54 protein-coding genes (1 of these 54 cut by a window edge) are annotated in these 55806 nt (G+C 69.3%); 25 read left to right on the top strand and 29 right to left on the bottom strand.

Annotated features, from left to right (window positions below; all coding sequences use genetic code 11):
- The first annotated feature begins 90 nt into the window (after positions 1-90).
- The 4 genes from oleD to ubiB all read left to right on the top strand — a co-directional run bounded on the left by oleD (position 91) and on the right by ubiB (position 3785).
- Positions 91-1086 (top strand): 2-alkyl-3-oxoalkanoate reductase, encoded by a 996-nt coding sequence (gene oleD / locus V3391_RS07275; protein WP_332077775.1) that lies wholly within the window; start codon positions 91-93, stop codon positions 1084-1086.
- A 72-nt stretch (positions 1087-1158) separates the two neighbouring features.
- Entirely contained in the window at positions 1159-1317 is a 159-nt protein-coding gene (locus tag V3391_RS07280; RefSeq protein WP_332077777.1) for a DUF1328 domain-containing protein, read from the top strand.
- A gap of 138 nt (positions 1318-1455) precedes the next feature.
- Positions 1456-2100, top strand: coding sequence for a ubiquinone biosynthesis accessory factor UbiJ (locus V3391_RS07285; RefSeq protein ID WP_232136666.1), 645 nt, complete (start codon positions 1456-1458; stop codon positions 2098-2100).
- Positions 2097-3785 (top strand): ubiquinone biosynthesis regulatory protein kinase UbiB, encoded by a 1689-nt coding sequence (ubiB, locus tag V3391_RS07290; protein ID WP_332077778.1) that lies wholly within the window; start codon positions 2097-2099, stop codon positions 3783-3785. Before V3391_RS07285 ends, ubiB begins: the two co-directional genes overlap by 4 nt.
- Positions 3786-3987: 202 nt before the next feature.
- Here the strand turns inward: ubiB and V3391_RS07295 are convergent, their stop codons facing one another.
- The 3 genes from V3391_RS07295 to V3391_RS07305 all read right to left on the bottom strand — a co-directional run bounded on the left by V3391_RS07295 (position 3988) and on the right by V3391_RS07305 (position 6228).
- A complete protein-coding gene (locus tag V3391_RS07295; protein WP_332077779.1) occupies positions 3988-5268 on the bottom strand; it encodes an RNA polymerase sigma factor in 1281 nt (426 codons plus the stop codon).
- 104 nt (positions 5269-5372) lie between these two features.
- The gene (locus V3391_RS07300; protein ID WP_332077780.1) at positions 5373-5780 is read right to left on the bottom strand and encodes a VOC family protein; all 408 of its coding nucleotides are present in this window, start codon (positions 5778-5780) and stop codon (positions 5373-5375) included.
- A gap of 34 nt (positions 5781-5814) precedes the next feature.
- Positions 5815-6228 (bottom strand): VOC family protein, encoded by a 414-nt coding sequence (locus V3391_RS07305; protein WP_332077781.1) that lies wholly within the window; start codon positions 6226-6228, stop codon positions 5815-5817.
- 164 nt (positions 6229-6392) lie between these two features.
- Here V3391_RS07305 and V3391_RS07310 point away from each other — a divergent pair, with 164 nt between their 5' ends.
- Positions 6393-7217, top strand: a complete 825-nt coding sequence (locus V3391_RS07310; RefSeq protein ID WP_332077782.1) for an META and DUF4377 domain-containing protein — start codon at positions 6393-6395, stop codon at positions 7215-7217.
- Positions 7218-7359: 142 nt separating this feature from the next.
- Here the strand turns inward: V3391_RS07310 and V3391_RS07315 are convergent, their stop codons facing one another.
- From V3391_RS07315 to V3391_RS07375, 13 genes are all read right to left on the bottom strand, one after another.
- Complete coding sequence (locus V3391_RS07315) at positions 7360-7977, bottom strand: YbhB/YbcL family Raf kinase inhibitor-like protein (RefSeq protein ID WP_332077783.1); 618 nt, start codon at positions 7975-7977, stop codon at positions 7360-7362.
- Between the two features lie 21 nt (positions 7978-7998).
- Positions 7999-10071: a tetratricopeptide repeat protein gene (locus V3391_RS07320; RefSeq protein WP_332077784.1), complete on the bottom strand. Its 2073-nt coding sequence runs from the start codon at positions 10069-10071 to the stop codon at positions 7999-8001.
- Positions 10072-10396: 325 nt separating this feature from the next.
- Positions 10397-11458: a YheT family hydrolase gene (locus V3391_RS07325; protein WP_332078708.1), complete on the bottom strand. Its 1062-nt coding sequence runs from the start codon at positions 11456-11458 to the stop codon at positions 10397-10399.
- Positions 11459-11517: 59 nt separating this feature from the next.
- Entirely contained in the window at positions 11518-12321 is an 804-nt protein-coding gene (locus tag V3391_RS07330; RefSeq protein ID WP_332077785.1) for a lysophospholipid acyltransferase family protein, read from the bottom strand.
- A gap of 88 nt (positions 12322-12409) precedes the next feature.
- Positions 12410-12826: a hotdog fold thioesterase gene (locus V3391_RS07335; RefSeq protein WP_332077786.1), complete on the bottom strand. Its 417-nt coding sequence runs from the start codon at positions 12824-12826 to the stop codon at positions 12410-12412.
- A gap of 119 nt (positions 12827-12945) precedes the next feature.
- Positions 12946-13119 (bottom strand): hypothetical protein, encoded by a 174-nt coding sequence (locus tag V3391_RS07340; RefSeq protein ID WP_332077787.1) that lies wholly within the window; start codon positions 13117-13119, stop codon positions 12946-12948.
- 55 nt (positions 13120-13174) lie between these two features.
- Positions 13175-13339, bottom strand: coding sequence for a hypothetical protein (locus tag V3391_RS07345; protein ID WP_332077788.1), 165 nt, complete (start codon positions 13337-13339; stop codon positions 13175-13177).
- Between the two features lie 29 nt (positions 13340-13368).
- Positions 13369-13533: a hypothetical protein gene (locus V3391_RS07350; protein WP_332077789.1), complete on the bottom strand. Its 165-nt coding sequence runs from the start codon at positions 13531-13533 to the stop codon at positions 13369-13371.
- Between the two features lie 38 nt (positions 13534-13571).
- On the bottom strand, positions 13572-13718 hold the full coding sequence (locus V3391_RS07355; RefSeq protein ID WP_332077790.1) for a hypothetical protein: 147 nt from the start codon (positions 13716-13718) through the stop codon (positions 13572-13574).
- Between the two features lie 343 nt (positions 13719-14061).
- The gene (locus V3391_RS07360) at positions 14062-16008 is read right to left on the bottom strand and encodes a phospholipase D family protein (RefSeq protein ID WP_332077791.1); all 1947 of its coding nucleotides are present in this window, start codon (positions 16006-16008) and stop codon (positions 14062-14064) included.
- Positions 16008-16604 (bottom strand): YceI family protein, encoded by a 597-nt coding sequence (locus V3391_RS07365; RefSeq protein WP_332077792.1) that lies wholly within the window; start codon positions 16602-16604, stop codon positions 16008-16010. The genes V3391_RS07360 and V3391_RS07365 overlap by 1 nt, the downstream gene beginning before the upstream one ends.
- Before the next feature lie 38 nt (positions 16605-16642).
- Positions 16643-17119, bottom strand: coding sequence for a SixA phosphatase family protein (locus tag V3391_RS07370; RefSeq protein ID WP_332077793.1), 477 nt, complete (start codon positions 17117-17119; stop codon positions 16643-16645).
- A 76-nt stretch (positions 17120-17195) separates the two neighbouring features.
- Complete coding sequence (locus V3391_RS07375; protein WP_332077794.1) at positions 17196-17828, bottom strand: ParA family protein; 633 nt, start codon at positions 17826-17828, stop codon at positions 17196-17198.
- Between the two features lie 116 nt (positions 17829-17944).
- Between V3391_RS07375 and V3391_RS07380 the strand changes: the two genes are divergently transcribed.
- A complete protein-coding gene (locus V3391_RS07380) occupies positions 17945-19438 on the top strand; it encodes an AAA family ATPase (RefSeq protein ID WP_332077795.1) in 1494 nt (497 codons plus the stop codon).
- Between the two features lie 79 nt (positions 19439-19517).
- Here V3391_RS07380 and V3391_RS07385 read toward each other — a convergent pair whose 3' ends face one another.
- The gene (locus V3391_RS07385) at positions 19518-20339 is read right to left on the bottom strand and encodes a hypothetical protein (RefSeq protein WP_332077796.1); all 822 of its coding nucleotides are present in this window, start codon (positions 20337-20339) and stop codon (positions 19518-19520) included.
- Positions 20340-20511: 172 nt separating this feature from the next.
- Between V3391_RS07385 and V3391_RS07390 the strand changes: the two genes are divergently transcribed.
- A complete protein-coding gene (locus V3391_RS07390; protein ID WP_332077797.1) occupies positions 20512-21240 on the top strand; it encodes a hypothetical protein in 729 nt (242 codons plus the stop codon).
- A 36-nt stretch (positions 21241-21276) separates the two neighbouring features.
- Here V3391_RS07390 and V3391_RS07395 read toward each other — a convergent pair whose 3' ends face one another.
- The 4 genes from V3391_RS07395 to V3391_RS07410 all read right to left on the bottom strand — a co-directional run bounded on the left by V3391_RS07395 (position 21277) and on the right by V3391_RS07410 (position 25288).
- Positions 21277-22317: a hypothetical protein gene (locus V3391_RS07395; protein ID WP_332077798.1), complete on the bottom strand. Its 1041-nt coding sequence runs from the start codon at positions 22315-22317 to the stop codon at positions 21277-21279.
- Between the two features lie 106 nt (positions 22318-22423).
- Complete coding sequence (locus V3391_RS07400; protein ID WP_332077799.1) at positions 22424-22657, bottom strand: hypothetical protein; 234 nt, start codon at positions 22655-22657, stop codon at positions 22424-22426.
- Between the two features lie 53 nt (positions 22658-22710).
- On the bottom strand, positions 22711-24423 hold the full coding sequence (ggt, locus tag V3391_RS07405) for a gamma-glutamyltransferase (protein WP_332077800.1): 1713 nt from the start codon (positions 24421-24423) through the stop codon (positions 22711-22713).
- A gap of 160 nt (positions 24424-24583) precedes the next feature.
- Entirely contained in the window at positions 24584-25288 is a 705-nt protein-coding gene (locus tag V3391_RS07410; protein ID WP_332077801.1) for a helix-turn-helix domain-containing protein, read from the bottom strand.
- Positions 25289-25464: 176 nt separating this feature from the next.
- Between V3391_RS07410 and V3391_RS07415 the strand changes: the two genes are divergently transcribed.
- The 17 genes from V3391_RS07415 to V3391_RS07495 all read left to right on the top strand — a co-directional run bounded on the left by V3391_RS07415 (position 25465) and on the right by V3391_RS07495 (position 48177).
- The gene (locus V3391_RS07415; protein ID WP_332077802.1) at positions 25465-27489 is read left to right on the top strand and encodes a serine hydrolase domain-containing protein; all 2025 of its coding nucleotides are present in this window, start codon (positions 25465-25467) and stop codon (positions 27487-27489) included.
- A gap of 64 nt (positions 27490-27553) precedes the next feature.
- A complete protein-coding gene (locus tag V3391_RS07420; protein ID WP_332077803.1) occupies positions 27554-28564 on the top strand; it encodes a dipeptide epimerase in 1011 nt (336 codons plus the stop codon).
- On the top strand, positions 28561-29823 hold the full coding sequence (locus V3391_RS07425) for a peptide MFS transporter (RefSeq protein ID WP_332077804.1): 1263 nt from the start codon (positions 28561-28563) through the stop codon (positions 29821-29823). Before V3391_RS07420 ends, V3391_RS07425 begins: the two co-directional genes overlap by 4 nt.
- Positions 29824-29854: 31 nt before the next feature.
- Positions 29855-31564 (top strand): N-acyl-D-amino-acid deacylase family protein, encoded by a 1710-nt coding sequence (locus V3391_RS07430; protein ID WP_332077805.1) that lies wholly within the window; start codon positions 29855-29857, stop codon positions 31562-31564.
- A gap of 102 nt (positions 31565-31666) precedes the next feature.
- Entirely contained in the window at positions 31667-33994 is a 2328-nt protein-coding gene (locus V3391_RS07435) for a TonB-dependent receptor (RefSeq protein WP_332077806.1), read from the top strand.
- A 20-nt stretch (positions 33995-34014) separates the two neighbouring features.
- Positions 34015-35055 (top strand): N-acetyltransferase DgcN family protein, encoded by a 1041-nt coding sequence (locus V3391_RS07440; protein ID WP_332077807.1) that lies wholly within the window; start codon positions 34015-34017, stop codon positions 35053-35055.
- Positions 35052-36167 carry a YkvI family membrane protein gene (locus V3391_RS07445; protein WP_332077808.1) on the top strand — a complete coding sequence of 372 codons (1116 nt, stop codon included), beginning with the start codon at positions 35052-35054 and terminating at the stop codon, positions 36165-36167. The genes V3391_RS07440 and V3391_RS07445 overlap by 4 nt, the downstream gene beginning before the upstream one ends.
- 32 nt (positions 36168-36199) lie before the next feature.
- Entirely contained in the window at positions 36200-37783 is a 1584-nt protein-coding gene (locus V3391_RS07450) for a serine hydrolase (RefSeq protein WP_332077809.1), read from the top strand.
- A 404-nt stretch (positions 37784-38187) separates the two neighbouring features.
- A complete protein-coding gene (locus V3391_RS07455; protein ID WP_332077810.1) occupies positions 38188-38598 on the top strand; it encodes a hypothetical protein in 411 nt (136 codons plus the stop codon).
- Positions 38599-38646: 48 nt separating this feature from the next.
- Positions 38647-39324, top strand: coding sequence for a hypothetical protein (locus V3391_RS07460; RefSeq protein ID WP_332077811.1), 678 nt, complete (start codon positions 38647-38649; stop codon positions 39322-39324).
- 82 nt (positions 39325-39406) lie between these two features.
- On the top strand, positions 39407-40963 hold the full coding sequence (locus V3391_RS07465; RefSeq protein WP_332077812.1) for a peptidoglycan-binding protein: 1557 nt from the start codon (positions 39407-39409) through the stop codon (positions 40961-40963).
- Positions 40964-41070: 107 nt separating this feature from the next.
- Positions 41071-42012 (top strand): Tle-like phospholipase domain-containing protein, encoded by a 942-nt coding sequence (locus V3391_RS07470; protein ID WP_332077813.1) that lies wholly within the window; start codon positions 41071-41073, stop codon positions 42010-42012.
- Positions 42013-42062: 50 nt separating this feature from the next.
- Positions 42063-42785, top strand: coding sequence for an ankyrin repeat domain-containing protein (locus V3391_RS07475; RefSeq protein ID WP_332077814.1), 723 nt, complete (start codon positions 42063-42065; stop codon positions 42783-42785).
- Between the two features lie 323 nt (positions 42786-43108).
- Positions 43109-44773: a Tle-like phospholipase domain-containing protein gene (locus tag V3391_RS07480; RefSeq protein ID WP_332077815.1), complete on the top strand. Its 1665-nt coding sequence runs from the start codon at positions 43109-43111 to the stop codon at positions 44771-44773.
- Positions 44774-44887: 114 nt separating this feature from the next.
- On the top strand, positions 44888-45550 hold the full coding sequence (locus tag V3391_RS07485; protein WP_332077816.1) for an ankyrin repeat domain-containing protein: 663 nt from the start codon (positions 44888-44890) through the stop codon (positions 45548-45550).
- A 109-nt stretch (positions 45551-45659) separates the two neighbouring features.
- Positions 45660-47309, top strand: a complete 1650-nt coding sequence (locus V3391_RS07490) for a Tle-like phospholipase domain-containing protein (protein WP_332077817.1) — start codon at positions 45660-45662, stop codon at positions 47307-47309.
- Positions 47310-47523: 214 nt separating this feature from the next.
- On the top strand, positions 47524-48177 hold the full coding sequence (locus V3391_RS07495) for an ankyrin repeat domain-containing protein (protein ID WP_332077818.1): 654 nt from the start codon (positions 47524-47526) through the stop codon (positions 48175-48177).
- Positions 48178-48513: 336 nt separating this feature from the next.
- Here V3391_RS07495 and V3391_RS07500 read toward each other — a convergent pair whose 3' ends face one another.
- The 5 genes from V3391_RS07500 to egtB all read right to left on the bottom strand — a co-directional run bounded on the left by V3391_RS07500 (position 48514) and on the right by egtB (position 52519).
- Complete coding sequence (locus tag V3391_RS07500) at positions 48514-49149, bottom strand: tetratricopeptide repeat protein (RefSeq protein WP_332077819.1); 636 nt, start codon at positions 49147-49149, stop codon at positions 48514-48516.
- Positions 49150-49294: 145 nt separating this feature from the next.
- Positions 49295-49912: a DUF938 domain-containing protein gene (locus V3391_RS07505; RefSeq protein WP_332077820.1), complete on the bottom strand. Its 618-nt coding sequence runs from the start codon at positions 49910-49912 to the stop codon at positions 49295-49297.
- Positions 49913-49948: 36 nt separating this feature from the next.
- Positions 49949-50233, bottom strand: a complete 285-nt coding sequence (locus tag V3391_RS07510; RefSeq protein WP_332077821.1) for a DUF3253 domain-containing protein — start codon at positions 50231-50233, stop codon at positions 49949-49951.
- 4 nt (positions 50234-50237) lie between these two features.
- A complete protein-coding gene (gene egtD, locus V3391_RS07515; protein WP_332077822.1) occupies positions 50238-51221 on the bottom strand; it encodes an L-histidine N(alpha)-methyltransferase in 984 nt (327 codons plus the stop codon).
- On the bottom strand, positions 51218-52519 hold the full coding sequence (egtB, locus tag V3391_RS07520) for an ergothioneine biosynthesis protein EgtB (protein WP_332077823.1): 1302 nt from the start codon (positions 52517-52519) through the stop codon (positions 51218-51220). The genes egtD and egtB overlap by 4 nt, the downstream gene beginning before the upstream one ends.
- 200 nt (positions 52520-52719) lie before the next feature.
- On the opposite strand from egtB, the gene V3391_RS07525 reads away from it, so the two are divergent.
- Positions 52720-52992, top strand: a complete 273-nt coding sequence (locus V3391_RS07525) for a hypothetical protein (protein ID WP_332077824.1) — start codon at positions 52720-52722, stop codon at positions 52990-52992.
- A 198-nt stretch (positions 52993-53190) separates the two neighbouring features.
- On the opposite strand, the gene V3391_RS07530 is transcribed toward V3391_RS07525, so the two are convergent.
- The 3 genes from V3391_RS07530 to V3391_RS07540 form a co-directional block, all read right to left on the bottom strand.
- On the bottom strand, positions 53191-53829 hold the full coding sequence (locus V3391_RS07530; RefSeq protein WP_332077825.1) for an HAD-IB family hydrolase: 639 nt from the start codon (positions 53827-53829) through the stop codon (positions 53191-53193).
- Positions 53826-54221 (bottom strand): MAPEG family protein, encoded by a 396-nt coding sequence (locus V3391_RS07535; RefSeq protein ID WP_332077826.1) that lies wholly within the window; start codon positions 54219-54221, stop codon positions 53826-53828. Before V3391_RS07535 ends, V3391_RS07530 begins: the two co-directional genes overlap by 4 nt.
- A gap of 206 nt (positions 54222-54427) precedes the next feature.
- Positions 54428-55806, bottom strand: the 3' portion of a protein-coding gene (locus tag V3391_RS07540) for a M28 family metallopeptidase (protein WP_332077827.1). 319 nt of this gene lie beyond the right edge of the window; only the last 1379 of its 1698 coding nucleotides appear in the window; its start codon lies beyond the right edge, outside the window; its stop codon occupies positions 54428-54430.

The raw sequence follows: 55806 nt of genomic DNA on the forward strand, positions 1-55806 counted from the left end.
AGCGACTTGCAGTCGTCGGCGCCATGGGCGCGTCGCCAAGCCCGGCGGGCGTCGCTATCGTGTGCGGCCCTGCAACGTGTGGAGTCGGCAATGCGGATCCTGGTCACCGGTGGCGGCGGCTTCCTCGGCCAGGCCCTGTGCCGCGGCCTCGTCGAACGCGGCCATGACGTCACCAGCTTCAATCGCGGCCACTACCCCGAGCTCGATGCGATCGGCGTGCGCCAGGTCCGCGGCGATCTGGCCGATGCGGACGCCGTGCGCGCTGCCGCGCAGGGCATGGACGCGATCTTCCACAACGCGGCCAAGGCCGGCGCCTGGGGCAGCTACGAGAGCTATCACCAGGCCAACGTCGTCGGCACGCAGAACGTGCTCGATGCCTGCCGCGCGCACGGCATCGGCCGGCTGGTCTACACCTCGACGCCGAGCGTGACCCACCGGGCGACGCATCCGGTCGAAGGCGGCACCGCGGAGACCGTGCCCTACGGCGAGGACTTCAAGGCGCCGTACGCGACGACCAAGAAGATCGCCGAGCAGGCGGTGCTCGCCGCGAACGGACCGGACCTCGCCACCGTTGCGCTGCGGCCGCGGCTGATCTGGGGACCCGGTGACCAGCAGCTGCTGCCGCGACTGGTCGAACGCGCGCGGGCCGGGCGCCTGCGTTTCGTCGGTGATGGCGAGAACCGCATCGACACCACATACATCGACAACGCCGCGCAGGCGCACTTCGATGCGTTCGACCATCTGGCGCCGGGCGCGACATGCGCGGGTCGCGCCTACTTCATCAGCAACGGCGAACCGACGACGGTGCGCGAGATCGTCAACGCGCTGCTCGCCGCCGCCGGTGCGCCGCAGGTGACGAAGACGCTGCCGTTCGGCGCGGCGTATGCGATCGGCGCGATCTGCGAATCGGTCTGGCCGCTGCTGCGTCTGCAGGGCGAACCGCCGATGACACGCTTCCTCGCCGAGCAGTTGAGCACGACACACTGGTACGACATGGCGCCGGCGACGCGTGACTTCGGCTACGTCCCGCGGGTCAGTCTTCACGAAGGACTCACCCGCCTGAAAGATTCGTGGACAGGTACCTGACCGTCACCTGATCGCGACTCCGGCGGGCATAGGGTGACCCCCGAACCGCTCACGGGAATCAGGAGACCACCCATGCTTCGTTATGCAGTCATTTTTCTTGTCGTCGCCATCATTGCCGGTGTCCTCGGCTTCACTGGTGTCGCCGGCGCCGCCACCAACATCGCCTGGATCCTGTTTGTCGTGTTCCTGATCCTGGCCGTGATCTCGATGCTGCGTGGCCGCGGACCGTAACGTCCCAGCCCGATACGTGATCTGAAACGCCCGCCTTCCGGCGGGCGTTTTCTTTTGGGCGCGCGCAGCCCGTCGCACCTGGCGATCTCCCGTGCGCATTGCGCGTGGCGCCACCGCATCGGCCGCTACAATGCGGCCATGGCCGGATTCCTTCCCTCTCCTTTCGCGGCGCTCAAGCCGATCGCCGGACGCGCGCTGGAAACCGCGCTCAACCAGGCGCTCGCACTCGATGCCGACACGCGCACCGCGCTCGCCGGACTCGACGGACAGCGCATCGCGCTGACCCTCGCCTCGCCGCCGATCGCGCTGGAACTGCGCGTCGACGGTGAGCGCCTGCGCGTCGGTCCGGTCGACGACGCCGTCGAACCCGATCTCGCGGTGCGCACGACGATTGCCGGCGTACTCTCGCAGCTGCCGTTCCTGCGCCGCGACGACGCGCCGCCGATCGGCAAGGTCCGCGTCTCGGGCGATGCCGAACTCGCGCGACGCCTGCAGAAGCTCGCAGGGCGCTTCGATCCCGACTGGCAGAAGCCGTTCGTCGCCGTCTTCGGCGAGGTGATCGGCGTGCAGGTCGCGAACGCATTCGCCAGTGCGCTGCAGCAGGCACAGGGCCTCGGCCGCACGTTGACCGAAAGCGCGGTGGAGTACGTGACCGAGGAATCGCGCGACGTGCTCGGCCGCGACGAGCTCGAAGCGTTCAATGACGACGTCGACGTGTTGCGCGACGACGTCGAGCGACTCGCGGCGCGCGTCTCGCGTCTGTCGCGCGGGCCGGCTGCATGAAGGGTCTGCTGCGCGCCTCGCGTATCGGCCGTGTGCTGCTGCGCTACCGTCTCGACGATCTGCTCAACGACACGCCGGCGGAGCGCTGGCTCAAGCTCGCGCGCCCGTTCGTGCCGCGCGCCTCGGCCGACATCGCGGTGCAGTCGCGCGGTGCGCGGCTGCGTCTGGCGCTGCAGGAGCTCGGACCGATCTTCGTCAAGTTCGGACAGATCCTGTCGACCCGCCGCGATCTGGTGCCGCCGGACATCGTCGACGATCTCGCCCTGCTGCAGGACCGCGTGCTGCCCTTCGACGGCGCGCAGGCGCAGGCGATCATCGAGCGCGAACTCGGCATGCCGATCGCGCAGGCTTACGAGGCCTTCGACACCACACCGCTGGCATCGGCGTCGATCGCCCAGGTGCACGCGGCGACGCTGCCGGCCGACGACCGCAATCCGCGTCGCGAAGTCGTGGTCAAGGTGCTGAGGCCGACGATCGAAAAACAGATCGCCGCCGACATCGCGCTGCTGAAGAACCTCGCCGCGCTGGTCGACCGCACGCATCCCAATGCCGACAAGATCCGTCCGCGCGAAGTCGTGGCCGAGATCGAGAACACCCTGGCCGCCGAACTCGACCTGCAGCGCGAAGGCGCGAACGCGTCGGTGCTGCGCCGGTTCTGGACCGGTTCGCAGGATCTCTACGTGCCGGCGCCGGTGTGGGAGCGCACCACGCAGCGCGTGCTCACGCTCGAACGTGTGCACGGCATTCCCAGCGACGACATCGCCGCCCTCGACGCCGCAGGCATCGACCGCAAGGCGCTCGCGGCCAAGGGTGTGCGCGTGTTCTACACGCAGGTGTTCCGCGACAACTTCTTCCACGCCGATGCGCACGCCGGCAACATCTGGGTCGATCCGGACCGCAAGACCAATCCGCGTTTCATCGCGCTGGATTTCGGGATCATGGGCCAGCTCTCGCGCGAGGATCAGTACTACCTCGCCGAGAACTTCATGGCGATCTTCCGCCAGGATTACCGGCGCATCGCCGAGCTGCACATCCAGGCCGGCTGGATGCCCGCCCACATCCGCATCGACGAACTCGAAGCCGCCGTGCGCTCGGTGTGCGAGCCCTATTTCACCCGGCCGCTGTCGGAAATCTCGCTCGGCGAAGTGCTCGGCAAACTGTTCCGCACCGCGCAGCGCTACCAGCTCACGTTGCAGCCGCAGCTGATCCTGCTGCAGAAGACGCTGTTGAGCATCGAGGGCATCGGTCGCCTGCTCGACCCGAAGCTCGACATCTGGGCGGTCGCGCGTCCGGTGCTCGAACGCATCCTCGTCGAGCGTTACAGCCCGCAGCGTCTGGGCCGCGAATTCCGCGACCGCCTGCCGGAACTGATCACCCAGGCGCCCGACATGCCGCGCCTGCTGCACGGCTGGCTCAAGCAGCAGGTCGAAGGCCGCCACGAACTGCGCATGCGCTCCGACGACCTCGCTGCGCTGACCGCGACGATGCAGGGCATGCAGAAACGCATGGTCGCCGCGATCCTCGGCGTCGGTCTGCTGATCGTCGCCGCGGTGCTGTACGCGCTGGAAGCGGGCGGTCCGAGTTTCGTCGGCCTGCCGGTGGCGACGTGGGTCGCCGGTGTCGGCGGGCTGTGGGCGCTGCTCGCGGCATGGCCCCGACGGTCGCCGGTGCATCTGCGGGACTGAGTTCGTCGGCGCAGTGAACTGACTGCTCTCAAGCCCTCCCCCGCAGGCGGGGGAGGGTTGGGTGGGGGCGAAGGTTCCGAGCGCGTCGAAATGATTCGAGCGGCCTGCTGATCTATGGCTCGATTCCGATATCGCCGACTCTGACCGATTGCCCCTCCCAACCCTCCCCCGTAAATGGGGGGGAGGACTCGAGCGCAGCGCATCAGTCGTTGTGTCGCGCCCGACATTCCGCCGCACGCGCACCGAGCCACTCCCGCTCGCGCGGATTGCGCGCCAGGCAGGCCGCGCGTTCGAACGCATCCGCCGCATCCGCATGCCGCCCGAGTTTCGCCAGCAGATCGCCGCGCACGCCCGGCAGCAGGTGGTAATCGGCCAGCGTGGCGTCGCCGGCCAAGGCATCGACCAGTGGCAACGCGGCCGCAGGCCCGGCCGCCATGCCGATCGCGACCGCGCGGTTGAGCGCGACCACCGGCGAGCCCGTCAGCGCGAGCAGCTGTCCATACAGCGCCGCGATGCGCGCCCAGTCGGTGCCGTCCGCGGTCGGCGCCAGCGCATGGCAGGCGGCGATCGCGGCCTGCAGTTCGTAGCCGCCGGGCGACGCGGTCCCGCGCGCGGTCTGCGCCTGCGCCAGTGCCGCGAGCCCCGCATCGATCGAGCCGCGATCCCAGCGCGTGCGGTCCTGGTCGGGCAACAGCACCGGATGCCCGTCGGCGTCTGTGCGTGCATCGAGCCGCGAGGCCTGCAGCGCCATCAACGCGGCGAGCGCGTGCACCTCGGCCTCGCGCGGCATCAGCGCCGCCAGCACCCGTGTCAGCCGCAGCGCTTCTGCGCACAGATCGGGGCGCGCCCAGTCGTCGCCGCTGCTCGCCGCATGGCCTTCGTTGAACACCAGATACAGCACGTGCAGCACCGCCGACAGCCGCGCCGGGAGGTCCGCGCGCTGCGGCACTTCGAACGGCGTGCCGGCGTTCGCGATGGTCTTCTTGGCGCGCACGATGCGCTGCGCGATCGTCGCCTCGGGCACCAGAAACGCGCGTGCGATCTCGTCGGTGGTCAGGCCGCCGATCAGGCGCAGCGTCAGCGCGACCTGCGATTCGACGGTCAGCGCCGGATGGCAGGCGACGAACATCAGCCGCAACACGTCGTCGCCGATGACGTCGTCGAGCGCGTCCTGCGCGCGCGCGTCCGATTCGCGCTGCGCCTGCTCGATCTCGCGGGCGAGTTCGGCGTGGTGCGCGTCGAGGCGCTGGCCGCGACGCAGGCGGTCGATGCCGCGGTTACGCGCGGTGGTCATCAGCCACGCGCCCGGATTGTCGGGCAGGCCGTCGCGCGGCCAGCGTTCGAGCGCGGCGACCAGTGCGTCCTGCGCCAGCTCCTCGGCGAGATCGAGATCGCGCACCACGCGCATCAGGCCGCCGATGATCTTCGGCACCTCCTCGCGCCAGAGCGTTTCGATCGTGCGGTGCAGGGTGGCCGTGTCCATGGGCGGCGATGACAGCACTGCGCGCGCAACGGGGCAAGCCGCACTGCGGCGCACGGTGCGCCGGACATGGACGGTGGTCGGCGGCGGCGTGCACGTTCGCGCGCTCATTCCGTCGGGAACGCGGCCATGTCCATGTGCATGACCTCCCACAGATGGTCGTCGGGATCGGCGAAGCCGTGCTGGTACATGAAGCCGTGATCGACCGGTTCGGCCGTTACCGTGCCGCCTGCGGCGCGCGCCTTGGCGACGATCGCGTCGACCGCGGCGCGGTCGGGCTGCGACAGCGCGATGATCGCGCCGACGTGGCCCGGTGGCGGCAGCGGCAGTTTGGTGAAGCTCTGGAAGAACGGCTTGACCAGCAGCATGACGAAGCTGTCGTCGCCGATGATCATCGCGGTCGCGTTCTCGTCCGTGAACTGCGGATTGAACCGGAAACCGAGCGCGGTGAAGAAACGCACGCTGCGGTCGAGGTCTTCGACCGGGAGATTCACGTAGATCTGGGGACGGGTCATGGCGGTGCTCCTGTGATGTGGACGACGTGGAGATTCAGCAGCCCTGCTTGGAGCGCATCACCATCCAGCCGGTGCCGAAACGGTCGACGACCATGCCGAAGCGGTGCGCGAAGAAGGTCTCGCCCATCGGCGCACGCACCTCGCCGCCGTCCGACAGCGCGGCGAAGATGCGCTCGGCCTCCGCGTCGCTGTCCACGCCCAGATTGACGAATGCATGCGGCGCGGCCGGCAATGGCGTGCCCGGCGGCACGTCGGACGCCATCAGGAACTGCGCACCGATGGGGAGATGGGCATACATGATCCGTTCGGGCGCGGCGGCGTCGCTGCCGGGGCAGGGCGGGGCGTCGCCATAGGGCATCAGCACCGGTTCGCTGCCCAGCAGCGCGGCGTAGGCCTTGAACGCGTCGGCGCAGGTGCCGTCGAAGTACAGGTAGGGATCGATACGCATCGCAGTGTCCTCGAAGGGCCGCCGGCTGGCGGTGTCGTTGGAACGACGTCCCGGCGCACCGGAAATCGACATCGCCGGACGGATTCGATGCACATCGCGCACACGGGGCGTTCCGGGCCCGCCCGTTAAGCTGCCCGGCCCCTTGAGCACCGAGGAGACGCCCGATGCGCCGCCCCCTGATGTTGCTGTTGCCGCTCGCCCTGGCCGCCTGTGGCGGCTCCACGCCGCCGGAAGGCGCCGCCACGGCGCCCAGCCAGGCCGCTGCCGACGCGATTCCCGATGCCGCGCCCGCCGATCATGCGAAGACGCTCGAGGCCTACCACTGGCGTCTGGTCGACGCGACCAGCAGCGGTGGCGCGCGCATCGACACCCTGCTCGATGGCGACGGCGAAGCGCTGCAGCTGGATTTCGCCGACGGCGGTCTGCGCGTGTCGAACGCCTGTAACCACATGGGCGCGAATGTCGCGCTCGACGACGACCGCCTGACGGTCGACCAGGTGATCTCCACGATGATGGCCTGCGCCGATGCGCAGCTGACCGCGCGCGAGCGCGAGATCGGCCAGCGCCTGCCCGGCGCGCATCGCCTCGCGCTGACCGGCGGCGAGCCGCCGCGGCTGACGCTGCAGCTCGAGAATGGCGACGTGCTCGTGTTCGAGGGCGTGCCCACGCCGGCCACGCGCTACGGCGGTGAAGGCGAGACCGTGTTCCTGGAGATCGCGCCCGAGCGCGTCGCCTGCAGCCATCCGCTGATTCCCGAACAGCGCTGCCTGCAGACGCGCGAGGTGCAGTACGACGACGAAGGCGTGCGCTCGCCGGGCGATGCCGAATGGACACCGCTCTATCAGGACATCGAGGGCTTCACCTTCGAGGACGGCGTGCGCAACGTCGTGCGCGTGCAGCGCTTCGACGTGGTCAATCCGCCGGCCGATGCGCCATCGCAGGCGTACGTGCTGGACATGGTGGTGGAGTCGGAGAGCGTAGGGCGCTGACGCGGTGCGCCCGGCGCGTTGAATCATCTGCTGCGCGCGATGTCGGGATCACGCGATCTGCGGCCCTCACCCCAACCCTCTCCCGGTGGGAGAGGGGCTCTTGAGTGCCGAGCGCGACCCGACCGGTCGCGTCCCGAGACCGTCAGGGCTTCGCAGCCTCCGGATGCAGCGCATAGCTGCCCCAGGTCGTGGTTTCGGCCAGCACATGGCCCTGCACCGCGCGCAGCACGTCGTTGGCGGTGAAGCGCTCGGGCACGTCGAGCGTGGCGACGTCGAGCGCGAACAGGCGGAAGAAATAGCGGTGCGTGCGTAGGTCGTTCGGCGGCGGATACGGGCCGTCGTAGCCGAACCAGTCGCCGGCCAGGTCTGGATCGCCGGCGAACCAGCCGGTGTAGTCGTTGAGGCCTTGGCGCGCGCCGTCCGGGCCCGGCGGATTGCGCTTGCCGCCCTTGGTCACGCCATCGCTGGCGCTGCCCTCGGCGATCGTGCGCAGATCGGCCGGCAGATCGACGACCGCCCAGTGCACGAAGGTGCCGCGCGGGTGTTCGACCGGAATCTCGACGCCGTCCTTGCCCGCCAGTGACGGATCGGTCGGCGCGTCGGGATCGAGGCACAGCAGCGCGAACGAACGCGTGCCCGCCGGCACGTCGTCCCAGGCGAGATGCGGGTTGCGGTTGCCGCCGAAGCCGTCGGGCGCGCCGACGGCGAACGTCGCCGCGATCGGCTGGCCCTGCTCGAAACTGTCGCTGTGGAGTCGCATGGTGTCTCCGCTCGGAAAGGATCAGTCCTGACGGTAGCCCAGGCGCACTGCAACCGGCGTCAGTGCGGCGAACGGGCCCGCCAGTGCATCTCGGTAGGCGAGCCAGCGCCCGGCCGGAATGCGGTCGGGACCCAGCAGTTCGCGCGGCGGCGTCGGGAACGCGGGCACGCCGAGGGCTTCGGCGAAGCGCGCGGCCAGACGTTCGAGATCCTCGCCCGGCGCATCGGTGCGCACGACGGTGTGCGGGAACAGGTCCTGCTCGATCACGTCGGCGATCTGCGACAGATGCGCGGCCAGCCACTGCGCGGCGCTGTCGACATCGGTGATGCGCAACGCCATCGGCGCGCCGTACGCGAACCACTCCAGCAGCATGTCGCGCGGATCGCGCAGCGCGAACAGCAGACGCGCCTGCGGCAGCTGCGGGCGCAGCGCCAGCAGCCAGGCGTTGTCCCAGAACGGAATCCAGTCGATGACCGCGCCGTTGGCGCCGATGCCACGCGCGGGCAGCTGCGACAGCCAGCCGGCGGCGACCTGTTCGGCGGTGAACACGCCCTCCGCCAGACGCGCCGGCACGTTGGTGTCCTGGAACGGATCCTGGACCGCGGTCGAGAAGCGGTCGGCGCGGAATTCGGGCAACGCGCGCTGCAGCACGTTCGCGATGCGATCGACCTGCGCGCCGGGCGCGCCGTAGAGGAACACCGCGGGTGCACGCGGGCCTTCGACGGTCGCGCGCTCGGGCCAGCTCGCCGGCGCGGCGGTGGGCACGGGCGGGTCACCGACCTGCGCCGTTTCCTCGACGTTGAGGCCGAGCCACGTCGCGATCGCGTCGGCCGGACGATCCGCCGCGTCCTGCGCCGTGCCGATCCAGCGGCGCAGCATCAGGCGCGCCTGCGGGCTGGCCGCCGGCAGCAGGCTTTCGACGAAGGTGACGGCCGCGGCGGGATCGCGATCCAGCAGGCGGTTGAACAGCAGCTGGTTGGCGTTGCCGTGGCCGGGCTGCAGCGCGGTGATCCTGCGCGCGGTCGCTTCCGATGCCTCGTGCGCGCCGGTGCCCGATTCCAGCGCGAGCTGCGCCTGCAGGGCCGGCAGATGATCGGGACGCGCCGCGTTCCAGCGCGCGATGATCGCGGTCGCCGCTTCGCTGCCGAACCCTTCCATTGCCAGACGCGCCACCCACAGGTGATCCAGCTCCGGTGATTTTTCGAGCGCGGCGTCGAGCGTGGCCTGCGTCTCTTCGGTGTTGCCGGTTGCTTCCCACAACAGCAGCAGGCCGTTGGTCGCGCGGTGCGAATCGGGATGCGCGGCGAACGCGGCCTGCAGCAACGGCTTGGCGCGATCGAAGCGCTTCGCCTGCAGCTCGAGCTCGCCGGCGAAGGCCTGCAGCGACGGCGTCGCGTGCGCGGGATCGGCCAGCAGCACGGCGAGTTCGTCGGCCGCTTCGGCCGGACGTCCCTGCTGCAGCACGATCTGCGCGAGCAGGCCGCGCAGCTGCACCTGACCGGTCTTCTCGATCAGGCGGCGGAACGATTGCTCGGCGAACGCGAAGTGGCCCTTGGCGAGATACGCGAAGCCGAGCGCACTGATCACCTGCAGATCGTCCGGCGCGCCCTTCGATGCCGCCGACAGCAGCGTCAGTGCGCGATCGTGGTCGTTGCGGCGCGAGGCCAGCACGCCTTCGAGCATCAGCGTCCACGGATGCTCGGGCGCGACGCGTGCGGCGAGTTTGGTCTGGCGCTCGGCTTCGTCGAGATCGTTGCGGCCGATCGCCATCTGCGCCTGCACCACGTACGCGCCGAACTGGTTCGGATCGAGCGCGACGGTCTGCGCGAGCGCGGCCTGCGCGCCGCCGAGGTCGCGCGTGTCGAGCAGCATGCCGGCGCGCAGGAAATGCAGTTCCGCGTCGTCGGGCATCTGCGCGATGGCGGCGTCGATCGTCGACAGCGCGGTCTCGCGATCACCGGTCGCACGGAACGCGAGCGCGGCGGCGCTCAGCGTGTCGGTGTCCTTGTGTCCCTCGGCCAGCGCCTGGCGGGCGAGCGTGGCGGCTTCTGCATTCGCGCCGCGGCGCAGGGCTTGGTAGATCTGTTGCGACATGCTGGATATCCGGGCGCGAAGCCGACCAAAGGCAAGGCCGGGCATTGTAGCGGGCGGGGTGGGGCGGGTTCGAAGCGCGGATCACAGGTGCCGGACGCAACGACGCGCGCGAGCAACCGCTGATGCGCACGGACACCGCACCCCGTCGCCCCAGCGCAGGCTGGGGCCCATCTTGATCTTCGTTCCAAGACTGGCCGGGACGACGCAACGGCGCCGTGCGCCCGACGGAGACGAAAAGACGACGCGCCCGAAGCCGAGTGCTCTGGACGAAGCGGCGTGATCACAACCCGCAAAGCGCGTAGCCCGCCCAACCGATACGCACAATTCAACCGCTCTGCGCACCCGCACCCGCATGCACCGCCGTCGCCAACCGTGTGCGCTCAGACGCGGTCCGCGCCGCGTCCGCGTGCACATCCAGACGCGCGGCGACCCAGCGTTCGGCGAAGCCATCGAGATGCCGGTCGAGCAGGAAGCCGCAATGCCCGCCCCAACGGCTGATCTCCAGCCGCGCATGCGCCGGCAGCGCGAGGGCGTGGAAGGCGTCGAGCGGAATCACCGGGTCGTCCGCCGCCATCAGGATATCGACCGGCACCTGTAGCGACGACAGTCGGTCGCCAGCGACCGAGTAACCGTCGAAGTAGTCGTCGAGCGTGCCGAACTCGGTATGCGTGCGCACCAGCCAGTCGGTGAGGTCGCGCAGGCCCAGGCTCAGTGTGGCGTCGTCGACGTCCAGATGATCGGGAAACAGGTCGCGCTTGCGCCGCAGTGAGGCCCGCCAGGTGCGCTCGAAGTGCCGCAAGTACAGCTGGTGGTGCGCGACCTCCATCTGCAGCATCGTGCGCGCCGGGTCGATGACCGGACAGACCGCGGCGATGCCAGCCAGTTGCAGACCGGCGGCCGGCGCGCGCAGCGCGAGCCGCAGCGCGAAGTTGCCGCCCAGCGAATAGCCGGCCGCGAGCATCGGCCGCGGATCGAAGCGCGCGGCGATGTCGACCGCCGCATGCACCACCTCGTCGATGCGGTTGGAGTGGAAGATCGCTTCGTTGAGGTGGTGGCTGTCGCCGTGGTCGCGGAAATTCAGCCGGAACACCGCATAGCCGAGCGCCAGCATCTGCGCCGCGGTCTGGCGCATGTAGCTCGATTCACTGCTGCCTTCCCAGCCGTGCAGCAGCAGCACGAGGCCGCGCGGCGCGCGGTCGGGCACCACGCTGTGCAGGCCGTGCAGGCGCACGCCTTCGCCGCCGTCGACGAGATGTTCGGTCGTCACCGCACCGGTCGCGGCGAGTGCCTGCGCGCCGCGTCGCCGCCGCCACTGGCTGCTGCCGAGCGCCGTCTGCAGATGCGGATTGCGCAGCCAGAAAGGCGGCGCGTACTCGCTGCCGCCCACGCGCATGCCCTCCGCGGCGAGGCCGCCCGCATCCGTCTCCGGCGACGGACGCAGCCGCTTCAATCGCGTGCGTCCAGCGCCGCGACGATGCGCTCGCGCGAGACCTCGGCCAGATGCCGGCGGCCTTCCGCATTGGCCGGCAGGATCGGTTCGAGAAACGCGACCTCGGCATCGCGCGCGGGCTCGCCGAGCAGACGGATGAAATTGGCGAAGAAGGATTCGCGCGGGCCGAAGGCGACGATGCGCTGCGCCGATGCGTGCCGCCCGTAACGCAGCGCCACCGGCTGCACCGCCACATTGGTCTCCACCGCCGCCAGGAAGATGCGCGCGTGGAACGGGCCGACCGCATCACCGCCGCGCGTGCGCCCTTCGGGAAACACCGCGACCGGCCGTCCTTCCCGCAGCCGCGTGACCATTTCCTCGAGCACGCCGCCCAGCGATTCGGTGCTGCCGCGCTGGTGGAAGATCGTCTCGCCGCGCGCGGCCAGCCAGCCCACCACCGGCCAGCCGGCGATCTCGCGCTTGGCCACGAAGCCGACCATGCGCTGGCTGTGCAGCGCGACGATGTCGACCCAGCTCACGTGATTGGCGACAAACAGCACCGCACCCGGCAACGGCGTGCCGCTGCGATGCAGGCGGAAACCGAAGATCCACATCAGTCCGCCCTGCCACCAGCGGATCATGCGGTGGTCGACGCGTTCGCCACTGCGCAGCCGGCGCCGGCCGATCGGCGGCAGCATCGACAGCAGCAGGATCGGCAGATGGATGCACAGGTGCCACAGCAGCACCGGCACGCGCACGCAGTAACGCAACACGCGCGCCGGCGTGTCGCCGGCGTCGGCGCGAACGGAAGAAGAACTCATCGGTGCACGATACCCAAACATGGGCCTGCGCGGCGTGGAACGCGTTCGAGGAACGCCTGCCACGCGCCGCAGGTTGCAGAATGCGCGCTCACGGTTTCGGCACCACCGCGAGCGTCAGCCGCGAGATGCACACCAGCTTGCCGGCCGCATCTTCGACGCGGATCTCCCACACCTGGGTGCTGCGTCCGACATGCAGCGGACGCGCGGTGCCGGTCACGATGCCGGCGCGCACGCCGCGCAGATGATTGGCGTTGATCTCGATGCCGACGACGCCGCAACCCTCGGGCGCGGACAGGCCGCCGGCGCTGCTGCCGAGGGTCTCGGCCAGCAATGCGGACGCGCCGCCATGCAGAAGTCCGAACGGCTGATGGGTGCGGCTGTCGACGGGCATCGTCGCGCGCAGGAAGTCCGGGCCGATTTCGGTGAAGACGATGCCCAGCGCGGCAATCGCCGTATCGGCGGACATCGCGTTGAGCTGGTCGAGCGAGGTATCGCTGCGGAACATGCGGGGAAGGCTCCGGGGGAAACCCGGCAGCTTAGGCCGTTGCGGGCCGCCGCGCAGCGCGACCGGCGGAATGGCGCGTCGCGATGGCGCGCGTACCGGTCGCGGGGGATCGATGCGGATCAGACGATGTGGAAACGCGTCGGCATGGCGCTGTCGCGAACTTCGTAGCGGAACGGGCTGTCGGCGTGGCTGCGCGCAGCGCGGACCTGGGCATGGAAGCGCGCAGGCGGGGCGATGCAGGCCGGGAGCGGAACGGACGCGTCGGTGGCGCGGAGGGTGTGGATGCGGAACATGGCGGAACTCCTGAGGATCGGGGGAACGCTTCAGGCGCCGGAGCTGATCGGAGGATCAGGCGATGCGGAAGCGCGAAGGACTGGTGTGGGTGACGTAGCTGCGCGGGGCGCCGTAGCTGCTGCTGGCGCCGTAACCGGTGCCGGGTTCGCGGGTGGGGCGCGGTGCAACCGACGGCGCGAGATGGGCGGCGGCGTCGACGATGGCGTGCATGCGGGACATGGCGGAACTCCTGGTGGGTCGAGCGGGGATCAGGCGACGCGGAAGCGGGCGGGGACCGATTCGGCGGCGTAGCTGCGGGGCGTGCCGTAACCGCTGCTGCGGCCGTAGCCGAGGCCGAACAGACGGGCCTGGCGAAAAGCGACGGGCGGCGCGAGGTGGGCGGCGGCGTGGACGATGGCGTGCATACGGGACATGGCGGGATTCCTGGAGAGAGGCGAAGTGGATGGACGGATCAGGCGACGCGGAAGCGGGCGGGCGCCGGTGCGCTGCTATAGCTGCGCGGGGCGCCGTAGCTGCTGCTGCGGCCGTAGCCGAGGCCGAACGGGCGGACGAGTGCGGCGCTGGCGTTGCGGGCGGCGGGAGTGGTCTGGGTCTGCATGGCGGTGTCCTCGGGGTCGTTGTGCTTCGGTGTGTTGGTAGACTACAACACCACTGTTCGATAACACCACGTGCAAGAAGTCATATCCCGCGAATTCATCGAAACCATTAATCCTGCGTTCATTTTTTCTCGGTTCCACCGTCCGTTGCGACTAGGACGGCTGGACATCGCAGAACGTGACCGTGCAGCGCAGGCGCGCGCCCGCGTGGCCGTCAGGACGTCCAGTCGACGAAGCAGAGGGCGAGACGTGCCCCCTCATCGAGGCGGCACGCGATCCGTGGGGCGTGTGGTGCGCAGCGACCCCGTCGTCGCCGCGCCGACCGTGGGACGCGCCGGGCGCGTCTCAGAGAATCGGTACGAGCCCCGCGCCGAATGCTGTGAAGATCCGCGTCAGCAGGCTGCGGAAGCCGAGGCTCACTTCCGGGAAGTCGCCGACCGCGACATAGCACTCGCGGAAACCCGGGGCATCCGGCGGCAACGGCGCCGGGCAGTCGGGCCCGGGCTGGAATTCAAAGCTGGTCGCATAGCGCGTCGGCCACAGATCGAAGATCGGCAAGCGCTCGGAGACCTTGGCCATCGAATAGTCGACGCCCGAGAACACCGGCGGCGGATCGCGCCGCGCGATCGTCCACGAATTCTCCGGCGACATGTCGCGGCGGATGCTCGCGGCCAGCCGCTGCGCGAAGCGCGCATCGTCGATGACCACGGCGCTCTCGGTATTGAGGTTGTCGCCGCGTGGATCGAAGTTGTGCGTGCCGACCACGCCGATGCGCTCGTCGACCACCAGCGATTTCGCGTGCAGCCCCATGCGCAGGCCCGTGCGGTTGAGCGGCACGCGCCGGTTCACGCCGATGCCCGCATACCGCAGCGCCGAATACTCGCGCGTCAGCGGCGCGGCGCTCGCGGGACGCGCCGCGATCACGTCCTCACGCGTCGTCGCCGCGCCCTCGGTGCCGCTCTCGTCGAGGTTCACGCTGCCGTCGGCGTTCCACGAGATGCCGACGGCGCCGGTGACCTCGAGATCGATCGGCGCGTCTTCCGGGAACGGTTTGTACTCGTAGATATGGAAACCGAAATCGCGCAGGTGCCGGCGCTTGTACTTGTACGACAGCGCGTAGGTGATGAACGAATCGGTCGCGGCCAGGCTGTTGGTCGACACGACGACCTGCGGCGCGTCGGGCTGCGCGTGCAGGTCGAAGAACATCTGCTCGGCCGGTTTCGACAGCACCAGATACGGCGTCTGCAGCAGCACTTCGTCCTGCGCCGATTCGATCAGTTCGCGCAGCCGCGGCGTCGCGGCGATGGCGGCCTTGGCCGCCTCGCGATTGCGCCGGTGCTTGGCTGGGAGGTCGCCGATGAACTCGACCGGCCCGACCGGCAGCGCGGCATCGACCAGGCGCTGGCGCACGAGCGCCCCGTCGCCGGCATCTTCGAGGATCGCGGCTACGCGCTGCGGGCGCTGGTATTCCTGGAACGACACCGGCGGCACGCCGCTGCGCAGCAGATGCCGGCCGACGTCGCCCAGCTGCTCGACTGGTGTGCTCAACGGCGCGTGCCAGAACGCAACGAAGTTCTCCTCCATCGCCTCGACCACGGGCCCCGCGATCAGGACGTCGCGATCGCGGAAATTGAAGCTGTCGCTCCAGTCGAAGTAGTCGTCCTGGTAGTTGCGGCCGCCGGTGATGCCGACCACGCCGTCGATCAGCAGCGCCTTGCTGTGCATGCGCTGGTTGAGCCGCCGCCAGCAGCAGGCCGCGGCCAGCGCGTACTGCGGATAACTGATGCGCGCCCGGCCCAGCACCGGGTTGTAGATGCGCATCTCGAAGTTGGTGTGCGCGCCGGCCAGCGCCGACAGCGTCTCCACGGTGCGCAGTGCCGACAGCTGGTCGACCAGCAGCCGCACCTGCACGCCGCGACGCGCGGCCGACAGCAGTTCCTCGAGCACCAGATGGCCGGCGTCGTCCTCGTCGAAGATGTAGGTCTGCACGTCGATCGTGCGCTGCGCGCCGCGGATCAGATCCAGGCGCGCCAGCAACGCGTCCTGACCGTATTCCAGCAGCAGCGCGTAATGCTGCGGGGCTGCCGGCGTGCTGCGCGCCACCGCCCGGGTGCCCAGATCGCGCAGCGGCGACGGCGCCGCGCAGGCATCGGCGCGATCGCACAGCACTTCGGTGGAGCGCGCTTCGACCGCGATGTGCGCGGCGGCATCGCGTTTGGCCGGCGACAGCGACGTGCAGGCCGCGGTCGCCAGCGTCAGCGCCAGCAGCAGGATGCGGGTGACGGCGTGCATCAGCGGGATTCCAGCGCGCGGATCCGCAGCGTGAATCGCACCTGGTCGGCCAGCGCGTAGCCCCAGCGGTCCATCGCGTACTGGCTGCGGCGGACATCGCCTTCGCCGATCACATCGCAGTCGAGGCCCGGGCGCGCGCACTGCGACGGGCTGATCCGGAAGGTCTCCCGGCGCTGCACGCCGCGGATGCTCAGGATGCCGGTCATCTCGCCGCCGTCGCGTGCCAGCGTGGACGGGAAAGGATCGGACACGAAACGCACCTCGGGATAGCGCGCGACGTCGAAGACGCCCGGCCCGCGGGTGATGCGCGTGTAGGCGCGGCTGTCGATGATCTCGACGCTGTCCGCGTCCAGGATCAGCCGCACCTGGTGGCGGCCATCGGCCAGCACGGTGATGTCGCCACGCCAGTCGTCGAAGCGGCCTTCGAGCTGCTGGCCCCAGCGCGTCTTGAGGCTGAAGCCGATTTCCGAGCGCTTGAGATCCATCAGAAGCGTCTGGCCCGGCACGTCGGCCGATGCGAACGCGGGCGCGGCGCACGCCGCCGACAGGCACAGGCCTGCCAGCGTACGCAGCGCGGAGCCGGCGGCATGGGCCATGGGCGAAGCAGCGTTGAGCGAAGCGTGCGCTGGTGCGCCTACGGCCACCAGAACGCCGACAGTTCGGCGACGGCGGGTTCGACCGCAGCGCCCGTCGGCAGCGTCAGCACCGCGATGCCGCCCGGCGGCATGCCGCGGTATTCGCCGGTCTGGCCGCTGTGCAGCAATGCGGCGAGGCGCTCCAGTCCGGGATTGTGGCCGACCAGCAACAGGCGGCCGGTGTCGCGATGTTCGTCGAGCAGCGTCGCCAGCGTGCCGGGCGTCGCTTCGTAGATCGAGGGCTCGAGACGCTGGTCGACGTAGCCGATCGCGCCGAGCACCGCTTCGAGCGTTTCGCGGGTGCGACGCGCCGGCGAACACAGCACGCAGTCGGGCACGAGGTGTTTCTCGCGCAGCCAGCGACCCGCTGCCTCCGCTTCGGCCAGACCTTCGGCCGACAGGGGCCGGTCGATGTCGGCTTGCCCGGGCAGGGCGGGATCGGCGTGTGCGTGGCGGAGCAGGATCAGTTCGCGCATGGGCGGTCGGCGGCCTCGTTTTGTGACTTCATGACGGGCGGAGCGTTCGGATGCGGTGAACGCGTCGGCGGACAGCCTACTTCCGGACCCACTTCAGCAGTGGCGCCCAGTCGTCCTGATGGTCGCGCACCTGCGCCGAATGGTAGTCGAACAGGCTCTTGCCCAGCCCGACCAGCATCACGTAAGCCTGGCTGTCGCGCAGCTGCGCGATCACCGGATACGGCCATTGCGCGAGCAGGGCGAGCGCCTGCTGCGAAGCGTTGGTGTGCGGGCGCAGGCGATTGGCGACCAGGCCCACGCGGGTCTGGCCGCGACGGATGCGCGGATGCTTGGCCAGCGTGTTGAGGAACCCCACGGTCGCATCGATGTCGAGCGCCGACGGCAGCACCGGCACGACGATCGCATCGGCGATCTCCAGATACGCATCCAGATCGTCGGCCATCGCGCCCGCGGGCGCATCGACCACCAGCCGGGTCGCGCCATCGGGGATCGACGCCAGCACCTTCTTGTGGCGCGCGCTGCCGTCGACCGGCAACACTGCCGCTTCCATCCCGGCGCGGCGTTCGGCCCAGCGCGTGGACGACTGCTGCGGATCGGCATCGACCAGCACCGTCGACTCGCCCGACAACGCGGCGTGCGCGGCGAGATGGGTGGCGATCGTGGTCTTGCCCACGCCACCCTTGGAACTGGCCACCAGTACCGTCTTCATCGAAGTCTCCGGGTCGGTTCGCGCATCGAGCGTACACCGCCCGTGCGACGCCCGCGACCGCATGCGCGCGCCACCCGTTTAACATCGGCATCCCAGACCGCGAGCGCGCCGCGCCCATGAGTGAACTGCAGGACCTGGCCGCGCTGATCCGGGCCAACACGCCGTTGATCGTCGTCGAGACGCCCGACGAGCCGCGCGCGGTCGAGCTGTTCCGGCAGTCGCTGGTGCAGGTCTGGCGCGCGCTGTACCGCTGGACGATCACCGAGGGCCTGCGCCGCGTCGATCTCGACGGCGAGTCGGAGACCGACACCGCCGCCGACGCCAGCAACACGCTGGCCGCGATCCGCGACGCCGACCAGCGCGGCATCTATCTGCTGCTCGATTTCCATCCCTACCTCGGTTACGCGGGCACCCAGCGCCAGCTGCGCGATCTCGTGCAGCGTCGCCACTGCCTGCCGCACGTGATCGTGCTGGTCGGCCACAAGGTCGAACTGCCCGCCGATCTCGAAACCATGGCCGTGCGCTTCCGACCGCGCCTGCCCGATGCCGACGCGCTGCTGAAACTGGTGCGCGAGGAAGCTGCGGCCTACCAGCAGGAACACGGCGGCCGACGCGTGGAAGCCGACGCCGAGGCGGTGCGCCAGATCGTGCGCAACCTGCAGGGCCTGTCGCTGGGCGACGCGCGCCGGATCACGCGCCAGTTGATCCATGCCGACGGTGCGCTCGCGCACGACGATCTGCCGGCGCTGGCCAAACTCAAGTTCGAACTGCTCAACAAGAGCGGGCACCTGCATTACGAATACGACACCGCCGGTTTCGCCGATGTCGCCGGTGCGCGCCGGCTCAAGCGCTGGGTCGAACAGCGGCGCCGTGTCTTCGTCGAGGGCGACGCGCCGCCCGGCCTCGATCCGCCCAAGGGCGTGCTGCTGCTCGGCGTGCAGGGCTGTGGCAAGTCGCTGCTGGCCAAGGCCATCGCGGGTGGTTTCGGCGTGCCGCTGGTGCGGCTGGATTTCGGCACGCTCTACGACAAGTACCACGGCGAAACCGAGCGCAATCTGCGCGACGCGATCGCCTCGACCGAACAGCTCGCACCCTGCGTGCTGTGGATCGACGAGATCGAAAAAGGCCTGGCCTCGAGCGGCGACAGCGACGGCGGCGTGTCGCGCCGCGTGCTCGGCTTTCTGCTGACGTGGATGGCCGAACGCAAGTCCAAGGTGTTCCTGGTCGCGACCGCCAACCAGGTCCACGACCTGCCGCCGGAACTGCTGCGCAAGGGCCGCTTCGACGAGACCTTCTTCGTCGACCTGCCGACCGCCGACGTGCGCGCCGAGGTGTTCGCCGTACATCTGGTGCGGCGCGGCTTCGACGTCGCGGACTTCGACCTGCCGTTGCTCGCGATCGAAGCCGAAGGCTTTTCCGGTGCCGAGATCGAACAGGCCCTCGTCGCAGCGCTCTACGCCGCGCACGCCGCGCACGCCGCCGGCGCGCCGCTGTCGCAGCCGATGGTCGTCGAATCCCTGCGCGACACGCGCCCGCTGTCGGTGATGATGCGCGAACAGGTCGACGCCCTGCGCAGCTGGGCGCGCGAGCGGACGGTGCCGGCGGATTGAATCGCGGCGGAGAGGCCGCGGCCGTCGACTCGACGCAGCGCTGAAACGCCCGTTCGATCGAACGGCCGCGACCCGGCGCTCAGTCCGTCTCGCTGATCTCCAGCCGGTAAGTGCCCGCCTGTCCGAGATGGCCGACGTAGATTTCGTACTCGCCCGGACGGAACGTGTCGACGACTGCGGCATCGAGTGCGCCGGCCCCGTCGTCGTCGCACAGCACCTTGCCCGGGCCCACCACGACCAGGCTGGAATCGGTCGTGCTGGTGACGGCGAGGCGCAGCGCGACCGTCGACGTGATGGTCAGCCGATGGTCGGGCGTGGAATCGATCATGCCGGTGCAGTGCGCGCCGTAGCGGCCGGCCTCGACGCCGCCTCCGGTGTCGCCGGTTCCGATCTGCGGGTCAGGCGTGAAGCCGGCGCCGAGCTGGAAGTTCGCGTACTGTCCGCCGCCGCCAGTCGTGGCCACGCCGCTGCCCTCGTTGAGGGTCAGCGTGTAGCGGCCGGGCTGCTCGATGTGGCCGACGTAGACGGCGTAGTCGCCGGGGGTCAGGCGGGCATCGACCTGCGCATCGAGTTCGCCGGCGCTGTCGTCGTCGCAGAACACGCCAGCGGGACCGACGACGACCAGCGTGGAATCCGTCGTGCTGTCCACCGACAGGCGCAGGTCGAGCGGCGAGGTCACGCGGATGGTGTGGTCGGGCGTGGTGTCGATGACGCCGCTGCACTGCGGCCCGAAGCGCGAAGCCTGCGTCGCGCCGCCGGTCTCGCCGTTGCCGGTCTGCGGATCGGGCGTGAATCCCGCGCCGAGGGTGAAGCTGTTGTAGGCCTGCGCGGTGGCCGGGCCATTGGCACAGATGGTCAGCGCCGCGGCCAGCAGGCCGCAGGCAAGGTGCATGTGCCGCATCGAATCTCTCCATCCCCGGGCGGCGGCGCGGTGCCGACGCTGGCGGGAGTGTGCGCCTGGCGCTCGCGGGAAGACAGTGGTGACATCGGACGCGGCTGGCTTGCTAGTGTCGAATGTGATGAACACCACCCGTGGGGTCGCAGGGATGCTTTGGAAATGGATCGCCACGTGCGTGCTGGCAGTGCCGGCGTTGCCGGGCGCGGTCATGGCGGAGAGCCGGGACGCGCCCGCGGCGCATTGCGTCGATGGACGCACCCTGGCCGAGGCCTATCAGGCCGACGACACGACGCTCGCGCTCCGGGGTGGCGATGGGCGACGTCACCTCGTGACGCTGGGCGGGTCCTGCCCCGGCATTCTCGAAGGCGCGGACGCCCAGGTCGTGGGCTGGGCGGGCTGGGTCTGCGGCGCAGCGGGTGAAGTGGTGCGGACCGGGACCCGCAGCTGTCCGATCTCGGGCACCTCGGTGATCGATACGCGCACCTACGCAGCGCTGCTGAAACGGGCGCACGCCGACATGCCGACCCTCGACACCGTCGTCGTGCGCGGTGCCCGGCAACGCGGTTTCCGGGGCACGCCGGACTACTGCGTCGCCAACAGCTGGCTGCGCGGTTGGCACGAAACGCCGGAGGGCATCGTGGTGGAGGTGTCGCCGCGTCGCTCGGGTGGGCACCGCTTCTACCGGATCGAGACGCGCGGCGCCTGCAGCATGCAGTCCGGCTCCGAGTCACTGTCGCTGGCGTCGGCCATGGGCCTGGGCATGGTGTGCGGCAATCCGGGCGACCACGTGGTGTTCAGTCGCAGCAACACGGGCGCGATGACCGGTCTCGACACGTTCCACGGCGCCGTGTCGCCCTTCGGCGCGCGTTGCGAGGTGTCGCAGGTGTACCCGCTGGAGCGCTGAGGCGTTGCGTGCGTCTGGCAACCGCGGCACCGGGTTTCAGCGCGGCGGCTGCCAACCCGCCGGTGGGTGGAGTGGAATGCCGGCGTCCTGCAGCGCGCGGGCGATGAGATCGGCTTCGGTGCGGATCGACGGATCGGCGAGGAAGCGCACGAACTGACCGGCGCCGTCGCGGGGCAGGGCGGCATTGGCGCGGCCCCATTCGAGCATCCGCCAGTCGAACGCGCGGCGGCGTGCCTGCACATCGGCACGTTCGGCCTGCGTGGTGGCGAGGCGTTCGAGCAGGACCAGGCCGAGCATTGCGCCGAGCTGCGTGTCCGAACCGTTGGCCATGATGTCGGCCACGTGGCGGCAATCGCGCGCGCGGGTGGGATTCGCGCCCACCGCGTCGGTGTCGCAGCCCTGCATCAGCGGGTCGAGGCCCGGGAATGCGACCGCGGCCCACAGGCCCATCGCGGTGACCGCGGCATGTTCGGTCGGCACGAATTCGCCCGCGTCGGCGAGCGCGGCGCGCTCTGCCGGCGTCGGCGGCGTGCGCAGCAATGCGGCCTGCATCCAGCGCACCTGCTCGAGCATGCCGAGTTCGAACCGCGTCGCGACACGTGCATCGGCGAGCAAGGCATCGACGCCGCCGCCACGTACCAGCAACGGCGCGAGATTCTGCGGATCGGCGCCGAGCCAGCGTTGCGCCGCACGCAGCCGCGTCGCTTCGTCGACGCCGTAGGCGAGCAACGCATTGGCGAGGACATCGGTGCCCGCGCGCGCGGCAGCGTCGCGACGCCAGGCGCTGGCCTGTGCGTCCGGCGCCGCCGGCTGCGACGGCGCGTCGGTGTCGGGGTGTTCCGGAGGCGCATCGGCGAGTCCGCGCAACACGGCCGCGAACGCCAGCTCGCGCGGCTGGCCAGTGGTGGCCAGTGCGGCGGCGCTGCGCTGCGACCAGCTGCGCCACGCAGCCTGGTCGGCCGCCGTATCCGGCTGCGCGACAGGCGCTTCGTCGAAGCGCGCGTACGGCGCCTGCGCCTGGGCGACGGGGACGAGCAGCGCAAAGGCACACGCAGCCGCGAGGAGGGGACGGATCATGCGACGGTCCGGCAGGAACGAGGTGATCAGCATACCGGCGCCGGTCACGTTCTCGATTCCGTGATGCGGAAATCCCGAGGCGTCCCTACAGGCGCTTCGCGTGGGATCAGTGCGCGCCTTGCGCCGCCGTGTCCATCGAGGCCGTCGCGGTGTCGTCCACGCCTTGCGTCATCTGCGGCGACGCGCCCACTTCGACACGCGTCCGACGCAGGCGCATCTGCTCGGAACGCGACACCGCATCCGACGCATGCGTCGTGTCGTCGTGCGCATCGCCGTCGGACTGCACGCCCACGCTCGACACCGCGAGCACCACCAGTCCCGCCACGATCCATCCGCGCATGCCGTCCAGTCCCTTGAATGAGGCGGCGAGAATACCTGCGCGCAGGCGATGCGTCAGTAGCCCGCGGCCTGCCCGTCCTTGCGCGATTCGCTGGCGCCGGTCCAGCCGCCATGGGGGTTCTTCATGATCGCCTGGTAGCCGCCGTAGGGGCCGTGCGAGAACCGCACCGAATGGCCCTTCTGCATCAGCGCGCGCACGGTCTCGTAGGGGAAGCCGGTTTCCAGATCCACTTCGCCGCCGTCGGTCATCGCGGTGTTCTGGCCGGTGGGCTCGGTCGATCCATCGTGCTGGATGCGCGGCGCGTCGCCGGCTTCCTGCAGGTTCATGCCGAAGTCGAGCATGTTGATCAGGATCTGCACGTGACCCTGCGGCTGCATCGCGCCGCCCATCACGCCGAAGCTCAGCCACGGCTCGCCGTCCTTGGTGGCGAACGCGGGAATGATGGTGTGGAACGGACGCTTGCCCGGCGCGTAGCCGTTGGGATGGTCCTCGCGCAGCACGAACTGCTCGCCGCGGTCCTGCAGGATGAACCCCAGCCCCGGCGGCGCCATGCCGCTGCCCATGCCGCGATAGTTGGACTGGATCAGCGAGACCATCATGCCGTCGGCGTCCGCGGTGGTCAGATAGATCGTGTCGCCCTCGTCGAGCTGCTTCGGCGTACCCGGCTGCACTTCGCGCAGCGCGGTGTCCATCGAGATCAGGGCGCCGCGCTCGCGGGCGTAGTCCTTGGAGATCAGCCGCTCGACGGGTGCGGGATGGAAGGCCGGATCGGCATACCAGCGCGCGCGATCGGCGAACGCGAGCTTCTTCGCCTCGACGAACAGATGCACGTGTTCGGGGCTGCCGAAGCCGTAGGACTCGAGGTCGTAGGGCTCGAGCAGGTTGAGGATCTGCAGCGCGGCGATGCCCTGTCCGCTCGGCGGCAGTTCCCACAGCTCGACGCCGCGATACGTCGTCGAGACGGGTTCGACCCAGTTGCCGGTGTGCGCGGCGAGGTCCTCGTACGACAGGAAGCCGTCGTTGGCGGCGAAGTAATCGCCGATCGTGCGCGCAATGTCGCCCTTGTAGAACGCATCGCGGCCGCCGTCGGCGATCGCCTGCAGCGTGTTCGCCAGATTCGGATTGCGCCAGGTCTCGCCATTGCGCGGCGCGCGGCCGTCGATCGTGAACTGCTCGGTGAAGCCGGGCCACTTGCCCAGACGCGGCACCGAACGATCCCAGTAATAGGCGATGACTTCATGCACCGGATGACCTTCGCGCGCGTAGCGGATCGTCGGCGCCAAGTTCTCGGCCATCGCACGCTTGCCGAAGCGGCCGTGCAGCGCGAACCAGCCGTCGACCGCACCCGGCACGGTGACCGGCAGCGGCCCGTGCGACGGAATGTCGGTCAGACCACGCCGCTGGAACTCGGCCAGGGTCAGCGAATGCGGCGAACGCCCCGACCCGTCGTACCCGTACAGGCGCTTCGTCTTCGGATCCCAGACGATCGCGAACAGATCGCCGCCGATGCCGTTGCCGGTCGGTTCCATCAGCCCGAGCGCCGCGTTGGCGGCAATCGCGGCATCGACCGCGCTGCCGCCCGCCTTCATCGTGTCGAGCGCGATCTGCGTCGCCAGCGGATGCGAGGTCGCGGCCATCGCGTGCGGCGCATGCACCTCGCTGCGGGTCGCGAACGGCTGGCCGGTGATGCGGTCGGCGGCGAGGGCAGGCAGCGCCGGTACGGCGACCAGCAACAGGGCGGACAGCAGGTGAGCGTGACGGGGCATCTGGATTTCCGCTACAGGATCAGGCGGACACGATACCGCCTGTCCAACCGGGCGGGATGCGCAATCGCATCCGGAAGAAGGCCGCAGCCCGGAACCGGCATTGATCAGGGCAACTTCCGGTGTGCGCGGATCCGCAGAAACCAGCGCGCGCAGCGACGCGTCAACGCGTCGCCGGCTTCTTCGCCGCGCGCCTGGCCGGCTTCGCGGCCGGTGCGAGTTGTCGGACCTTCGTGGCGACGGCGCCTTCCTCGCCATGCAGCGTCAGCAGCGATTCCATCAGCTGTTCGTCGGCGCTCGAGCACACGCCGAGCAGCAGCACCTCGTCGCAGCCTTCGGCGGCGATGTAGGCGTGCCCCATGTTCGAGTCGATGTACACGCCTTCGCCGGTTTCGAGCACGATCGGATCGTAGAACTCGGTGTGCACTTCCATGCGTCCTTCGAGCACGTGGATGTACTCCTCGCCGGAGTGGTGCACCAGCGCGCCGAACTCGGCGATGGTCTTGGCACGCACGCGGGTCAGCACCGGAATCATGCGTTTGCGGCGCAGTTCCGGGCACAGGTAGTAGTAGTCGTAATTCGGCGTGGTGATGCGGATCGCGTCATCGACGCGGCCGATGCTCCGGCGCGCGGTGACCGGCGGCTCGGGCGCCTCGTCCTGTTCGGCGAACAGTTCCGACATGCGCAGTTGCAGGCGCTGGCTGAGTTGCAGCAACTTGTCGTAGGTCAGCGTCAGCCGGTCGTGCTCGACCTTCGACAACGTCGACAGCGGAATGCCGGAATGCTCGCTCATCTGCTTGAGCGTCCAGCCTTTCCGCGCGCGCAGCGAGCGCAGCAGGCGGCCGATGGTGGGGTGTTGCGCTGTCATCCGTACCGGGTCCGTTCGTGTCGTTTCGGGATCATCATCGCCCCAGCGGGCGATCCGTGAAAGTCGCTGCGGGACTCGCAGCGGTGTCATCTACCGTGGCATGAGGACTTCCGGCACGGTTGACAATTCTCTGATTGGGATCAATATCGCCAATCAGGACAAACCGGGGCAGTGCGATGCGCGTGATTCCAACCTTCCTGTTCGCCGGGCTGCTTGCGGCCGGCGTGGCATTCGCGGCGACGCAGGACGCGGCGATTACGCCGGCACCCGTCACCGCGCCGCTGGCGCCGGCCGCTCCGGTTGACGCCGCCGTGGCCGAAGCGCGGCCGCCGGTCGCGCCCGGGGGCGCACCCGTGCTGAGTGCCGCGGATGCCGAAGCCTGGCTGGACGGCTTCGTGCCCTACGCGCTGGCCGCCGGCGACATTGCGGGCGCCGTCGTGGTGGTGGTCAAGGACGGCGAGGTGCTGCTGCAGAAGGGCTACGGCTATGCCGACCTCGCCGCGCGCACGCCGGTCGACCCGGCCGCCACGCTCTTCCGTCCGGGCTCAGTGTCCAAGCTCTTCACCTGGACGGCAGTGATGCAGCTGGTCGAGCAGGGCAAGCTCGACCTCGACGCCGACGTCAACCAGTACCTCGACTTCGAGATCCCGGCCCGCGACGGGGTACCGGTGACGCTGCGCCAGGCGATGACCCATACCACCGGTTTCGAGGAGCAGGTCCGCGCGCTGATCACGGCCGACCCCGACGAGATCTCGCCGCTGGGCGCCGCGCTGAAGCACTGGGTGCCCGAACGCATCCATGTGCCGGGCGCCACGCCGGCCTATTCGAACTACGCGACCGCGCTGGCCGGTTACGTCGTCGAGCGCGTGTCGGGCGAATCGTTCGACGACTACATCGAACGCCACATCTTCCAGCCGCTCGGCATGGCCCGTTCGAGCTTCCGCCAGCCGCTGCCCGCGCCGTTGCTGGCGAACATGTCGATGGGCTATTCGAAGGCCTCCGACGGCGAAGCCAAGCCCTACGAATTCATCAGCCTCGCGCCTGCCGGCAGCCTCGCCGCCACCGGCGCCGACATGGGGCGCTTCATGATCGCGCACCTGCAGGACGGCGCCCTCGGGGACGCGCGCATCCTCGGCGCCGACACCGCCCGCCAGATGCATTCCACCGGCCAGGCGTCGATCGGTCCGCTCAACCGCATGATGCTCGGTTTCTACGAAACCTCGGTCAACGGTCACCGCGCGATCTCGCATGGCGGCGACACGCAGTGGTTCCACAGCGACCTGCAACTGTTCCTCGACGACGGCATCGGCCTGTTCGTATCGATGAACAGTTCGGGACGCGACGGCGCGACCGGTCATATCCGCTATGCGTTGTCGCGTGGCTTCGCCGACCGCTACCTGCCGGGCACGCCCGCACAGACGCCCGGCGTGCCGGAAGCGGACGCCAAGGCGCACGCCCAGCTGATCGCGGGCACCTATACCAGCAGCCGTCGGCCGGACCGCAATTTCCTGTCGCTGGCCAATGTGCTGGGACCGGTCAAGGTCGCCGCCAACGAAGACGGCACGATCACCGTGGCGATGGCCACGAGCGCCGCCGGCGCACCGAAGCAGTGGCGCGAAGTGGCGCCGTACGTGTGGCAGGACCGCGACAGCACGGATCGCCTCGCGGCGGATGTCGTCGACGGCCGAGTCGTGCGGTTCACGATGGAGCCGTACGCGCCGATCATGGTGTTCGAGCGCGTCTCGACCTGGCGCGCACTGGCGATGCCGTTGCTGGTCGCGAGCCTCGTCGTACTGCTGCTGACCGTGGTGGCGTGGCCGGTCTCGGCGCTGGTCCGGCGCTACTACGGCGCGCCGTACCGGCTGGCCGGCAACGACGCACGCGCGCATCGCCTGGTGCGGATCGCCGCGCTGCTGGTGCTGCTGGCAATGGGCGGGGCTCTCGCGCTCGTCGTCGGCATGCTGAGCAATCTCGCGATGACCAGCCCGGACACCGATGTCCTGATCATCGCCGTGCGGCTGTTTGCCACCGTGGTGCTGCCGCTCGGCGCGGCGGTCGCGGTCTGGCACGCCTGGCAGGTGCTGCGCGGCCGGCGCCGCGTGCTGGCCAAGCTGTGGGCCGTGCTGCTGGCGCTGGCCTGCCTGTTCCTGCTGTGGATCGGCATCGCCCAGCACGTCATCGGCTTTGGCGCGAACTACTGACGACCCGACGCACCGGCGGCATCAGCCGCCGGTGCGTTCGCCCCTGTCCCGACGAGGAACGCGCGTGACTGCCCAGCCGGTCGAACTCGAGCTGCACAACGAACCCTTGCCGCTGTCGGCGCCCTTCCGGATCGCCGGACACGTGTTCTCGGCGATGCCGGCGACGGTCGTGACCCTGCGCGCCGGCGCGCATGTCGGACGCGGCGAAGCCGCCGGCGTCTACTACACGCACGATCATCCCGACACGATGCTGGCCACGCTGGAGGCGATGCGGCCCCGCATCGAGGCGGGGCTCGATCGCGAGACGCTGCGCACCCTGCTGCCTGCCGGCGGCGCCCGCAATGCACTCGATGCCGCGTTGTGGGAACTCGAATCGCAGCAGGCCGGCATGCCGGTGTGGCGACTCGCAGGCCTCGACGGCGTGCGCCCGCTGCTCACCACCTTCACCGTCGGTGCCGACGACCCTGCCGTCATGGCCGATCGCGCCGCGGCCTACACGCAGGCGCGCGCGCTGAAGCTGAAGCTGACCGGCGACGCGGACCTCGACACGGCGCGCGTCCGCGCGGTGCGTGCGCGCTGCCCGGCGGCGTGGATCGGCGTCGACGCCAACCAGGGTTACGACGGCGCGTCGTTGCCGGGCCTGCTGCCGGTGTTGCTGGAAGCGCGCGTGGCGCTGCTGGAGCAGCCCTGCGTCCGCGACCGCGAACACGAACTCGACGGCATCGCGCGCGCACTGCCGTTCGCCGCCGACGAAAGCATCCTCGATCTCGCCGAACTCGAAGCGCGCCACCAGTACTTCGACGTCATCAATATCAAGCTCGACAAGTGCGGCGGCCTGACCGAGGGCCTGCTAATGGCGCGCCGCGCGCGCGCGCTCGGCAAGCAGGTCATGGTCGGCAACATGTGCGGCACCAGCCTGGCGGCGGCGCCCGCGTTCGTGCTCGGCCAGTTCTGCGACGTGGTGGATCTGGACGGGCCGATCTTCCTCAGGCAGGACCGTACGCCGTCAGTGCGCTACACCGATGGCCACATCTGGTGCGGCGACGAGGTCTGGGGGCCGTCGGCGACGGCATGAGCAGCGTTGCCGACAAGACCTGGTTCGGTCAGCCACGCGGGCTGACGATCCTGTTCCTGACCAACATGTGGGAGCTGTTCTCCTACTACGGCATGCGCACGCTGCTGGTCTATTACATGACCAAGCAGCTGCTGTTCGCGCAGGAAAAGGCGTCCTTCATCTATGGCGCGTACACGGCGATGGCGTACTTCACCCCGATCCTCGGCGGCGCCATCGCCGACCGCTGGCTGGGCAAGCGCAATGCCGTGATTCTCGGCGGCAGCATCATGGCCTTCGGGCACTTCGTGATGGCGTTCGAGCCGATGTTCTACGTCGCGCTGGCGACCATCGCGCTCGGCAACGGCCTGTTCCTGCCGAGCCTGCCGAGCCAGATCAACGATCTCTACGCCGCCGACGACCCCCGCCGCGGCCGCGCCTACAACGTCTACTACGTCGGCCTGAACATCGGCGGCTTCATGGCCCCACTGGTGTGCGGCACGCTTGGCGAAGTCTACGGCTGGCACTACGGCTTCGGCGCCGCCGGCATCGGCATGTTCATCGGTCTGCTGATCTACGTGTTCGGCCGCCGCTACCTGCCGCCCGAACCGTTGCGCGGCGTGGCGCGCGCGGTGGATGCGCAGGAAGAGCGCGGCAACCATCGCAAGGTGTGGCTGTTGTTGCTGGGCGTCGGGATCGCCGCGACCATTTTCCGCGGCGCATACGAGCAGGTCGGCAATACGCTGCCGTTGCTGATCGACACCGGCGTCGACCGGGTCGTCGCAGGCTTCACCATTCCGATGACGTGGTTCCAGTCGCTCAATCCGCTACTGGTGATCAGCATGACGCCGTTGCTGCTGCTGCACTGGCGGCGCCGCGCCGAGGCCGGACACGAGACCGCGCCTGCGCTGCGCATGGCGATCGGCGCGCTGATCGTAGCGGGCGCCTACGTGCTGCTGGCCGCGGTGACGGCCGTCGCCGGCGACACCCGCATCGGCTGGCTGTGGCTGGTCGCGTTCTTCGTGATCCTGACGCTCGGCGAGCTCTACATCCTGCCGACCGGCCTGGGCCTGTTCGCCAGGCTCGCGCCGCCGCGACTGGGCGCGACCACGGTGGCTTCGTGGTTCCTCGCGGTCTTCAGCGGCAGTCTGCTGGCGGGCCTGGTCGGCACGCTGTGGTCGAAAGCCAGCCATTCCGGCTTCTTCCTGCTGCTTGCCGGCCTGGCCGTCGTGGCCGCCGCCTTGCTGTGGCGCCTGGATCGCCCGATCCGCGCGCTGCGATGATCCGCTTCATCCCGCACAGGAGTTTTCCGCCATGCCGCGTCTGACGCTCGCCCTGTTGCCGCTCGCCCTCGCCGCCTGCAGCACCGCGCCGGTGGTCGACACGCCCGCGCAGTACGACCTGCTGATCCGCAACGGCCTTGTCTACGACGGCAGTGGCGCACCGCCGCAGCGCGTCGACGTGGCCGTGCGTGGCGACCGCATCGCGGCGCTGCTGCCGCCGGGCAGTGCCGCGGCCGCCGACACGACGCTCGACGCGCAGGGTCGCGCGGTCTCCCCGGGCTTCATCAACACCCTGAGCTGGGCGACCGAATCGCTGATCGTCGACGGCCGCGGCATGAGCGACACAAGACAGGGCATCACGCTGGAAATCTTCGGCGAAGGCTGGTCGATGGGACCGGTCAACGCGCGCATGAAGGCCGACGCGCTCAAGCAGCAGGGCGACCTCCGCTACGACATGCCGTGGACCTCGTTCGGCGGCTACCTCGAGTTCCTCGAGCAGCGCGGCATCACGCCCAACGTCGCCTCGTTCGTCGGCGCGACCACGGTGCGCATCCACGAACTCGGCGAAGACGACGTCACCCCGACGCCTGCGCAGCTCGCCGGCATGCAGGACGTGGTGCGCGAGGCGATGCGCGAGGGCGCGCTCGGTGTCGGCAGCTCCCTGATCTATCCACCGGCGACATTCGCCGACACCGCCGAACTGGTCGCCCTGGCACAGGCCGCCGCGGAATCCGGCGGCGGCTATGTCTCGCACATGCGCAGCGAAGCCGACCGCTTTCTCGAGGCGCTCGACGAGACCATCGCCATCGCGCGCGCCACCGGGCAACGCGCCGGGGTGTACCACCTCAAGGCCGCAGGCGAACAGAACTGGCCGAAGATGGCGCAGGCCATCGCCCGGATCGAAGCCGCGCGCGCTGAAGGCCTGCAGGTCAGCGCCGACATGTACGCCTACACCGCCGGTGGCACCGGCCTGACCGCGAGCCTGCCGCCCTGGGTCCAGGCGGGTGGCCACGACGCGATGATCGCGCGGCTGCGCGACCCCGCGATCCGCGCGCGTGTGCTTGCGGACATGCGCAATCCGGACGTCGACTGGGAAAACCTGCGACTGCTGGCCGGATCCGACGACCGCCTGCTGCTGCTCGACTTCCACAATCCGGCGCTCAAGCCCTTGAGCGGGCGCAGCCTCGCCGACGTCGCGCGCGAGCGCGGCACCTCGCCCGAGGACACCGCGATCGATCTGATCATCGAGGACGATTCCCGGATCGGCACGGCCTACTTCCTGATGAGCGAAGCGAACGTCGAGCTCGGTCTGAAGCAGCCGTGGGTCAGCCTGGGATCGGATGCGGAATCCTCGGCGCCCGAAGGCGTGTTCCTGAAATCCAGCACCCATCCCCGCGCCTACGGCAACGTCGCGCGCTTCCTGGGGCACTACGTGCGCGACCGCGGACTCATGTCACTCGAAGAAGGCATCCACCGCCTGACCGGCCTGCCGGCCGCGAACTGGAAGCTGGAACAGCGCGGCTGTCTGCAGCCTGGCTGCTACGCCGACATCGTGGTGTTCGACCCGGCGGCGATCATCGACCACGCGACCTACGACGCCCCCCGGCAGTACGCGAGCGGCGTCGACGAGGTGTTCGTCAACGGCGTGCAGGTGCTGCGCGATGGCGACCACACCGGCGCCACGCCGGGGCGCGTGGTGCGGGGTCCGGGCTGGCGTGGCCGGCCCCCCGGCGGTCGGTGAGTGGCGCAAAAAATACAGCGCTCGGATTTCTCCAGATCTGTTGACAATTCTCTGATTGGGATCATGATCCCTGATCAGGATAATCGTCTGGGGAGACAACCGATGCACGCGTTCCGATCCGCACGTCCGTGGTTCCGCTCACCGTTGTCTCTCGCCATCGCCAGCACGCTGGCCTGCGCCGCCGCCCCCGTGCTGGCCCAGGAACGCGCCACGACGGCTGCCGAAGAGGCGGTCACGCTCGACTCGGTGGTGGTGACCGCCAACAAGCGCGTCGAGAACGTCCGCGACGTCGGCGCCTCGATCAGCGTGATCGGCGAACGCCAGCTGGAGAACATGGCTGCGAGTTCGCTGACCGATTACGCGGCGCTGATTCCTGGCATGCAGGTGCAGAGCAGCGGCACCCCCGGCCTGACCGCGGTCTCGCTGCGCGGCATCTCGACGCTGTCGTCGGGCGCAACGGTGGCGACCTACATCGACGAGGTGCCGGTCGGTTCGAGCGGCATCTACCAGAGCGCCGGCTCGCTGATGCTGGACCTGCTGCCCTACGACATCAGCCGCGTCGAAGTGCTGCGCGGACCGCAGGGCACGCTGTACGGCGCGGGCGCGATCGGCGGCCTGCTCAAGTACGTGACCCGCGCGCCGGACCTGGTCAATGAAGAGTTCCGTGCCGGCGTCGGCCTGCGCTCGGTATCGGACGGCGGGCAGGACTGGAACGGTCGCGTCGGCGTCAGCCTGCCGCTGCAGGAAGATCGCCTGGGCCTGCGCATGAGCGTCGCGCGCAACGGATTGCCGGGCTATACCGACAACGCGATCGATGGCCGCCGCGACATCAACGACAGCGAGCAGATCGGGGGACGCGCGGCGCTGTCGTGGGACGGCGAGATGGTCGATGTCGACCTGGGCGTGCTGCACCAGCGCATCGACGCCAGCGACCGGGCCGTGGTCGCCCTTGAGCCCGACACCTACGCGCCGCTCGGCGGGGAATTCGAAGGCAGGAACTGGCAGCGCCAACCGTTCTCCAAGGAGTTGACGCTGACCTCGCTCAGCGTGAACTGGGATCTGGGCTGGGCCGATCTCGTCTCCGCGACCGGCTGGTCGAAGACCAAGACGCTGGACCAGATCGACACCACGGTGCAGTTCGGCGAAGTCGCCGATCTGCTGCTGGGACTGCCCGAGCCGGGCAGCTCGAACGTGCGCTACACCTTCGACCTCGACAAGATCACCCAGGAGTTCCGCTTCAGTTCCAAGACCGGCGGTCGCTTCGAGTGGATGGCGGGCGTGTTCTACACCAAGGAAGACGCACAGCAGAACCAGGTCGCGTGGCTGGGCCAACGCGATGGCTCGCCGCTGCCGGCGCCGTTCGACGCGGCATTCGGCACCCTGGCGGTGATCGGCCTGCCGAGCACGTACGAGGAAGTCGCGCTGTTCGCCAACGCATCGTGGCGGTTCGGTGAGCGCTTCAAGATCGACGCCGGCCTGCGCCAGGCGCGCAACGACCAGTGGTTCAGCCAGAACGTCAGCGAGGGCATCCTCGCGCCGATCGGCGATGCGCCCGGCGAATCGACCGAAGACGTGTTCACCTGGAGCCTGAGCCCGCAGTTCAAGCTCGCCGAGGACACGATGCTGTACGCACGCGTCGCCACCGGCTACCAGCCGGGCGGCCCGAACGTCGCGCTCCCGGGGATTCCGCCGAGCGTCGACTCGTCGATGCTCGCCAGCTACGAGCTGGGACTGAAATCGCAGACCGCCGATCGCCGCGTGCAGGTCGACGTGTCCGCGTTCCGCATCGAATGGGACGACATCCAGGTGGCGTCGTCGTTCAACGGCATCGGCGGGCTGGTCAACGGCGGCGAGGCGAGCAGCGAAGGCCTGGAGCTGGCCTCGCAGTTCCGCGCCACCGAGGCCCTGTCGCTCGGCATCAATGCGGCCTACACCAAGGCGCGGGTGAAGAACGATTTCGAAGCCACGGTCATTCCGCAGGGCGCGTTGGATGTCGTGCTCAACACCGGCCTGGCCGGCGACCGCATGCCGTACGTGCCGACGCTGTCGTGGGCGGCGAACGCCGAGTACGCGTTCATGACCGCGCAGGGGCTGTCCGGCCAGGTAGGCGGCGTGCTGCGCTTCACCGGAGAGCGCTTGAGCGACACCACCGAGCGCCAGCGCGTCACCGCGCCGGGCGACCCCTCCACGGTGTTGCAGGAAGAAGTGACCGCGCCGCTGCGGCTCGACAGCTATCGCGCGCTCGATCTCTACGCAGGCATCGGCCGGGAACGCTGGGAGGTGCGCGCCTATGTCAGCAACGTCACCGGCGAAGGCGGCTACTCGTCGATGACGCCGGCGGCCGGCGCGCTCAGCGGCACGCTGGCCTACCTGGCTGCAGTACCGATCCAGCCGCGGACGTTCGGCGTCGAACTCGACGTCCGGTTCTGAGCCGGACGGACCCGGCCCCCATGCCCACTGCCGCCGTCGTGCCGCACGCCCCCGAGGCGTTGCCCCAGCCGTACCTGCTGTTTCTCGGAGACACCGTCGAACCCGGCTACGCGAAGACCGCGTACGGTCTGCGCGACTGGGCCCCCGAGCGGTGTCTCGGCGAGTTCGCCTGTCCGGGCGCGACGGTCAGCACCGGCCTGCCGCGCCTGACCCCCGCCCAGGCCCGTGCAGGGGGCGCGCGCGCGATGGTCATCGGCGTCGCCAACCCCGGCGGGCGGATCCCGCCGGCCTGGGTGCCTGCGTTGCTCGATGCCTTGCAGGCCGGGCTCGACCTCGTCGGCGGCATGCATGCCCGGCTGGCCGGCATCGACGTGCTGCGCAACGCGGCCATCGCGCACGGGCGGCGCCTGATCGATGTGCGCGAGCCGCCCTCGGACCTGCCCGTCGCCAGCGGCCGAAAACGCACCGGCAAGCGTCTGCTCACCGTGGGCACCGACTGCGCCCTGGGCAAGAAATACACCGCCCTGTCGCTGGCGCGCGCGTTCCGCGACCGCGGCCTCGATGCCACGTTCCGCGCCAGCGGGCAGACCGGCATTCTGATCGCCGGCGCGGGTGTGCCGATGGACGCGGTGATCGCGGACTTCGCGGCCGGCGCGGCGGAATTCCTGTCACCCGATGCCGATCCGGCGCACTGGGATGTCGTCGAAGGCCAGGGCTCGCTGTCGCACCCGGCCTATGCGGGCGTGTCGCTGTCGCTGCTGCACGGCAGCCAGCCGGACGTCATCGTCGTCTGCCACGCAGTCGGACGCGAACGCATGCTCGGCCATGCGCATTACCTGGTGCCGTCGATCGAGGAGACCATCGACCTCGCGCTGCGACTGGGCGCGCGCACCAATCCCGCGATCCGCTGCGCGGGCGTCAGCCTCAACACCGCGGCGCTCGACGATGCGGACGCGCAGGACGCGATCGCATCCACCGCTGCCCGCCTGGGCCTGCCGGTCGCGGATCCGGTCCGCGGCGGCGCGGCCTTCGAGCGGCTGGTCGACGCCTGCCTCGCATGACGTCCCGGGCCAGCTGGTTCCAGCGCTACCTGTTGCCGGGCTTCGTGTTCCAGGCGGCGGTGATCGCCGGCGGGTATGCGACCGGGCGCGAACTGGTCGAGTTCTTCCTGCCGGCCGGTCCCTGGGGCGGCCTGCTCGGCATGACGGTCAGCATGCTGGTGTGGAGCGGCGTGCTGATGGTCAGCTTCGAGCTGGCCCGCGTCGCCCGCGCCTGGGATTACCGCGCGTTCTTCAAGGTGCTGCTGGGCCGCGGCTGGTTCGCGTTCGAGATCGGCTACGTGCTGTTGATGCTGGTGATCCTGGCGGTCATGGGCGCGGCCGCCGGCGAAATCGCCTTCAGCCTGTTCGGCCTGCCGAAGGTGGCGGGCTCGCTGGCGATGATCGCCGCCACGGGCGCGCTGCTGTTCTGCGGCAGCGCCGCGATCGAAAAATTCCTGGTCGCCTCGGTCGGCTATCTGTATCTGGTCTACGTGGTGTTCGTGATCTGGGCGGTGGTGGCATTCGGCGACCGCATCGGGACGAACTTCGCGTCGGTGCCGGTCGAGGCCGGGTGGTTCAAGGCCGGCGTGACCTACGCCGGCTACAACGTCGCCACCATTCCCGCGGTGCTGTTCTGCGTGCGCCACTTCGGCCGTCGCCGCGAGGCACTCGCCGCCGGCGCGCTGGCCGGACCGCTGGGCATGCTGCCGGGTGTGGTGTTCTACATCGCGATGATGGGCTACTACCACGAGATCGGCGCCGAGGCCCTGCCGTCGGCGTTCCTGCTGGCGAAATTGCAGGCGCCGTGGTTCGAATGGGTGTTCCAGATCGCGGTGATGCTGACGCTGGTGGATACCGGCGTCGCGCTGCTCCACGCCCTCAACGAACGTGTCGCCAACACATGGGCGGAGCGGCAGCGTCCGATGCCGCGCGCGCTGCGTCCGGCGCTTGCGGTCGGCGTCATGCTGATCGCGGTGTATGCCGCCACGGCCGTCGGCCTGGTCGACCTGATCGCCAAGGGCTACGGCACGCTGACCTGGTATTTCCTGGCGATCTACGTAGTGCCGCTGATGACCTGGGGCGTATGGCTGCTGTGGCGCCGCAGATCGATCGACGTGACCCCCCTGCCTTGAACGAGACGTCCGCGAGGACGGGAGACGCTGTCATGCCGAACCCTCTGCCGGCCATCGCCGGAGTGCTTCTGTCGCTGTGCGTCCTCACCGCCGCTGCGGCGCCGCCTGCCGGTTTCGATGCGCGGGTCGAGGCCGCGATGCAATCCCGCGACGTGCCGGGCATGGCGATCGCGATCGTCGAGGACGGCGAGATCGTGCACGCAAAAGGCTATGGCGTGCGCCAGCTCGGCGCACCCGAGCGCGTGGACGCCGACACCATTTTTCCGACCGGTTCGACCGGCAAGGCGGTGACGGCGGCGGCGCTCGCGATCCTCGTCGACGACGGCAAGCTCGGCTGGGACGACCGGGTCATCGACCATCTGTCCGATTTCCGCATGTACGACCCCTGGGTCACGCGCGAGATGACGGTGCGCGATTTGCTGCTGCACCGCAGTGGCCTAGGGCTGGGTGCGGGCGACCTGCTGTTCATTCCCCGCACCTCGCGCAGCCGCGCCGACATCGTGCGCGCACTGCGGCACATCCGGCCGGCCACGAGTTTCCGCAGCGGTTACGCCTACGACAACATCCTCTACATCGTCGCCGGCGAAGTGGTGGCAGCGGTCAGCGGACAGGACTGGGAAACCTTCGTGCGCGAGCGCATCTTCGCGCCGTTGCAGATGCGCACCGCGACCAGTCACGAGGACGATCGCTTCGCGACCGAGAATCGCGCGCAGCCGCATGCGCGTTTGGATCCGCGCCTGCGCGGCCTCGGCCCGCAGCAGCTGCTGCCGGAAAGCGAAGGCCTGGGCCAGGTCGGTGCCGCCGCGGGCGGGTTGTCCTGGAGCGCGCAGGACTTCGCGCGCTGGCTGCAGGTGCAGCTCGCGCTCGGCGCGCTGCCTGACGATCGCGGCCGGCTGTACAGCGAAGCTTCGGCGCACGAGATGTGGACGCCGCAGGTACCTGTGCCGATCCGCCCTTACCCGGCGCCGATCACCGACATCACCCCCCAGTTCTCCGGCTATGCGCTGGGCTGGAACGTGCAGGACTACCGCGGCATCAAAGTCATCCAGCACGGCGGCGCAGTGTTCGGCGTACTGGCCTTCACCGTGCTGGTGCCCGAGCGGAACATCGGCATCTCGCTGCAGATCAATTCCGAAGACGTCGACGTCCTGCGGGGGCTGGGTTTCGAGCTGCTCGACCATTACCTCGGCTTCGAGCCCCGCGACTGGGTCGCGGCATTCGCCACCTGGAATCAGGCGCGCCTCGCCGACGGCCTGGCCGCGCTGGACGCGACCGGCGTGCAGATCCGCAGGGCAACCCGGCCGTCGCTGTCGCCAGCCGCTTACGCCGGGACCTACGCCGATGCCTGGTACGGCCCGATCACCATCACCGAGACAGGCGGCAAGTTGCGCATCGACTTCCACCAGACGCCCGGCATGCAGGGCACGCTGACCCACTGGCAGTACGACACCTTCCGGGTGGCCTGGGACGACGCGGCGATCGAGCCGGCGTCGGTCGCCTTCTCGCTGGACGCGGAAGGCAAGATCGCGCAGATCCGGATGCAGGCGATCTCGCCGACTGCGGATTTCAGCTACGACTACCAGGACCTGCTGTTCGAACCCCAGACACTGAAGTAGCGCTGCACATCTGCATGGCGCGTCCGCGTCCGGGTTTGTCGGACACGCCGGCGCGTTGATCGCCGACACGCGCGTTTGTCGAACCGGGAACGTCCGCACGCGTTTCGACGGCAGAAATCGTCGATGCTCAACGACCCGGGCGTCGATGTCGCGCTTGCGGTTGTGACGACGCCAGAACAGTGCAGAAAATGGACAGTAGAAATCCAGTGGCAGAAATCCTCGCAGACGCGCTGAACGTCTGGGCGTGGTGCACGACTGTTGTACGCGGCCAGCAACGCGCATGTGGCAGCGACGATTCAAGGTGCAGGACCGGTGCCCGTCTGGGTTCAACACGCAGCGCCGGCACGATCTCGAGCACTTTGCGTATGCATTGTGGTGTCGCCGTCATTCTTTCAGTCGTCCTCGTGGCATGCGCGCCCGCATCGAACTCCGCGGCGGCGCAACCGGCGGCGACTTCGACGGCATCCGCCTGCCCGATCGATTCGTTCGATGTCTTCATCGAGCGCTTCGGTCGCGAAATCGCGTTCCAGGAACTGACGACCGCCGATCCGCTTGTTGTCGAGCGTTACGACACCGCGGCCGAGCCCGAGCCCCGCCGCGTTGTGGCGGATGTCGCGCTTGCGGACGTGGTCTGGCCGGTGATGCCGCGTCTCGACCTCGTCGGCGGCAGCGGCCGCACCTACGACATCGCGGCGGTCGCGGATGGCCGCATCGAAGTGCAGGTCCGGACGCCCGACACCAGCGACCAGCAACGCTACGTCTTCGGAAAATCGCCGTGCTGGCAGCTGCAGCGCGTGGTCGACGAGTCGATCTGACATCCCTCGCGCGCAATGTGCAGCGCGATCCGTCTCAAGGAGTGATCGATGCACCTGACATGGAGGTTCGCGCCGCTCTGTTCCGCGCTGCTGCTCGGCTGCGTCGCCCAGGAGGAACCGGTCGCGATACCGTCCGGACCCGACATCGCAACGACCGCGGATGCTTCGCAGATGCCCGCGTCGCACGAACCGCCGACCGCGACGCCGCCGGATGTGGATGATCCGGCCGCCTTCGTGCCGCAGGGCGCGACCCTGGTCGATACCGTGCAGGGCGATCTGACCGCGCGTGGCAGCGCCGACGCGTTGATCGTGTTCTCGCCGGCCTCGACGGACGGACGTGCACTCGGCGATGGTCCGGCGCGCACGGTCGTCCTGCTGGCCCGGGATGCGACGGGCACTCTGCAGAACGTGGCCGAGAACGCGCGCATCGTGCCGTGCGCGCGCTGCGGCGGCATGGCGGGCGATCCCTATGCCGGCGCCCGGATCGAGGCAGGCACCGTGACGCTGGCGGTGGCCGGCGGATCGCGCCAGCGCTGGTTCCACGACTACGTCTTCCGATACGCGCCAGAGCGCGCGACCTGGCGGCTCACGAACGTGGCCCGCGGCGTGACGGACACGCAGACGGACCTGCAGACACACGAGGCACTGACCGCGGCGGACTTCGGCGACATCGATTTCGCGGACTTCGACCCGGCACGCCTTCCCCCGGCGCCGGTGCTGGATTGACGCCTCGAGGCATTGCCGACCAATCGAGACATGACGAACCCGCACGCTTCGTCGAAACGCACCCAGTAGAAGGAACTGCACGATGACCACGGAACGGGAAGCACAGCTCCTGCGTGATGCCTATGCAGCCGGCATCACCCGACCGCGCGAACTGGCGAACTTCATCGCCCAGGTCGGTCATGAATCGGGTGGGCTCGAACGCCTCGAAGAAGGTTTCCGCTACACGCGCAGCGCCGAGCAGATCAGCGGCAACGTGCGCTCTGCCCTGCGCCAGGGTCGCGATGCGCTCGAGGCCGCTCGACTGGAGGCGTTGGCGGGCCGGCCCGAAGCACTCGCCGAACTGATGTATGGCGGGCGCATGGGCAACAGCGAGCCGGGCGATGGCTATCTGTATCGCGGGCGCGGCTACATGCAACTGACCGGCAAGCACCAGTACGCCGCTGCCGGTGAAGCCTTGGCACTGGACCTGGTCGGCAATCCGGATCTCGCAGCGCGGCCCGAGCACGCGTCGCGCATCGCCACCTGGTACTGGCAGCAGAACGTGCCGCCTGGCTCGCGTGAGGATGCACGCGCGGCGGGAGCATCGATCAACGGGACCGATCCGCCGAACGGGCTGGACGACCGGGTGCAACGCTTCGAACGCTGGGCGCGCGAGCTCACGCCGGACCGTATCCAGACGTTGTCGAACGCGCGCGCGGTCGAGGCCGACATCGAAACGCCGGCGGCCGGATTCGCGCAGACGATGCGCGTCATGCTGCCGCCGCAGTCCGGGATCGCGCCGCACGTGACCGGCCATTACGGCGAACAGCGGGGCGCGCATGCGCACGGCGGCACCGACTTCAACTATGTCGGCGGGCAGACCGGGGTCAATCTGGCGCATCCGGTCGTGCACAGCCCGGTCGCGGGCGTGGTCACGTTCTCCGGTGGGGCGTTCGGCACCGTGAAGATCCGCGATGCGCAGGGGTACTCGCACGAGATCCTGCATCTCGATGCCCGCCAGGTCGAAGCGGGCCAGGCGCTCGCGGCTGGCGATCCGATCGGCACCATGGGCGGCCGTGGCCCGGAAGGCCAGGCGCAGTACGCACGTCACGTGCACTACCAGTTGCGGGATCCCCAGGGCGCACTGCTCAGCCCGGAAAACTTCTGGAACCGCGCCCCCGTTCCGGTGCAAGGAGAAGCGCAGGCCGATGCATTGCTGCGCGAAAGCAGCCGCGGCAACGACGTCCGTCACCTGCAGACCGCGCTGGCCGGACTCGGTTTCACGGATGCGCGTGATCGCGCGCTGCAGGTCGACGGTGTGTTCGGCGCACGGACCACCGAAGCCGTGCGCGCGTTCCAGCAGGCGCAGGGTCTGGAAGTCGATGGCATCGTGGGACCGGCCACGCGCGGCGCCCTCGAACAGGTGTCGCGACGCCAGCCGGCCGAGCCGTCGACTGCGGTGCCTGCGCCGGGCGCGGCGGCGTCGCCACTCGACGCACTGCTCGCAGCCGCGCGGTCCGGCGACCCTGCCATGCTCAAGGGCGCGTTGGATGATTTCTCGGAGACCGCACTCGGTCGGACCTTCGCCGTCCAGGTCGCGCGTGCAAACGCAACGCCAGACGCGCCTGAAGCCGCACCCGAGCAGGGCTGCGCGCGCTGATCGTCTGCATCGATGAATGGGATGGCGCCGCGAACTGGGGTCCACCCCAGCTGTCGACGCGCGCCATGTATGCCTAGGGTCGATCCATCGGTTCTGTGGAGATGGTCATGAGCTTCAGCGTCCAGTCGTCCAGCGTTTCGCCTTCGAGCCTGCAGGCGATGCCGCCGCCGGATGTCCTGCGTGCGCAGTCGCAGGGCGCGCCGCCGCTGCCCACGGGCAGCTACCAGCTCGAACCCGGCTATCACCCGCAGCTCGGCGCCCTGTTCGCGACCGGCGGGAACGCCGCGAACGCGGCGTCGTTCGACAGCCAGGTGCGCGGTCAGGAATCGCGGGCGATCGATCTGGACCTCATGCAGATCTCGGCCGCGGTCTACGATCCGGCCGTGCAGCAGGTCGGCGACTGGAGCCGGGTCAGCGATGCGGACCTGATGGCCGCCGGCATCGATCCCGCACTGCTGGAGAATCCGCAGAGCGGATTCCGCGCCGGCATCTACACCGACGGCGACGGCAACCACGTGCTGGCGTTCGCCGGATCGAACGATCTGAAGGACTGGACCGGTGCGAATTTCCGCCAGGGCGTGGGCTGGCAGTCCGAGCAGTACGACGAAGCCGTGCAGCTGGCGCAGCTCGCCTCCGCCGCTTATGGCGTCGATCTGGCCATTACCGGACATTCGCTCGGCGGCGGATTGGCCGCGACGGCCGCGATGGCCGTCGATGGCGCTGCGGTGACCTTCAATGCCGCCGGCGTGCACGACCGCACCATCGAGGGCCTGGGTCTCGATCCCGCAACCGCCAGGGCCGACGCCGCCGACGGTCAGATCCGCCGGTACAACGTCGACGGCGAAGCGCTGACCAAGGCCCAGCAGGACATCTGGGTGGTGAACAACATTCCCGATGCGCCCGGCCACGAGATCGTGCTCGACGACCCCGCGCCGCTGACCGGCTTTGACCGCTTCAATCCGATCTCGATCGTCTCCCACAGCATCGCCAAGCACATGCAGGACGTGGTGATCGAAGCGCTGTCGCAGCAGCAGCCCTGGGCGAACTGATCGGATCCGTGTCGACGGGATGCCCGCGGCGGCTGTGTGAGAATGCGGGCATGCGCGCCGCAGTCCTGAGCCTGTTGCTGATGTTGTCCGGCGCCGCCTGCAGTGGAGACGCAATGGACGCTCGAGCCGCTTTCACCGATGCCAGCGCGGCTGCGCTGGCCGATGCCGTCGCCGACGACGATGCCGCTGCCGTGCGCACGCAGGTGCAGGCCGGCGCCGACCCGAATGCCCGTGGCGACCAGGGCGTGAACCTGCTGCAGATCGCGATGCTGGCCCAGGCCAAGAACGCGTTGACGGCATTGCTCGATGCCGGCGCCGATCCCAATGCGCCGGGACTCGGCGGCGCGACGGCGGTACACGGTGCGGCGATCGCCGACGATCCCGGGTATCTGAAGATCGTGCTCGACCGCCGCGGCGATCCCGATGCCCGGCACGGCGAAACGCAGGCCACGCCGCTGGCGGGCGCGACAGGCCCGCGCACCGATGCGCAGTTCCGGATGTTGCTCGCGGCCGGCGCCGATCCGGGCGCCGCCGATCGCACCGGCAACACGCCGCTGCACAAGGCCGCGATGATCAACGCTGGCGACCACGTGCTGGCCCTGCTGGATGCCGGCGCCGATCCGCTGGCGAAGAACGGGCAGGGCGCGACCTTCCAGCGCTTCTTCTTCAAGACGCCCGATGCCCGTCTCAACGACGCGGCCCGCGCGAAGCGCGAGGCCGTCGTGGCGTGGCTGCAGGCGCATCAGGTGCGACTCGAGGCCGGCGCCGACTGAAGGTGTCGCCCGTCGTCGATGCCGGCGTGCCGCTCGGTCACTTGAAGTCGCAGGCGGGCTGGACTGATTGAAGGGTGCCTCGAGCGCGTCCGAATGTGCGCGCATCGCGCGTGGGCGAACGTGCGTGGCGGGGCATCAGCACGAAGACGTCCCGGCCCCCGTTTCTTGTGCGTGCACGGAATCGGATCGCCCACTGCGCGTCCCGGCCGCAGTGTCTCCAAAGCCGAACCGGCGCAACCGCCGCCCTAGGACCCGCCCTAGATGGCAGCCGCCGCCGCCCGCGCTAGCGTGGAGTCCTCGAAAAGCCCGGGTGGAGCACGGTCATGTCCCTGACCATTGGTGATGGCATCGGTCGCGTCCAGGACACCTGGCGTCCGCAACAGACACCGCTCCAGTCGTACGGACCGCCGTTGCCGCCGCCGCAGAGCGGCACGTACCGACCGGATACCAGCTATCACCCGCAGGTCCAGGCGCCGGGCTCCGGGCCCACGCAGAGCCAGGGGCAGGGCGGCACCAGTCCGTATGCGATCCCCGCAGGCAGCACGCTCGACGAGGTCGCCAGCGGCACCCAGGCGCAGCCCTTCGACGTCACCCTGTCGCAGCTCGCCACCGCCGTCTACGGCACGCGCGGCGCGCCACCGCCGGGCTGGGAGGCGGTCAGCGACCAGCAGCTGATGGACCAGGGCGTCGCCGATCCGCAGGCCTGGCGGCTGCAGTACCTCGGCGCCAACGATGCGGTACCGACCAACGCCCAGGAATTCCGCGCCGAGGTCTACACCGACGGCGCCGGCAACTACGTGCTGTCCTACCGCGGCACCGCCGAGGGCGGCCCGGACTGGGAGAACAACTTCCGCCAGGGCCTCGGCTACGAGACCAACGACGGCGACAAGTTCAGCGTCACCGCGGTCAACACCGCCCGCGAGTTCGCGAACGTGTTCGGCGACAACGGCGCCAATTCCTCGAACCTCGCGATCACCGGTCATTCGCAGGGCGGTGGTCTCGCCAGCGTCGGCTCGTTGGCCAGCGGCATTTCCGCCGTCACGTTCGACGCGTCGGGCATCCATCCCAACACCCTCGACCGCATCGGGATCGATCCGCAGGCCGCGCGGGACAGCGCCGAAGGCGGCCAGATCCGCGCCTATTCGCTGTCCAGCGATGCGCTGACCAACGCGCAGGACAGCTGGATAACCGGCGTCGTCGCGCCGGATGCGCTGGGCACGCAGATCGTCGTCGACCCGGCGGCTGCGGACGTCGACAACATGTTCTCCAATTACGGGCCGATCGAAGGCTTCTCGCAGGCGCAGAGCGACACGCTCAACACGGTGGTCGAAGCCGCGCGCGATCCGGTGACCGGGCTGTTGATGACGACCGCGATCGCGCCGGTGACCACGGCCGGTGGCGCGCTCGTGGGCAGCCTGTTCGGCAATCCGCTCGTTGGCGCCGCAGCCGGCGCGCTGGCCGCACCCGCGCTCGTGTTCGGCGGCGGCGAACTCGCCTACGCCGCGATCAGCCACAGCCCCAACGCGCTGACCGCCGGCATGATCGAAGCGCAGCCGTGGCAGGCGGGCTACCAGAACCCGTCCTCCACCGGCCGCGATCTGCAGAACCTGCTGCCCGATGCGACCAAGGACGACTACGCGCGCAACGTGCATGACTTCGCCACAGACGTCGACACCGTGGTCGCCAACGAATTCGCCAATGGCCAGTACCTGCAGGGCGGTATCAGCCTGGCCGGTGACTTCGCCGAAGGCGCGTTCAATTCCGCCGGTGACACCATCGACGGCTATGCCGACCAGCTGGCCGGTGTGGTCGACCGCAACATCGGCGGCTGGGGTGGCAGCGCGCTGTCGACCGTGATCGACGGTGCGGGCGATGTCGCCGAGTTCACCACCGACGTGGCCGGCCAGGTGACCGAAACCCTGGCCGACGGCGCGGGCTGGGTGGCCCAGGGCGCGACGAACTTCGTCGGTGGCCTGTTCGGCCGCTGAGACTCACGGACCGCGCATGTGCCGTGCGTATGATCGGGCGCTGACATGACCCGCCTCCGCGCCCTGTCTTCAATCGTCCTTCTCCTCTGCGCCGCAGGGTGTGCACAGCCGTCCATGAGCAACGACGCATTCAATTCGCCGACGACGGCGCAACTGGCCGACGCCGTCCGCCGCGGCGACGCCGCCGAGATCCGCCGGCAACTCGAACACGTCGCCCCCGATACCCCGGGGAGCGACGGCGAAACGTTGCTGATGGAAGCGATCCGCCAGCGCCGTGCGGCCAGCGTGGATGCGCTGCTCGAAGGCGGCGCCGATCCCAACCACGTCAATGCGCGCGGCGACACGCCGGTGCACGCGGCCGCGTTCTCCGGTGATCCGGCGATCCTGCGCGCGGTGATCGCCAAGGGCGGCGATGTCGACGTGGCCAACCCGCACACGGGCGCGACGCCACTGGTGCAGGCATTGCTGTCGCCGAACGCCGGCCAGGCCGAGGTCTTGCTGGATGCGGGCGCCGATCCCAATCTGGCCGACCGCAATGGCGACACGCCGTTGCACGTCGCCGGCCGTACCAATGGCGGCGCGGCGATCCTCGCGCTGCTGCGCAAGGGCGCCCGGCCGCAGACGGAAAACTCGCGCGGCGTGACCTTCCAGCACGAGTACTTCGGCTTCCCCGCGAACCTGCTCAACGACCGTGCCCGCGCCGAGCGGCGCGAGATCGTCGCCTGGCTCAAGGCCAACGGCGTGCCGCTGGAAGCGAACGTCGCCGCGACCTACTGAGCCGCTGTCGCCCTGAACGGGCGCGCCGCGACCTAGGGTCCGCACCAGCTGTCCGGCGTCGCCCCGGCCCCCTATCGTCGGAGCTATCGTTTCCGTAGGTGCGCGCGCCATGAGCCTGTCCCCGGTATCCGGCAACAACACGCCCGTCGATCCGTTCCGCGATTTCGCGCTCGATCCGGCGCTGCAGGCCTCGTCCGCGCTGCAACCGCGTACGCCTGCGAACGTCGACACCAGTGCCGGCTTCCCGCGCGGCGACGGCAGCTTCGCCGATTCGGTCCGCGGCACCGCGCCGCAGCCAGATCAGGACCTGCAGTTCGCCCTGATGGCGAACGACAGCTACACGCTGACCGGCCCCGACGGCGTCACCGGCACCGCGGCCGAGGCCGATCTGCAGGCCGCCGGCTGGAACCGTCTCGAGCCCAGCGCCGACGGCACGCATCTCGTCGATGCGCAGGGCAACCAGATTCCGATCTCGCCCGACGCGCTGCACGACGCGCAGACCGGCTTCGACGCGGCGATCTACCAGAATGCCGAGGGCCAGTACGTCGTCGCCTATCGCGGCACCGACAGCTGGGGGCTGGGCGCGGGCGGCGATTCGCGTGCGAACGGCGGCCAGGGTCTCGGCATGGAGACCGCGCAGTATTCGCAGGCGATGGAACTGGCGAATATCGCGGTGGATACCTTCGGCACCGGCAACGTCGCGATCACCGGACACTCGCTGGGTGGCGGCCTCGCTTCGGCCGCGATGCTGGCGACCGACGTGCCGGGCGTGACCTTCAACTCTTCCGGCCTGAGCAACAACACGCTGACCAGCCTGGGCTTCAATCCCAATGCCGCTCGCGGCGAGATCGCCGACAGCGGCCAGATCCGCCGTTACGTCGTCGATGGTGATCCGCTGACGCTCGCGCAGCAGGACATCCCGATCATTCCGGTGCTGAGCATGTCGCCGCCGAACGCGGTGGGCACCGAGCTGCGCGTCGCGCCGCCCGAGGGCATGGGCCGCTTCGACATGCTCGGCCTGCACGGCGGTGGTGGCGACAATCCGTCCTACGTCGAAGCCCTGCGCCAGAACGAAGCGCAGGCGCCGGTCGACCGCTCGGGCACCAATCTGGGGCTGGCGCTCGGCACGCTCGAGAACATCGGTGAGCACAACCTCAACCAGCTGGGCTCGCTGGCCAACGGCATCGGTGGTCTGTATTCCGATGGCCGCTCCACGGTGACCGAAGCCGTCAGCGGCATCACCGATGCGGTGCAGAACGACTACGGCAACGGCCGCTATGTCGGCGGCACCTTCAGCATCGCCGGTGACGTGGTCGACGGCGTGGTGGGTCTCGGTGGCGACGCGATTTCCAACACCCTGGGCACCGCGGGTGACGTGGTCGAAAACATCACGAATCTCGGCGGCAGTGTGCTGCGCGATCTCGGCGACCGCACCGGCTTCGATGCGCCGTTCGATGCCGTCGCCAGCGGCGTCGAATGGACCGGCCGCGCGGTCGACACCGTGGCCGATACCGTCGGCGACGGTGCGCAGTGGGGGTTGGACAAGGTCGGTGACGGCGCCGAGTGGGTCATCGATCGCGCCGGTGACGGCGCCCAGTGGGTCGGCGACCGCGTGGTCGACGGCGTGACCTGGACCGGCAACCGCATCGCCGACGGCGCACGCGCGGTGGGCGATGCCGCCAGCTGGACCGGTGACCGTCTGGCCGATGGCGCGCGCTGGGCCGGTGAAAACCTCAACCCGGTCAACTGGTTCCGTTGAGTCCCGCGATTCCCGGCTGTCTCTGCGCCCGGGATTCCCGCACCCTGTCACGACGCCCGACTGCCGGTCGGGCTAGGCTGATGGCTTGTACCGCTTCGGAGGCCTCGCCATGATGGGTGTCGCTTCGATCGCGCCATTTCCGCAGTGGCGGATCATCGCCTGTATCGTGTTGGCACTCGCTGCCAGCGGCGCCTGCGCCAGACAAGGAACGAGCATGACCCAGGACCACGCCACCGATCCCGCCGCCTCCGCGCTGTCGCGCGCCGCGAGTGCGGGCGATGCTGCAGAGATCCGGCGCCTGATCGCCGACGGCGCCAATCCCAACGCCAAGGACACCCAGGGCTCGCCGCTGCTGCAGGCGGCGATCCTGCGCGGCGATCGTCGCGCGTTCCAGGCGCTGCTCGATGCCGGCGCGGACGCGACCACCGGCGCGGCCAACGGCAACACCGCCGTGCATCTGGCGGCCATGCAGGATGACGCCAGCTATCTGAAGACCTTGCTGGCTGGCGGCGCGTCCGCCGACACGCCGAATACCAAGAACGGCGAGACGCCGCTGTTCAACGCACTCGAAGCGCGCAACGACGAGAACATCCGCTTGCTGCTTGACGCCGGCGCGCGCGCGGACGCGGCCGACGCGTTCGGCGCGACCCTGCTGCACAAGGCTGCACGCATCAACGCCACCGGCTGGGTGGTGCGCTTCCTCGAAGCCGGCGCCGATCCGACCGCCCGCGACCGCGTCGGCGTGACCTTCCAGCCCTCGTTCTTCCGCGCGCGCGACGCAGTGCTGTCGGCCGATGCCAAGCGCGACCGCGAGACCGTGCGCGAGTGGCTGGTCGCGCGGCAGATTCCGGTCGAAGACAAGCACTGATTCGACGCGTCGCCCTGCGCGGTTGGGCGCTTTTGGCCGTATCCGAGCACGCCGGCAGGTCTTCAGAGCCCCCGCATCGTTGAAACAGCAACGTCATCCCGGCGTAGGCCGGGATCCAGTGCCTTCTGCAGGGTCAGGTGCAGTTGGCGGCAGAATCACGAGCCGCTATCCGATGACCGAGGTCTAGGGTGGGAGGTGCTCGATGACCAGTGCTTCGCGCTGTTAAGGCGCACTTCCGGCCTACGCCGGGACAACGATCAGCGCGTGACGCTCAGGCTCCAAGACGCGAACCGACGCCGCCTCGCAAGTCAGTAGTCGGAATCAACCGCTCACCTGTCACGGCCACGCCGGCGGCGACGCCCGCCACGCCGCGAACACTTCGGCCAACGTCGCGCGCTCGGCATCCGTCCAGTCCGGCAGCAGGGTCGGATAGCGCGCCGGATCGCTCCACAGCGTCGGCTCGGTACGCACTGCGGCGGCGTACCAGCGCACGGCCTCGTCGCGGCGGTCGGTCGACCACAGTCCGAGTGCCAGGGTCGGCGGCGCCCACGACGGACGCAGCAGTCGACCGTCCAGCGCCTGCCGCCACTGCTCCAGCGCCTCTTGGTGATGGCCGGCGCGATACAGGTCCCAGCCGTAGTTCCACTGCACCCCGCTGCGCAAGGGCGCGCGCGTCGACAGCGATGCGAGCGCCTGCGCGTACATCGCGCGCCCGGTGTCCTCGCGACCGCTGCGCATCAGCGCCTGCGCCAGCTGCGCCCGCGCCTGGTCGGCATTGCGACCGTTGCGTTCGATCAACTGCAACAGCCGCGCATGGGTCTGGTCGTCGTCGCCGGCGATCGCGACGATCGGCGAGGCCGTCCGCGCATCGTCGTCGAAATAGAATTCGGCCGGCGCCGGCAACGTCTGTGCGCCGACAGTCGACGCGAACAGCAGCCCGAGCGCGCACAGGCCGGCACGCAGATATCCCATCACCCTCTCCCCCGTGTGTCCGTTTCGTGTCGTGCGGATGACCACGACATCCCCGGCCCGATTGTAGACATGGCGCGCGGGCAGGCGCCGCGACCGGGTTCACGGATGCCGCGGTGCGGTCACATGCCGGAAGAACGCCGCGCGCTCAGCGCCGCCACACCAGGCAGCGGTTGTTCGACGGCATTGCGATGTCGCCGTGCAGATGCAGACCGATCTGCAACGCGAGCGCATCCACCGCTTCGAGATCGCGGATGCCCGACCGCGGATCGCGCGCCTTGAGCCAGCCGTCGAAATCGCGGTTGCTGTCGCTGGTGTACGTGCCGCCCACGTTGAACGGCCCGTAGACCACCAGCGTCGCATCGTCGGCGAGCACGCGGTCGAGGCCGGCGAAACAGGCTTCGACCTCGGGCCAGCCCATGATGTGCAGCGTGTTCGCGGTGAACACCGCATCGAAGCGACCGTCGGCGGCCGTGGACGCAGGCCAGTCGGGCTGCGCGACATCGAGCGCGACCGGTGCGGGCGTGTTCGGCAGCGCGGCCTCGTCGAGCCAGGCCGCGATGCCCGACAGATGCGCCGCGCGTTCCGAGGTCTGCCAGCGCAGCCACGGCATCGCCGCGGCGAAATGCACCGCGTGCTGGCCGGTGCCGCTGCCGATCTCGAGCACCTGCTGACGGTGCTCGAACTGCGCGCGCAGGACGTCGAGAATCGGCGCACGATTGCGATCGCAGGACGGCGAGAAGGGTTTGTCGGGTGACATCGTCATGCGCGACACGATACGGCACGCGATCGCGGAGACCGGTCAGCGCGTGGGCGGATCGTCGGGCCAGCGCGGGCCGCGCCGCAGGCGGATCGGGCCGGAGATCGCCGCGCCGGGATCGCGCACTGCGTCGCCCTGCGTGATCCGGATGGCACCATCCGCCGAGAGCGCCTGCGCCACGCGGCGCACGCCCGGCATCGCGTTTCGCCAGGCCTGTACGGGATACAGACGCCGTGCGACCTCGGACGGGCAGATGGACGCATCGGACGCGCGCGCCGCCAGCAGCGCGCGGATCTCCGCTGCGATGCGCGCATCGTCAGGGGTCACCGGCTCAGGCCGGCTGCAACAGCCGCAGGCCGAAACTCTCACCCTCGTCGTTCCAGCCATGCGTCACGCGCAGCCCGGCCTGCGCGGCCAGCGCGGAGAACGAGGCGTCGGTGTACTTCTGGCTGATCTCGACGTGCATGGCTTCGCCGACGGCGAAATCGAAGGCGTGATCGCCGATGCGTACGGTCTGTGCGCGTTCGCTGACCAGGCTCGTTTCGATCCGCATGCGTTCGCGTGCGTAGTGGGCGCGATGGCGGAAGCCGTCGATGTCGAAATCGCTGTCGATCTCGCGGTTGAGCCGCGTCAGCAGGTTCACGGTGAACGCCGCGGTGACGCCCGCCAGATCGTTGTAGGCGGCCTCGATGATCGCCGGGTCCTTGTCCAGATCGATGCCGATCAGTGCGCAGCCGGCATCACCCATCGTGCCGCGCATCGAGCGCAGCAGACGCACGGCTTCCTCGTCGGAGAAGTTGCCGAGCGTCGAACCCGGGAAGAACACCAGCGTGCGGTGCGCACGTCGGTCGGCGCGCGGCAGCGGCACAGGGCGTGTGAAATCCGCGCAGACCGGCAGCATCTGCACATCGGGAAAGGACTGGCCGAGACGGGTCACGCTGTCCATCAATGCGGTGCGCGAGATTTCGATCGGTGTGTAGGCAACCGGCGCCGCGAGACCTTCGAGCAGCAGCTCGGTCTTGCGCCCGCTGCCGCTGCCGAACTCGACCACGTGCACACCGTCGCCGATCGCCTGCGCGATCGACGGCATCTGCGCTTCCATCAGTGCCAGCTCGACACGCGTGAGGTAGTACTCGGGCTGACGCGTGATCGCTTCGAACAGGCGCGAACCTTCCGCGTCGTAAAAGTACTTCGACGGCAACGTCTTGGGTGTGCGCGACAGGCCGGCGATCGCATCGGCGGCGATGTCGTCGGGCTGCGGGCGCAGATCGGTCAGCGCGGCCTGCGCTCGGGCGCGAGCAATGGCGGCATTCATGCGGAATCCTTGGCCAGGCGCAGACCGGCGAACTGCCACCGCGCATCGGAGGGAAAGAAGTTGCGGTAGCTGGCGCGCACGTGGTCGGCGGAGGTCGCGCAGCTGCCGCCGCGGAGGACCCACTGCGCATCCATGAACTTGCCGTTGTATTCGCCCAGCGTGCCCGGCCAGGGCCGATAGCCGGGATAGGCGGTGTAGGCGCTGGATGTCCATTCCCAGACATCGCCGAACATCTGCTGGAGACCGGTCGCGGCAGTCGACGGCGCGCTGGGATGCAGCCGAGCGGAGTCGACGAAGTTGCCGTCCACCGGCAGCGAGGCGGCCGCCTGTTCCCATTCGAATTCGGTGGGCAGACGCGCGCCGGCCCAGCGCGCGAACGCATCCGCCTCGTAATAGCTCAGATGACACACCGGCGCTTCGGGATCGAGCGCGCGCCAGCCGCCCAGCGTGAACTCGGCTTCGCAGGCCTTGTTCCAGTACAGCGGTCGCGTCCAGCCACGTGCACGCACGGTGTCCCAGCCCGCACTGAGCCACGCGCCCGCGGCGCGATAGCCGCCGTCTTCGATGAAGGCGAGAAACTCGGCGTTGCTGACCGGCCGGCTCGCCAGCGCATGCGCGGGCACCAGCACGCGATGGCGCGGCGATTCATTGTCGTACGCGAAACCCGCATCGCCGGGCCATGCGGCATGGCCGACCTCGACGATCGATTCCTGTCGTGCGATCCAGCCGAGCGCTACCGAGCTGCCGCCGGCCTGCGGCAGATCGTCGCGATAGGCGGGGTGGAGCGGATTGCTGAAGAACGCATGCTTGATGTCGGTCAGCAGCAATTCCTGATGCTGCTGCTCGTGCTGCAGGCCGAGTTCGACGATGTCGAGCAGCCGCGCATCGAGATCGCCGCGCTGCAGTCGCGCGCGCATGCGTGTTTCGATTGCGTCGCGGTAATCGGAGACCTGGGCGAGCGTCGGCCGCGACAGCACGCCGCGCTGCGGCCGCGCGTGCATCGGTCCTGCGCTCTGGTAGTAACTGTTGAACAGGTAATCCCAGGCGGGATCGAAGGGCGTGTACGGACCGCCGTCGGCCAGCACGAAGCGTTCGAAGAACCAGGTCGTGTGGGCGAGGTGCCATTTGGTAGGGCTGGCATCCGCCATGCTCTGCACCATCGCGTCTTCCGCGCCGATGGGCGCGGAGAGCGCGGCACTGCGGCCACGCACGGCATCGAAGCGCTGCGCGAGCCGGTGGCAACGCGCGTCGACATCGCCGACTCCGGAGAGGGGCGGAACAGGGGCATGCAGCGACATCGGTGAAGTTTTCGTGTGGCTGCGTGACGGTGCCGTCGTCGGCACGCTTTCAGGAATTGCAGTGCGGATCACACGCGGCATGACCTTGAACGAAAATCGGCAATGCGCTGTGGATAACGGAATTTCTACGGCATGGACCACGCCGGCACTACACGCAGACGCCGATAGTGCACGTCAACATCCACACGAGGAGTCACCAGATGCGACGTATTGCGCTTCCGCTGGCAGCCGCCATGGCCTTCGCGTTCACGGCCTGCAGCAACGATCCGCCGCCGCCGGATGTCCCGCCGACGGATCCGGCCCCGATGAACGACACGGCGACGCCGCCGGTCGATCCCGCGACGGATCCGATGAACCCGCCGCCGACCGATCCCGCATCGCCGACGCCGACCGATCCGATGACGCAGCCGCCGACCGATCCGACCACCACGCCGCCGGTCGAGGGTGAAGGCACGCCGACCAGCACCAGCTGATCCGCGTCCATACGAAACGCGTCCATACGAAACATGCTGTGCTCATGAGACCGGTCTGACGTCGCTGACGTCAGCGCCCCCCGGCGTAACTCTCTCTCCGACCGGTCCCAGTTGCCGTCCGCCCCTCCCCCGGGCGGGCGGCTTTTTCTTGTCGGATTCCCGCACTCTCGCATCGCATTGATCGAGCCACGCGCGCGATCAGGCGGGTGCGTGCGCCGGCCATGCCGCGCCGCGATAGGTGGCCACGTGCGCGAGTGCGAGCAGCGCGTGATCCTCGTGCGTGTCGCCGTGCGCATGGACTTCGCTGTATGCAGCGATGTCGTAGTGCTCGCGCACCCGCCGGGCCTTTTCGTCAGCCACGCACTGCGCACCGGCATAGCGACCCGTCAGGCGATCACCGTCGCTTTCGAGCGACGAGCAGACGAGTTCGAGCCCCTGCGCTTCGCACCACGGTGCGAGATAGACATCGAAGCCACCGGACACGACGACGATCGTGTCGCCTTGTGTGCGATGGGCATCGAGACGCGCCTGCATCTCCGGCCGCACCAGTGCCGGCAACACCGTGGCCGCAAAGCGGCGGCCGGCGTCTTCGACGGCGCTGCGCGTCAGACCGCGGAAGGCATAGCCGACCAGCAGGCTGCGCAGCGCGTGCACCGGCAGCAGCTTGAGCTTGTAGGCCAGTACCGGCAGCGCGAACAGCAGCCTGCCGACGTGCAGGCGTCGCGGCGGTGTGGCGAAGCGCAGGAAATCCGGCAGCGTCTCGCGCGTGGTGAGGGTGCCATCGAAATCGAACAGGGCCAGCACCGGACGCGCGTCGTGCGTGTCGCGCACGCTCATGCGATCGACAGCGCCGCCTGCGCGATCAGTGCGACCACGCAGCCCAGCGCCGCGAACCACGCGAGACTGCGCAGCCAGGCGACATCCGCGACGTAGGCGACGCCGTGCAGCAGCCGCAGCGCGACGAATGCGACGGCCAGCATCGCAATGCGGTCATGCGCCACGCCGGCGAGTTGCGACAGCACCACGCCCGCCGCGAACGGGGCGAAGGCCTCCAGCGCATTGAGATGCGCGTTGTAGGCGCGCCGCAGCCGCGGATGCGCCTGGCGCGCGATCCAGCCGCGCGGATCGCGATTGTCGTAGCGCGGCGCCGAAGCCTTGGCGAGCGCGACCCAGCAGTAGGGCAGCAGCGCGGCGATCAGCACGCACCAGTAGGCAGTGGAGAGCGTCATCGGAAGATCTCTTAAGGAACTGCTGGCTTATCGCACGGCGGCATGTGCCATGTCGCCAGAGAAATGTGCAAATCCATTTCCGGTAAAAGCGGAGACGATTGGGAGAGAGGCTCGAAGCCCTCCCCGCGAAAGCGGGGGAGGGCCTGAAAAAAAAAGCGGCGACATCACTGTCGCCGCTTTCGTCATGCGAGTCTGCAGGCGTTGCCTTACGGCGCGCCACCCGCCTCGCTGCGCATCTGGTCGCGCGCGGCCTTGAAGGGGTTGCCCTCGTACCAGTTCGGCCACTGGCCGTCGTCGGCCAGCGTGCGGCCCACGCCGTACAGCGCTTCGAGATCCTGCACCACGCCGTCGAGGTTCCAGTCCGGGTTGTACTCGTCGCTGGGCTGGTGATAGCGCTTGGCGTAGTCGTCGGTCGCGGCCTTGCCACCGGCGGTGCCGCCGTCGACGAGATCGTTGCCGCCCTTCGCATACAGCGCCGGCACGCCGGCCTTGGCGAAGTTGAAGTGATCGGAGCGGAAATAGAAGCCGCCGGCTGTGTTGCCTTCCTCCACCAGCGTGCGGTTCTGCTGGTCGGCGTAGGTCTTGAGGATGTCCTCGAGCTCCGAGTTGCCCTTGCCGGTGACGACGAAGTCACGCGACGGACCGGCGACGCTCATCGCATCGAGGTTGATCACGCCGACCGTCTGCGCCAGGCCGATGCTCGGCTGCGCCACGTAATACTTGCTGCCCAGCAGGCCCGATTCCTCGAGCGTGACCGCCAGGAACACCAGCGAGCGCTTCGGCTTGGGTTCGGTGGTGGCGAACTTCTCGGCGATCTCGATGATGCCGGCCACGCCGGTCGCGTTGTCGATCGCGCCGTTGTAGATCGTGTCGCCTTCACCCTCGTGCTTGCCGAGGTGATCCCAATGCGCGAGATAGAGAATCGCCTCTTCCGGCGCCTCGGTGCCCGGCAGGATGCCGATCACGTTGCGCGAGCTCTTCTCGGCGATCGTGCTCTTGAGATCGAAACCGATCTTCGCGTTGAGCGGCACCGGCTTGAAGCCGCGCGTGTTCGCGGCCTTGATCTGTTCGTCGAGATCGAGACCGGCTTCGGCGAACAGCTGCTTGGCGACGTCGCCGGTGATCCAGCCCTGCGCCGGCAGGCGCGGTTCCGGATCGTCCTCTGCACGCAGATCGAACTGCGCGCCCGACCAGGAATTCTTCACCACGTCCCAACCGTACGAGGCGCCGGGCGTGTCGTGGATGATCAGCGCGGCCACCGCGCCCTTGCGCGCGGCTTCTTCGAACTTGTACGTCCAGCGACCGTAATAGGTCATCTTCTCGCCGTCGAACAGCGTCGCGTCATTGGCGTGGAAGCCGGGGTCGTTGACCAGCATCACGACGGTCTTGCCCTTGAGGTCGAGACCGGCGTAATCGTTCCAGTTCTGCTCCGGCGCATCGACGCCGTAACCGACGAACACCAGCTCGCTGTCGGCGACGTTGATCTCGGGCTGGCCGGTGCGCGTGCCGATCACCATCTCGTCGCCGAACTTCAGATCGCGCGTGCCGGCGCTGTTGCTCAGGCGCAGCACGGTCGACGGATCGG

The organism is Luteimonas flava (genome assembly GCF_036584485.1).
In the GTDB taxonomy this organism is placed as follows: Bacteria; Pseudomonadota; Gammaproteobacteria; order Xanthomonadales; family Xanthomonadaceae; genus Luteimonas; species Luteimonas flava.

What these genes read in the sequence shown, in the direction of transcription:
- oleD (WP_332077775.1), top strand. Translation starts at nt 91, where the DNA reads ATGCGGATCCTGGTCACCGGTGGCGGCGGCTTCCTCGGCCAGGCCCTG.
- V3391_RS07280 (WP_332077777.1), top strand. Translation starts at nt 1,159, where the DNA reads ATGCTTCGTTATGCAGTCATTTTTCTTGTCGTCGCCATCATTGCCGGT.
- V3391_RS07285 (WP_232136666.1), top strand. Translation starts at nt 1,456, where the DNA reads ATGGCCGGATTCCTTCCCTCTCCTTTCGCGGCGCTCAAGCCGATCGCC.
- ubiB (WP_332077778.1), top strand. Translation starts at nt 2,097, where the DNA reads ATGAAGGGTCTGCTGCGCGCCTCGCGTATCGGCCGTGTGCTGCTGCGC.
- V3391_RS07295 (WP_332077779.1), bottom strand. Translation starts at nt 5,268, where the DNA reads ATGGACACGGCCACCCTGCACCGCACGATCGAAACGCTCTGGCGCGAG.
- V3391_RS07300 (WP_332077780.1), bottom strand. Translation starts at nt 5,780, where the DNA reads ATGACCCGTCCCCAGATCTACGTGAATCTCCCGGTCGAAGACCTCGAC.
- V3391_RS07305 (WP_332077781.1), bottom strand. Translation starts at nt 6,228, where the DNA reads ATGCGTATCGATCCCTACCTGTACTTCGACGGCACCTGCGCCGACGCG.
- V3391_RS07310 (WP_332077782.1), top strand. Translation starts at nt 6,393, where the DNA reads ATGCGCCGCCCCCTGATGTTGCTGTTGCCGCTCGCCCTGGCCGCCTGT.
- V3391_RS07315 (WP_332077783.1), bottom strand. Translation starts at nt 7,977, where the DNA reads ATGCGACTCCACAGCGACAGTTTCGAGCAGGGCCAGCCGATCGCGGCG.
- V3391_RS07320 (WP_332077784.1), bottom strand. Translation starts at nt 10,071, where the DNA reads ATGTCGCAACAGATCTACCAAGCCCTGCGCCGCGGCGCGAATGCAGAA.
- V3391_RS07330 (WP_332077785.1), bottom strand. Translation starts at nt 12,321, where the DNA reads ATGAGTTCTTCTTCCGTTCGCGCCGACGCCGGCGACACGCCGGCGCGC.
- V3391_RS07335 (WP_332077786.1), bottom strand. Translation starts at nt 12,826, where the DNA reads ATGTTCCGCAGCGATACCTCGCTCGACCAGCTCAACGCGATGTCCGCC.
- V3391_RS07340 (WP_332077787.1), bottom strand. Translation starts at nt 13,119, where the DNA reads ATGTTCCGCATCCACACCCTCCGCGCCACCGACGCGTCCGTTCCGCTC.
- V3391_RS07345 (WP_332077788.1), bottom strand. Translation starts at nt 13,339, where the DNA reads ATGTCCCGCATGCACGCCATCGTCGACGCCGCCGCCCATCTCGCGCCG.
- V3391_RS07350 (WP_332077789.1), bottom strand. Translation starts at nt 13,533, where the DNA reads ATGTCCCGTATGCACGCCATCGTCCACGCCGCCGCCCACCTCGCGCCG.
- V3391_RS07355 (WP_332077790.1), bottom strand. Translation starts at nt 13,718, where the DNA reads ATGCAGACCCAGACCACTCCCGCCGCCCGCAACGCCAGCGCCGCACTC.
- V3391_RS07360 (WP_332077791.1), bottom strand. Translation starts at nt 16,008, where the DNA reads ATGCACGCCGTCACCCGCATCCTGCTGCTGGCGCTGACGCTGGCGACC.
- V3391_RS07365 (WP_332077792.1), bottom strand. Translation starts at nt 16,604, where the DNA reads ATGGCCCATGCCGCCGGCTCCGCGCTGCGTACGCTGGCAGGCCTGTGC.
- V3391_RS07370 (WP_332077793.1), bottom strand. Translation starts at nt 17,119, where the DNA reads ATGCGCGAACTGATCCTGCTCCGCCACGCACACGCCGATCCCGCCCTG.
- V3391_RS07375 (WP_332077794.1), bottom strand. Translation starts at nt 17,828, where the DNA reads ATGAAGACGGTACTGGTGGCCAGTTCCAAGGGTGGCGTGGGCAAGACC.
- V3391_RS07380 (WP_332077795.1), top strand. Translation starts at nt 17,945, where the DNA reads ATGAGTGAACTGCAGGACCTGGCCGCGCTGATCCGGGCCAACACGCCG.
- V3391_RS07385 (WP_332077796.1), bottom strand. Translation starts at nt 20,339, where the DNA reads ATGCGGCACATGCACCTTGCCTGCGGCCTGCTGGCCGCGGCGCTGACC.
- V3391_RS07395 (WP_332077798.1), bottom strand. Translation starts at nt 22,317, where the DNA reads ATGATCCGTCCCCTCCTCGCGGCTGCGTGTGCCTTTGCGCTGCTCGTC.
- V3391_RS07400 (WP_332077799.1), bottom strand. Translation starts at nt 22,657, where the DNA reads ATGCGCGGATGGATCGTGGCGGGACTGGTGGTGCTCGCGGTGTCGAGC.
- ggt (WP_332077800.1), bottom strand. Translation starts at nt 24,423, where the DNA reads ATGCCCCGTCACGCTCACCTGCTGTCCGCCCTGTTGCTGGTCGCCGTA.
- V3391_RS07410 (WP_332077801.1), bottom strand. Translation starts at nt 25,288, where the DNA reads ATGACAGCGCAACACCCCACCATCGGCCGCCTGCTGCGCTCGCTGCGC.
- V3391_RS07415 (WP_332077802.1), top strand. Translation starts at nt 25,465, where the DNA reads ATGCGCGTGATTCCAACCTTCCTGTTCGCCGGGCTGCTTGCGGCCGGC.
- V3391_RS07425 (WP_332077804.1), top strand. Translation starts at nt 28,561, where the DNA reads ATGAGCAGCGTTGCCGACAAGACCTGGTTCGGTCAGCCACGCGGGCTG.
- V3391_RS07430 (WP_332077805.1), top strand. Translation starts at nt 29,855, where the DNA reads ATGCCGCGTCTGACGCTCGCCCTGTTGCCGCTCGCCCTCGCCGCCTGC.
- V3391_RS07435 (WP_332077806.1), top strand. Translation starts at nt 31,667, where the DNA reads ATGCACGCGTTCCGATCCGCACGTCCGTGGTTCCGCTCACCGTTGTCT.
- V3391_RS07440 (WP_332077807.1), top strand. Translation starts at nt 34,015, where the DNA reads ATGCCCACTGCCGCCGTCGTGCCGCACGCCCCCGAGGCGTTGCCCCAG.
- V3391_RS07445 (WP_332077808.1), top strand. Translation starts at nt 35,052, where the DNA reads ATGACGTCCCGGGCCAGCTGGTTCCAGCGCTACCTGTTGCCGGGCTTC.
- V3391_RS07450 (WP_332077809.1), top strand. Translation starts at nt 36,200, where the DNA reads ATGCCGAACCCTCTGCCGGCCATCGCCGGAGTGCTTCTGTCGCTGTGC.
- V3391_RS07460 (WP_332077811.1), top strand. Translation starts at nt 38,647, where the DNA reads ATGCACCTGACATGGAGGTTCGCGCCGCTCTGTTCCGCGCTGCTGCTC.
- V3391_RS07465 (WP_332077812.1), top strand. Translation starts at nt 39,407, where the DNA reads ATGACCACGGAACGGGAAGCACAGCTCCTGCGTGATGCCTATGCAGCC.
- V3391_RS07470 (WP_332077813.1), top strand. Translation starts at nt 41,071, where the DNA reads ATGAGCTTCAGCGTCCAGTCGTCCAGCGTTTCGCCTTCGAGCCTGCAG.
- V3391_RS07475 (WP_332077814.1), top strand. Translation starts at nt 42,063, where the DNA reads ATGCGCGCCGCAGTCCTGAGCCTGTTGCTGATGTTGTCCGGCGCCGCC.
- V3391_RS07480 (WP_332077815.1), top strand. Translation starts at nt 43,109, where the DNA reads ATGTCCCTGACCATTGGTGATGGCATCGGTCGCGTCCAGGACACCTGG.
- V3391_RS07485 (WP_332077816.1), top strand. Translation starts at nt 44,888, where the DNA reads ATGAGCAACGACGCATTCAATTCGCCGACGACGGCGCAACTGGCCGAC.
- V3391_RS07490 (WP_332077817.1), top strand. Translation starts at nt 45,660, where the DNA reads ATGAGCCTGTCCCCGGTATCCGGCAACAACACGCCCGTCGATCCGTTC.
- V3391_RS07495 (WP_332077818.1), top strand. Translation starts at nt 47,524, where the DNA reads ATGACCCAGGACCACGCCACCGATCCCGCCGCCTCCGCGCTGTCGCGC.
- V3391_RS07500 (WP_332077819.1), bottom strand. Translation starts at nt 49,149, where the DNA reads ATGGGATATCTGCGTGCCGGCCTGTGCGCGCTCGGGCTGCTGTTCGCG.
- V3391_RS07505 (WP_332077820.1), bottom strand. Translation starts at nt 49,912, where the DNA reads ATGACGATGTCACCCGACAAACCCTTCTCGCCGTCCTGCGATCGCAAT.
- egtD (WP_332077822.1), bottom strand. Translation starts at nt 51,221, where the DNA reads ATGAATGCCGCCATTGCTCGCGCCCGAGCGCAGGCCGCGCTGACCGAT.
- egtB (WP_332077823.1), bottom strand. Translation starts at nt 52,519, where the DNA reads ATGTCGCTGCATGCCCCTGTTCCGCCCCTCTCCGGAGTCGGCGATGTC.
- V3391_RS07525 (WP_332077824.1), top strand. Translation starts at nt 52,720, where the DNA reads ATGCGACGTATTGCGCTTCCGCTGGCAGCCGCCATGGCCTTCGCGTTC.
- V3391_RS07530 (WP_332077825.1), bottom strand. Translation starts at nt 53,829, where the DNA reads ATGAGCGTGCGCGACACGCACGACGCGCGTCCGGTGCTGGCCCTGTTC.
- V3391_RS07535 (WP_332077826.1), bottom strand. Translation starts at nt 54,221, where the DNA reads ATGACGCTCTCCACTGCCTACTGGTGCGTGCTGATCGCCGCGCTGCTG.